48 protein-coding genes and 3 tRNA genes are annotated in these 42,604 nt (G+C 66.8%); 30 read left to right on the forward strand and 21 right to left on the reverse strand.

Annotated elements, in window-relative coordinates:
* On the reverse strand, nucleotides 1-136 hold a 136-nt coding region (locus QFX32_07525; protein ID MDI9633885.1), incomplete at its 3' end, for a hypothetical protein.
* A gap of 195 nt (nucleotides 137-331) precedes the next feature.
* On the opposite strand from QFX32_07525, the gene QFX32_07530 reads away from it, so the two are divergent.
* Complete coding sequence (locus QFX32_07530; protein ID MDI9633886.1) at nucleotides 332-817, forward strand: hypothetical protein; 486 nt, start codon at nucleotides 332-334, stop codon at nucleotides 815-817.
* Here QFX32_07530 and QFX32_07535 read toward each other — a convergent pair.
* From QFX32_07535 to QFX32_07545, 3 genes are read right to left on the reverse strand one after another with little or no spacing between them, the layout of a single operon-like run.
* Nucleotides 795-1,016: a hypothetical protein gene (locus tag QFX32_07535; protein ID MDI9633887.1), complete on the reverse strand. Its 222-nt coding sequence runs from the start codon at nucleotides 1,014-1,016 to the stop codon at nucleotides 795-797. The genes QFX32_07530 and QFX32_07535 overlap by 23 nt on opposite strands.
* Nucleotides 1,013-1,948, reverse strand: a complete 936-nt coding sequence (locus tag QFX32_07540; GenBank protein MDI9633888.1) for a hydantoinase/oxoprolinase family protein — start codon at nucleotides 1,946-1,948, stop codon at nucleotides 1,013-1,015. Before QFX32_07540 ends, QFX32_07535 begins: the two co-directional genes overlap by 4 nt.
* Entirely contained in the window at nucleotides 1,942-2,832 is an 891-nt protein-coding gene (locus tag QFX32_07545) for an ATP-grasp domain-containing protein (GenBank protein ID MDI9633889.1), read from the reverse strand. Before QFX32_07545 ends, QFX32_07540 begins: the two co-directional genes overlap by 7 nt.
* A gap of 82 nt (nucleotides 2,833-2,914) precedes the next feature.
* Between QFX32_07545 and surE the strand changes: the two genes are divergently transcribed.
* Both surE and rpiA read left to right on the forward strand, forming a co-directional pair.
* Nucleotides 2,915-3,718 carry a 5'/3'-nucleotidase SurE gene (surE, locus tag QFX32_07550; GenBank protein MDI9633890.1) on the forward strand — a complete coding sequence of 268 codons (804 nt, stop codon included), beginning with the start codon at nucleotides 2,915-2,917 and terminating at the stop codon, nucleotides 3,716-3,718.
* The gene (gene rpiA / locus QFX32_07555; protein ID MDI9633891.1) at nucleotides 3,715-4,416 is read left to right on the forward strand and encodes a ribose-5-phosphate isomerase RpiA; all 702 of its coding nucleotides are present in this window, start codon (nucleotides 3,715-3,717) and stop codon (nucleotides 4,414-4,416) included. The genes surE and rpiA overlap by 4 nt, the downstream gene beginning before the upstream one ends.
* 71 nt (nucleotides 4,417-4,487) lie before the next feature.
* On the opposite strand, the gene QFX32_07560 is transcribed toward rpiA, so the two are convergent.
* Both QFX32_07560 and QFX32_07565 read right to left on the reverse strand, forming a co-directional pair.
* Nucleotides 4,488-4,862, reverse strand: coding sequence for an ArsR family transcriptional regulator (locus tag QFX32_07560; GenBank protein MDI9633892.1), 375 nt, complete (start codon nucleotides 4,860-4,862; stop codon nucleotides 4,488-4,490).
* 92 nt (nucleotides 4,863-4,954) lie between these two features.
* Entirely contained in the window at nucleotides 4,955-5,515 is a 561-nt protein-coding gene (locus QFX32_07565; protein MDI9633893.1) for a TATA-box-binding protein, read from the reverse strand.
* Between the two features lie 151 nt (nucleotides 5,516-5,666).
* Between QFX32_07565 and QFX32_07570 the strand changes: the two genes are divergently transcribed.
* Nucleotides 5,667-6,623, forward strand: a complete 957-nt coding sequence (locus QFX32_07570; GenBank protein ID MDI9633894.1) for a carboxypeptidase-like regulatory domain-containing protein — start codon at nucleotides 5,667-5,669, stop codon at nucleotides 6,621-6,623.
* Between the two features lie 170 nt (nucleotides 6,624-6,793).
* Here the strand turns inward: QFX32_07570 and QFX32_07575 are convergent, their stop codons facing one another.
* Nucleotides 6,794-7,105: a transcription factor S gene (locus tag QFX32_07575; GenBank protein ID MDI9633895.1), complete on the reverse strand. Its 312-nt coding sequence runs from the start codon at nucleotides 7,103-7,105 to the stop codon at nucleotides 6,794-6,796.
* 154 nt (nucleotides 7,106-7,259) lie between these two features.
* Here QFX32_07575 and artA point away from each other — a divergent pair, with 154 nt between their 5' ends.
* The gene (artA, locus tag QFX32_07580; GenBank protein MDI9633896.1) at nucleotides 7,260-8,066 is read left to right on the forward strand and encodes an archaeosortase A; all 807 of its coding nucleotides are present in this window, start codon (nucleotides 7,260-7,262) and stop codon (nucleotides 8,064-8,066) included.
* On the opposite strand, the gene QFX32_07585 is transcribed toward artA, so the two are convergent.
* A complete protein-coding gene (locus QFX32_07585; protein ID MDI9633897.1) occupies nucleotides 8,038-8,670 on the reverse strand; it encodes a CDP-alcohol phosphatidyltransferase family protein in 633 nt (210 codons plus the stop codon). The genes artA and QFX32_07585 overlap by 29 nt on opposite strands.
* A 182-nt stretch (nucleotides 8,671-8,852) precedes the next feature.
* Here QFX32_07585 and QFX32_07590 point away from each other — a divergent pair, with 182 nt between their 5' ends.
* A complete protein-coding gene (locus QFX32_07590; protein ID MDI9633898.1) occupies nucleotides 8,853-9,572 on the forward strand; it encodes a dihydrofolate reductase family protein in 720 nt (239 codons plus the stop codon).
* Entirely contained in the window at nucleotides 9,550-10,335 is a 786-nt protein-coding gene (locus QFX32_07595) for a S49 family peptidase (protein MDI9633899.1), read from the forward strand. Before QFX32_07590 ends, QFX32_07595 begins: the two co-directional genes overlap by 23 nt.
* 25 nt (nucleotides 10,336-10,360) lie before the next feature.
* On the opposite strand, the gene truD is transcribed toward QFX32_07595, so the two are convergent.
* Together truD and pth2 are read right to left on the reverse strand one after the other, a co-directional pair.
* Nucleotides 10,361-11,632 (reverse strand): tRNA pseudouridine(13) synthase TruD, encoded by a 1,272-nt coding sequence (gene truD / locus QFX32_07600; protein MDI9633900.1) that lies wholly within the window; start codon nucleotides 11,630-11,632, stop codon nucleotides 10,361-10,363.
* 33 nt (nucleotides 11,633-11,665) lie between these two features.
* Complete coding sequence (pth2, locus tag QFX32_07605; GenBank protein MDI9633901.1) at nucleotides 11,666-12,028, reverse strand: peptidyl-tRNA hydrolase Pth2; 363 nt, start codon at nucleotides 12,026-12,028, stop codon at nucleotides 11,666-11,668.
* Between the two features lie 94 nt (nucleotides 12,029-12,122).
* Here pth2 and QFX32_07610 point away from each other — a divergent pair, with 94 nt between their 5' ends.
* The 9 genes from QFX32_07610 (at nucleotide 12,123) to QFX32_07650 (ending at nucleotide 21,444) form a co-directional block, all read left to right on the forward strand.
* Nucleotides 12,123-13,313 carry an NAD(P)/FAD-dependent oxidoreductase gene (locus QFX32_07610; protein MDI9633902.1) on the forward strand — a complete coding sequence of 397 codons (1,191 nt, stop codon included), beginning with the start codon at nucleotides 12,123-12,125 and terminating at the stop codon, nucleotides 13,311-13,313.
* Nucleotides 13,314-13,361: 48 nt separating this feature from the next.
* Nucleotides 13,362-14,003 (forward strand): cobalt transporter CbiM, encoded by a 642-nt coding sequence (cbiM, locus tag QFX32_07615; GenBank protein MDI9633903.1) that lies wholly within the window; start codon nucleotides 13,362-13,364, stop codon nucleotides 14,001-14,003.
* On the forward strand, nucleotides 14,000-14,356 hold the full coding sequence (locus tag QFX32_07620) for a PDGLE domain-containing protein (protein MDI9633904.1): 357 nt from the start codon (nucleotides 14,000-14,002) through the stop codon (nucleotides 14,354-14,356). Before cbiM ends, QFX32_07620 begins: the two co-directional genes overlap by 4 nt.
* Nucleotides 14,357-14,404: 48 nt before the next feature.
* Entirely contained in the window at nucleotides 14,405-15,238 is an 834-nt protein-coding gene (locus QFX32_07625; protein ID MDI9633905.1) for an ATP-binding cassette domain-containing protein, read from the forward strand.
* Nucleotides 15,235-16,062 (forward strand): cobalt ECF transporter T component CbiQ, encoded by an 828-nt coding sequence (gene cbiQ, locus QFX32_07630; GenBank protein MDI9633906.1) that lies wholly within the window; start codon nucleotides 15,235-15,237, stop codon nucleotides 16,060-16,062. Before QFX32_07625 ends, cbiQ begins: the two co-directional genes overlap by 4 nt.
* Nucleotides 16,063-16,102: 40 nt before the next feature.
* Nucleotides 16,103-16,411 carry a hypothetical protein gene (locus QFX32_07635; GenBank protein ID MDI9633907.1) on the forward strand — a complete coding sequence of 103 codons (309 nt, stop codon included), beginning with the start codon at nucleotides 16,103-16,105 and terminating at the stop codon, nucleotides 16,409-16,411.
* Nucleotides 16,412-16,515: 104 nt separating this feature from the next.
* The gene (locus QFX32_07640; protein MDI9633908.1) at nucleotides 16,516-18,513 is read left to right on the forward strand and encodes a DNA topoisomerase subunit B; all 1,998 of its coding nucleotides are present in this window, start codon (nucleotides 16,516-16,518) and stop codon (nucleotides 18,511-18,513) included.
* Complete coding sequence (gene gyrA, locus QFX32_07645; GenBank protein ID MDI9633909.1) at nucleotides 18,503-20,959, forward strand: DNA gyrase subunit A; 2,457 nt, start codon at nucleotides 18,503-18,505, stop codon at nucleotides 20,957-20,959. The genes QFX32_07640 and gyrA overlap by 11 nt, the downstream gene beginning before the upstream one ends.
* Before the next feature lie 71 nt (nucleotides 20,960-21,030).
* On the forward strand, nucleotides 21,031-21,444 hold the full coding sequence (locus tag QFX32_07650) for a secondary thiamine-phosphate synthase enzyme YjbQ (protein ID MDI9633910.1): 414 nt from the start codon (nucleotides 21,031-21,033) through the stop codon (nucleotides 21,442-21,444).
* Nucleotides 21,445-21,518: 74 nt separating this feature from the next.
* On the opposite strand, the gene QFX32_07655 is transcribed toward QFX32_07650, so the two are convergent.
* Nucleotides 21,519-21,782: a UPF0147 family protein gene (locus QFX32_07655; GenBank protein MDI9633911.1), complete on the reverse strand. Its 264-nt coding sequence runs from the start codon at nucleotides 21,780-21,782 to the stop codon at nucleotides 21,519-21,521.
* A gap of 97 nt (nucleotides 21,783-21,879) precedes the next feature.
* On the opposite strand from QFX32_07655, the gene QFX32_07660 reads away from it, so the two are divergent.
* Complete coding sequence (locus tag QFX32_07660; protein MDI9633912.1) at nucleotides 21,880-22,281, forward strand: Sjogren's syndrome/scleroderma autoantigen 1 family protein; 402 nt, start codon at nucleotides 21,880-21,882, stop codon at nucleotides 22,279-22,281.
* Here QFX32_07660 and QFX32_07665 read toward each other — a convergent pair.
* Nucleotides 22,272-24,533 (reverse strand): DEAD/DEAH box helicase, encoded by a 2,262-nt coding sequence (locus QFX32_07665; GenBank protein ID MDI9633913.1) that lies wholly within the window; start codon nucleotides 24,531-24,533, stop codon nucleotides 22,272-22,274. The two genes, QFX32_07660 and QFX32_07665, sit on opposite strands and share 10 nt — an antisense overlap.
* Nucleotides 24,530-26,260, reverse strand: a complete 1,731-nt coding sequence (gene glyS / locus QFX32_07670; GenBank protein ID MDI9633914.1) for a glycine--tRNA ligase — start codon at nucleotides 26,258-26,260, stop codon at nucleotides 24,530-24,532. Before glyS ends, QFX32_07665 begins: the two co-directional genes overlap by 4 nt.
* A gap of 209 nt (nucleotides 26,261-26,469) precedes the next feature.
* Between glyS and QFX32_07675 the strand changes: the two genes are divergently transcribed.
* Both QFX32_07675 and QFX32_07680 read left to right on the forward strand, forming a co-directional pair.
* Nucleotides 26,470-27,081 (forward strand): response regulator receiver protein, encoded by a 612-nt coding sequence (locus QFX32_07675; GenBank protein MDI9633915.1) that lies wholly within the window; start codon nucleotides 26,470-26,472, stop codon nucleotides 27,079-27,081.
* An 88-nt stretch (nucleotides 27,082-27,169) separates the two neighbouring features.
* On the forward strand, nucleotides 27,170-27,826 hold the full coding sequence (locus tag QFX32_07680) for a metal-dependent hydrolase (GenBank protein ID MDI9633916.1): 657 nt from the start codon (nucleotides 27,170-27,172) through the stop codon (nucleotides 27,824-27,826).
* 357 nt (nucleotides 27,827-28,183) lie between these two features.
* On the opposite strand, the gene QFX32_07685 is transcribed toward QFX32_07680, so the two are convergent.
* Together QFX32_07685 and QFX32_07690 are read right to left on the reverse strand one after the other, a co-directional pair.
* On the reverse strand, nucleotides 28,184-29,365 hold the full coding sequence (locus QFX32_07685; GenBank protein MDI9633917.1) for a bifunctional 5,6,7,8-tetrahydromethanopterin hydro-lyase/3-hexulose-6-phosphate synthase: 1,182 nt from the start codon (nucleotides 29,363-29,365) through the stop codon (nucleotides 28,184-28,186).
* Nucleotides 29,366-29,569: 204 nt separating this feature from the next.
* Nucleotides 29,570-29,731 (reverse strand) — tRNA-Trp (locus QFX32_07690).
* Nucleotides 29,732-29,834: 103 nt separating this feature from the next.
* Here QFX32_07690 and QFX32_07695 point away from each other — a divergent pair.
* The gene (locus QFX32_07695; protein ID MDI9633918.1) at nucleotides 29,835-31,535 is read left to right on the forward strand and encodes an AMP-binding protein; all 1,701 of its coding nucleotides are present in this window, start codon (nucleotides 29,835-29,837) and stop codon (nucleotides 31,533-31,535) included.
* 70 nt (nucleotides 31,536-31,605) lie between these two features.
* Here the strand turns inward: QFX32_07695 and QFX32_07700 are convergent, their stop codons facing one another.
* Entirely contained in the window at nucleotides 31,606-32,940 is a 1,335-nt protein-coding gene (locus QFX32_07700) for an amidohydrolase (protein MDI9633919.1), read from the reverse strand.
* Nucleotides 32,937-33,608, reverse strand: a complete 672-nt coding sequence (locus tag QFX32_07705; GenBank protein MDI9633920.1) for an MTAP family purine nucleoside phosphorylase — start codon at nucleotides 33,606-33,608, stop codon at nucleotides 32,937-32,939. Before QFX32_07705 ends, QFX32_07700 begins: the two co-directional genes overlap by 4 nt.
* Before the next feature lie 169 nt (nucleotides 33,609-33,777).
* Here QFX32_07705 and QFX32_07710 point away from each other — a divergent pair.
* The 3 genes from QFX32_07710 to QFX32_07720 all read left to right on the forward strand — a co-directional run bounded on the left by QFX32_07710 (nucleotide 33,778) and on the right by QFX32_07720 (nucleotide 35,739).
* Nucleotides 33,778-33,849: transfer RNA gene (locus QFX32_07710), tRNA-Ala, on the forward strand.
* A gap of 66 nt (nucleotides 33,850-33,915) precedes the next feature.
* Nucleotides 33,916-34,545: a DUF47 family protein gene (locus tag QFX32_07715; protein ID MDI9633921.1), complete on the forward strand. Its 630-nt coding sequence runs from the start codon at nucleotides 33,916-33,918 to the stop codon at nucleotides 34,543-34,545.
* Nucleotides 34,546-34,554: 9 nt separating this feature from the next.
* On the forward strand, nucleotides 34,555-35,739 hold the full coding sequence (locus QFX32_07720) for an inorganic phosphate transporter (GenBank protein ID MDI9633922.1): 1,185 nt from the start codon (nucleotides 34,555-34,557) through the stop codon (nucleotides 35,737-35,739).
* Here QFX32_07720 and nth read toward each other — a convergent pair.
* The 3 genes from nth to pyrH form a co-directional block, all read right to left on the reverse strand.
* Nucleotides 35,704-36,393 (reverse strand): endonuclease III, encoded by a 690-nt coding sequence (gene nth / locus QFX32_07725; protein MDI9633923.1) that lies wholly within the window; start codon nucleotides 36,391-36,393, stop codon nucleotides 35,704-35,706. The genes QFX32_07720 and nth overlap by 36 nt on opposite strands.
* Nucleotides 36,394-36,402: 9 nt before the next feature.
* A tRNA-Pro gene (locus tag QFX32_07730) sits at nucleotides 36,403-36,477 on the reverse strand.
* A 36-nt stretch (nucleotides 36,478-36,513) separates the two neighbouring features.
* Nucleotides 36,514-37,236, reverse strand: coding sequence for a UMP kinase (gene pyrH, locus QFX32_07735; protein ID MDI9633924.1), 723 nt, complete (start codon nucleotides 37,234-37,236; stop codon nucleotides 36,514-36,516).
* A 35-nt stretch (nucleotides 37,237-37,271) separates the two neighbouring features.
* Here pyrH and QFX32_07740 point away from each other — a divergent pair, with 35 nt between their 5' ends.
* Genes QFX32_07740 through QFX32_07750 form a run of 3 tightly spaced genes read left to right on the forward strand, consistent with a single transcriptional unit; the run spans nucleotide 37,272 to nucleotide 39,026 of the window.
* Nucleotides 37,272-37,430, forward strand: coding sequence for a hypothetical protein (locus QFX32_07740; protein ID MDI9633925.1), 159 nt, complete (start codon nucleotides 37,272-37,274; stop codon nucleotides 37,428-37,430).
* Between the two features lie 44 nt (nucleotides 37,431-37,474).
* Nucleotides 37,475-38,491, forward strand: coding sequence for an AmmeMemoRadiSam system radical SAM enzyme (gene amrS, locus QFX32_07745; GenBank protein ID MDI9633926.1), 1,017 nt, complete (start codon nucleotides 37,475-37,477; stop codon nucleotides 38,489-38,491).
* Nucleotides 38,472-39,026, forward strand: coding sequence for a Mut7-C RNAse domain-containing protein (locus QFX32_07750; GenBank protein MDI9633927.1), 555 nt, complete (start codon nucleotides 38,472-38,474; stop codon nucleotides 39,024-39,026). Before amrS ends, QFX32_07750 begins: the two co-directional genes overlap by 20 nt.
* Here the strand turns inward: QFX32_07750 and QFX32_07755 are convergent.
* Nucleotides 38,983-39,393, reverse strand: coding sequence for a hypothetical protein (locus QFX32_07755; GenBank protein MDI9633928.1), 411 nt, complete (start codon nucleotides 39,391-39,393; stop codon nucleotides 38,983-38,985). The two genes, QFX32_07750 and QFX32_07755, sit on opposite strands and share 44 nt — an antisense overlap.
* 182 nt (nucleotides 39,394-39,575) lie before the next feature.
* On the opposite strand from QFX32_07755, the gene ruvC reads away from it, so the two are divergent.
* The 4 genes from ruvC to QFX32_07775 form a co-directional block, all read left to right on the forward strand.
* Entirely contained in the window at nucleotides 39,576-40,061 is a 486-nt protein-coding gene (gene ruvC / locus QFX32_07760) for a crossover junction endodeoxyribonuclease RuvC (GenBank protein ID MDI9633929.1), read from the forward strand.
* Complete coding sequence (ruvA, locus tag QFX32_07765) at nucleotides 40,058-40,657, forward strand: Holliday junction branch migration protein RuvA (GenBank protein MDI9633930.1); 600 nt, start codon at nucleotides 40,058-40,060, stop codon at nucleotides 40,655-40,657. Before ruvC ends, ruvA begins: the two co-directional genes overlap by 4 nt.
* 4 nt (nucleotides 40,658-40,661) lie before the next feature.
* Nucleotides 40,662-41,660 carry a Holliday junction branch migration DNA helicase RuvB gene (gene ruvB, locus QFX32_07770; GenBank protein MDI9633931.1) on the forward strand — a complete coding sequence of 333 codons (999 nt, stop codon included), beginning with the start codon at nucleotides 40,662-40,664 and terminating at the stop codon, nucleotides 41,658-41,660.
* A 137-nt stretch (nucleotides 41,661-41,797) separates the two neighbouring features.
* A partial coding sequence (locus QFX32_07775; GenBank protein MDI9633932.1) for a hypothetical protein occupies nucleotides 41,798-42,604 on the forward strand: 807 nt, incomplete at its 3' end.

Raw genomic sequence — 42,604 nt, forward strand, 5'->3', positions numbered from 1 at the left:
GGCAGACCTTCCCCTCGTTCACCGGCGACCGGTGGTACGGCGCCGTTCCGACGACCTTCCCGTCCTTCACCACGAGGTTGAAGGAACATCCCGTCCCGCAGTAGGGACAGGTCGTCTGCACGTACTTGACGTCCATGTGTGAAACCTCGAACAGTGGTACATCTCCCGCCGGCCTTATTTAACGATACTGATTTACGGCGGAAAATCGATGAATACCGGTGGGTACCATGGCGCGTGCGGGGAGAGGGGGGCAAGAGGGATGCCGCCACGGCGTGGCTGCCCGGGGAGATCGGGGCTCATTCCTCCGGGATCCGGCGGGGAGGGGACGCCCGTGAGGCCGCCGCGCGTGCACCCCATGCTCGCGGCCCTCGTCACGGAGGGGGTCCTCTCTGTCGGGGGGAGGGTCTTTTCCGACCTCGAGGCGTGCCCGCACTGCGGGGGCGAGGTCTCCGGGTACGACACGAAGGAGCGGCGGTTCGCCGTGGTCATCGTGGGGGACGAAAGGAGGACGGTGAACGTGCGGGTGAAGAGGTTCTCGTGCGCCGCCTGCGGGAGGGTCTCGCCGGCACGCGCGCCGTTCTACCCCGGGACGCGCCACGGCTCGCCGGTCGTCGACCTCTGCGTCGCCCTCTCGCGGAACATGACCCCCGGCCGGGCGGCCCGCGTCGCCGCGTGCCTCGGGATCTCGGTCGACAAGAACACCGTCCGCTCCTACGCGCGGGGCGCCTTCCCCGCGGTCCCGGTCGAGCCTCTCTTCGGCATCCCCCTCCCGCGGTCGCTCCTCTCGCTCTCCCTCACGGCCGCGACCCGTCGGTGAGGGGCGTCCCGTCGTACGGGCAGAAGGCGATTCTCTCGTCCCGCGTCGCGAACCCGCACGCGGGGCACCGGCGGGCCGGCGCCTCCCGCCACACGTGCGGGATGAGCGGGATGAAGAGGAAGAGGAAGAAGAACGGGAAGCCCGCGAGCCAGAGGAGCGCTGTCGCGAGGAGCGATCCCGCGAGGAGCAGGACGCTCAAAACGATAGGCCTCGTCTCATCACCTCCATGACGGCGTGGGCGGGGAGGGCTGCCGCCGCGTCGCCGAGGTCGCGCGAGAGGTCGCGGGCGGGGATGAGCGACGAGACCAGCCGCGAACCGGTCCCCGCCGCGACCACGGTCTTTGCGCCGCAGGCGCACCGCGCCGCATCCACCGCCTCCCGCACCGACCTTCCCTGCGCCTCCCAGAAGGAGACCGCGACGTCCGTCGCGCCCTCGGCCCCGATCTCCTCGAGGTCGGCGCAGACCACGCGCGCGAGGCGGCGGAGGCAGGACCCGCGGTCCTTTCCCCTCCCGTCCGGCGTGTCGCACGTGTAGTCCTCCTCCCGGATGTGGCCGAGGACGAGGTGGGCGTCCGCGCTCTGCGCGAAGTACTCGGCGCTCACGGGTGTCGGAATCCCGCCGACGGTGGCGGAGCGGATGACCGCGGGGACGGGCGTCCGCAGGAGCCCGGTGTAGAGGAGGTAGCCGCGCCGGAGCCTCCCGAGGTCCGAGAGTCCCCGCAGGTGGCCGGGGGAGGAGAGGGGGACGATGTCCGTCGTCGTGCTCCCCATGTCGACGAGGAGAGCCCGCGGGTACAGGGTGTGGAGGTAGACCGCGGACGCGTACCAGTTCGCCGCGGCGAGGGAGGGGTCGGGGTCCCTGTGGAACGCCCCGTCCGTCCCGAAGAAGAGGGCGCCGGGGAAGACCCCCTTCACCGCCCGGACGATCCACGCGATCCCTTCCGCCTTGGAGGAGAAACAGTCGGCAAGCTCGCCGCTCATGACGACCGCGCACCCGTCGTCCCCCTCGTCCCTGTACCGGGAGAGGACTTCCGCGAGGGGTGCACCCTTCCAGAGGGGGCAGTAGACGGTCTCGACACCCTCCTCCGTCGCGAACTTGACGTTTGCCCCCCCGACGTCGATCCCTAGCACAGCCGTTCCACCCTCCCGTGGCTGTCGAACCGCGCCCTCCCCACGAGGTGGACGGAGTCGGGCCCTTCCCCCCTCGATGCCCGGACGAGCACGTCGGCGATCTCCTCCTCCATGCAGGCCGCGATGCCCACGACGCTCGTCGTGACCCGGGGGTTGACGTCGACCACGTACGGCCGGTCCGCAAGGACGATGTCCACGCCGACGTACCCCTGGCAGCCGAGGACCGTCACCGCCTTTGAAGCCGCCTCCACGAGTTCCCCGTGCCGCGGGTGGGAGACCGGGGTCTCGCCCCCGCAATATGTAAACTCCCCTGAAGGGCCGATCCTCACGTCCTGCCGGTTCACGGCGAGGAGGAGGGGGGGCCTGCCCGTGTAGTAGGCGCACGCGTTCCCGACGACCCTGCTCCCGACGAGGCTCACGCTCAGGTGCTCCCCCTCGATGAAGTCCTGCGCAAACTCGCCCTGCCCCGGCGGGTCGCCGGAGAGCCGCACGCCGAGCGAGCCGCACCCCGCGACGGGCTTGACGACCTGCCTCCCGGCCCGTGGCTCGCCCGGGACCGCGATCCCGTGCCGCCGGAGGATCTGGCCGCACCGTTGCTTGTCCGCGCAGATCGCGGCGTTCATGCTCCCGCACCCGATGTTGTGGGTCACCCTCTCGAGGGCGGAAGTGTACCGGAAGAGGAGGTGGTCCGGGGCGATCACGAGCCCGACGTCGCAGGAGGGGGCGAGGCGGCGGATCTCCCCGAGGAGGTCGCCCCGCTCGGGGAGGACGACCTCGTACCCGCACCGCGCAAAGCTCCCCGCGAGGACATCGAGCATCGCCCTCCCCTCGGGGGCGAGGAGCGGGTCGTGGAACGTCGCGTACTCGGCGAGGAACGCCTTCATCCCTAGAGATCACGACCTCTCCCGTGATAGGCGTGACGATCGGTCACTTATTTCTCCCCCACATACCCAATGGTTGGTGACCATGAGACACCGGATCCTCCTCACCAATGACGACGGGATCAATTCTGCCGGCCTCTGGGCGGCCTACGAGGCCCTCGCGCCCTTCTCGGACGTGACCATCGTCGCACCGGCGACCCAGCAGAGCGCGGTGGGACGGTCCATATCCATATTCGAGCCGATACGCGCCCACGAGGTGGAGGTGAACGGGGTGACGGCCTACGCCGTCGGGGGGAAACCGACCGACGCGGTGATCATCGGCCTCTACGCCCTCGGTATCCGCCCCGACCTCGTGGTGAGCGGGATCAACATCGGGGAGAACCTCTCCTTCGAGTCGATCATGACGTCGGGGACGGTGGGGGCGGCGCTGGAGGCGGCAAACCAGGGGACGCGGGCGATCGCGTTCTCGCTCCAGGTGGAGGACCAGGGCGACAAGTTCGACGACCCGCGGCGGCACAGGCAGAGCTTTGAATCGTCAAAGAGGGTCGTCCGCGAGGTCTGCAGGATGTTCCTCGACAGGCCGTTCCCGGCGGGCACGGACGTCCTGAACGTGAACATCCCGTCGGTCGTGAGGGGAGGGTACGAGGTGACGAGGCTCGCCGAGAAGCTCTTCGCGACGGGCGTCGAGAGGAGGCTCGACCCGAGGGGGCGGCCGTACTTCTGGATCAACGGCCCGCTCATCGAGGACGCGGACGAGGGGACGGACGTCCACGCCATCCGGAAGGGGAACATCTCGCTCACCCCCATCACCCTCGACTGCACCGCCCACGGCGCGACCGGCGAGCTCTCCCGGCTTTTCTCCGGGCTGTGGGAGAGGGGGGGAGCGTGACGCCGGGAGATGCCGGGACCGGGAAGAGGAATGCCGGCGAAAGGGCGGCGGAGTTCGTCCGCGACGGGATGGTCGTCGGGCTCGGGACCGGGTCGACCACGTACCACTTCCTCGTCCGGCTCGCGGAGAGGATAAAGGCAGAGGGCCTCTCCGTTGCCGGGGTCCCGACGTCGCACCAGACCGCGATTCGCGCGCGGGAGCTCGGGATCCCGCTCGCGACGCTCGACGATTACCCCGCGCTCGACCTCGCGGTCGACGGGACGGACCAGGTGGACCCGGCGCTGCGCCTGATCAAGGGGAGGGGCGCGGCCCTCACGAGGGAGAAAGTGGTCGCGGCAGCTGCTGCACGCCTCGTCATCGTCGCGGACCGTGAGAAGGTGGTCCCGGCGCTCTCGGGGACGGTCCCCCTCGAGGTGATCCCGTTCGCGGCAACGCCGGTCATCCGCTCCCTGCGGGAGATGGGGGGTGTCCCTGTCGTCCGCGAGGGGAAGGCAAAGGACGGCCCTGTCATCACCGACAACGGCAATTACATCGTCGACTGCACGTTCCCCGCGATCCCGGATCCCGAGGGGCTCGAGGACGCTCTCACCCTCATCCCCGGCGTGCTCGAGTGCGGCCTCTTCTGCAAGTTCACGGGAAAGACGACCCTCGTTTCCGGGAGCGCGGGGGGCGTGGAGGTGAGGGGAAAGCCGGTATGATCCCGCGTGCGGGGGAGGATGCGGCGCGGAAAATTGAGTGCACGGTGGAGGAGGTCAGGGGCGGGATCGCGTCACGAGATGTACTCGCGGACCTGCTGGATGAGCTCGAGCTGGTTTGAGACCTCTTTTTTCTTCTCCTGCTCGATGCAGTCCATGATCTCGCGGATGGGCCGGGAGAGCCTGTAGATCTTGACGGGCCGGCCCTTGTTCTCCGTCTTCGTCGCCCTGTTCTCGACCCACTTCTGTTCCATGAGCGTCGCCATGGCGATGCTCACCTCGGGCTGGCGGAGGTCGGTCCCGCGCTCTATCTCCCGGGACGTTGCCTCCTGCGTGTGGGCGAGGTAGACGAGGACCTTGGCGACGTTCTTCTTGAGGCCTATGCGGACCAGGAGATCTGCGAGTTCCTCCTCCCTCGGGGTAAAATACATGATATTCCTCGATTTCATGCGATTCCCTGTCATTCCTAACGGGTTGGAACCAATTAGATAAAAATATTATTATTATTTATATCTCCATATTAAAAACGAAATAAAATTTATCACAGGAGCCCGAGGTTCTTGAGGTCCGTGAGGATCTTCTGGACGGCTTTCCGGGCATCGTCGGGCTCCTTCCCGCCGGTGATGATGAGCTTCCCCGAGCCGAAGAGGAGGACGACGACCTTTGGGTTCTCCAGCCTGTAGACGAGCCCGGGGAACTGCTCGGGCTCGTACTCTATCCGGTCGAGGTTGAAACCGACCGCGATCTTGTTGAGGTTGATGCCGGAGCCGAGGTCCGCGGAGGTGACGATATTCTGGATCTTGTACGTGAGCTTCTTTGGGATCTCGATGTTCAGCCCACGCAGGAGGTTGCCGAGGATCTCGAGGCCCTGGGAGAGACTCTCGATGCTCTTTGCCCCCGTGAGGACGACCTTCCCCGACCCAAAGACGAGGGCAGCGATCTTTGGCTGCTGCATCCTGATGACGACGCCCGGGAACCTCTTCTTATTGTATTCGGCGTCTTTTATCTGGGAGGCGAGGGCGGGGAGATCGAGGTAATCCGTGACCTTCGCAGAGGCAACGATATTTTCGATCTTGAGAGAATCCTCCGGTTTGACCTTCATATTTATAAATGAACCCGGGCAGTATATAAACAGTTGGGTTGCCCGGGCCGGCGGGGCGCGGTCAGGAGCGGGGGAACCCGGTGGTCTCCACGCGGCCCCGGGCAGGGTGCGGGAAGGTCAGTTTATCATCCCGCGCGCAGAGGGAATAACGATGGAGAGGGAGGGAGACGCAGGCATCGACGAGGTGATCGGGACGATACTCCTCGTCGTTCTCGTCATCGCGCTCGTGGCAATCATCGGGGGCATCGTATTCGGATACATCACCCTCCAGCCCAAGTCGGCGTACATCCCGCCGAGGGTCGCGGTCGTCGACTACGCGGGGGGCAAGGCGATCAGCCTCTATTCCCGCGGCGGGGACCCTGCCGTCCTCGACCCGTCGCAGGAAGGCCGCTACGTGCTCGGGTTCTACCTCGACACCGGGAGGGGGACCTTCAAGGCCGTCCCGGACCCGGGCGTGGCGACGTGGAACCCCGGGGAGACGATCTACATCTACTACGATGCCTCGGCGGAGAAATACCGGGTGGGAGGCCGGGTGCCCGCGTATCCGCCGGGCCAAATCCCCGACGCGAAACTGTACCTCCGCGTGGTGGACGAAAGGGCGAAGCTCCTCGTCCTGAAGGAGGGGATCGGGGAGCCGGGGGGAGGGACGGGGACACCCACGACGACACCGACGACGGTACCGACCACGACGCCGACGACGACACCTCCCACGACGACACCGACGACGGTACCGACCACGACGCCGACGACGACACCTCCCACGACGATACCCACGACGACACCCACGGCGACTCCGATACCCGCGTGCGGGACCATCACGGGGCGCGTGGTAAACAACTCGAATAATGTCGGCATCCCCGGGGTCACAATCCAGTACAGGTACAGGGAGAACCAGGGGCAGGCGCCATGGACCCCCTGGTATTCCACGGTGACGGGGGCAGGCGGGACCTACGCCATCACAGGTGTTCCATACAATCCGGCGCACTTCTATCAGGTCACCGTAGTAGTTCCCCCGGGCTATTCCGGGGTGTCGCCGTCCATCCAGGAGTTCATCCTGAACCCCGGCAATTGTTACCAGACGGGGATCAACTTCAGTCTCCTGCCATAGTGAAAGGGAGAGGTCTTACCCCGCGGGAGAAAATACTCCCGCACCGCCTCCCGGAAATCACCGGGCGCGCGTCTCTTCTCCCGCGGGGGCGGGCAAAGCCCGGTGCTCCCCCATTCCCACGCGGGAGGGGAAAAAGGTCAAAAAAAAAGGGGGATTTTTTTGCGGATCGTTCAGTCGTACTCCCGCCACGTGTGCCCGCACTCGCAGCAGCGGAAGAACCGGACCTCGCTCTCGTCGGCGGCCCGGAGCTGGCGGAGCCACCAGAACGCGAGGTTGTGCTCGCATTTAGGGCACTTCGTCGCGATCGTGGGGAGCGTGCGGACCGGCCCCTCCTCCTCGACGATGGTGATCTCCTTCTCCTTCCTGTTCTTCTTTATCTGGAGCTTCTCTTTCTTCTCGATATTCCTGATGTACCCGCACTTCCGGCACTTGAGCTGGCCCGCGGACGAGATCATCAGGCTTCCGCACTCGGGGCAGAACATCCGGGGATCAATGCGTTCTCCCGGGAGATTAAGGCTTGGATGAGCACGGGGCAGGCGAGGCAGGGGGCGGCAGCGCGAAAGGAGCAACGCGCGTTTCCCCGCCCGGCAGCCCCCACGGCACCCTTTTTCTCCCCGTAAAGCCCATGGGATCGGGATGAAGGATCTCCTCGTCCTCGCTTCCTGCATCTCTTTCCTCGCTTTCCTCGTCCCGTGGCGGTTCCGGAACCACTGTGCAATCCTCGGGTGGACGGGGATGGTCCTCTTCCTCTTTGCAGAGATCCCCTACTACCTCTCCATCAACAACGTCCTCTACCCGTTCATGGCGGCCCTCTCCGTCCCGTTCCTCGCGCTCACCGCGCGGTTCCTCCTCGCGGGCGAGCGGCTCGCGGAGCAGCTCTCGGGGGCCGCCGCCGTCGCGTTCCTCCTCTACGCCCCCTTCGGCTTTACGCCCCTCGGTGACTGGCTGATCCGCGTCGTCGTGGACCAGACGGCCGCCGTCCTCTCGCTCGCCGGGTACCCCGTGGAGCGGCTCGCGTGGAACCTCGTCTCGCGCAACGGCTACCGCGTCGAGATCATCCTCGCCTGCACGGGCATCCAGGCGATCGCCATCATGCTCGGCGTCGCGAGCGCCGTGCCGACGACCCTGCGCCAGAAGGTGCTCGCGTTCCTGCTCGTCGTCCCGGTCATCTACGCCCTCAACATCGGGAGGAACGTCGGCGTCATCGTCGCCTACACCGAGCAGTGGTTCCCGTACCTCCCGGAGATCGCGGGGAACGGGGAGCCGGGGTACGAGAGCTTCTTCTGGGCGCACAACGTGATCGCGGAAGGCCTCGCGCTCCTCCTCCTCGTCGGCATCGCGTGGGGTCTCTTCTCGCTCATCCCCGACCTCGCCCGGTTCGCGACCGACCTCTCCGCCCTCTACATCCGGGAGATCAGGAGAACGTTCGGTAGAGGTACGTGATCCTCTGGGCGGCCGAGAGGTTCGTGCAGGCCGCGATCACGATGACCGAGAGCCAGATGAAACCCGAGAACCCGCCGGCGAGGAGGACGAGGCACGTCTCGGGCCTTCCGAAGAATCCGATGCCCTCGAGGGGGTCCTCTATCTTCCCGTCGACCCTCTCCCTGTACCCGATCTCCGCGTAGACGACCGGCTTGATGAACGTGTTCATCAGGGAACCGGTGATGGCGAGCCCGACCACGGCGAGGTCGGCGGCCGGGGCAACCGGGAGGAACCGGGAGACGAGCGGGATGCCCGAGATGCCGATCCCGAGGATCACGAGGGCGTCCACGTACTTGTCCACGATCCAGTCGAATACCGCGCCGAAACGCGACTGGGTGGACGTCTGGCGGGCCACCGACCCGTCGACGAGGTCGAGGATGGCGGATGCGAGGAGGGCGAGGCTCCCGGCGAGGAACATCCCGCGGGAGAAGAGGAGGGCACAGAGGAGTCCAAAGGCGAGCGAGAGGACCGAGACCTGGTTCGCGGAGAGGCCCGTCCGGGAGACTATCGCTGCCACCGGCTCGATGTAGCGCGCGAAGCGCGGCCGGAGGGCAGTGATGTTCATGTGTACGTACGAGGCGTGGAGGGCCGATAATGGTAGTGGTTCCCCCCCGCCGGGCAGCCCCGGCCGCAAGGAGGGGAAAACCTGCCTCCCCGCGCGGAAAAACGGGATTCGTCTGTCCCTTGCCGCCTGGGAACCTCTATAAGAGGGCAGCGCGAAACAGTTGTCAGGTGCGAGGAGATCCCGTGTCCCGGACGAGAAACAGGCCCCACGTCCTATTGATGTCAGAGATCACCGTGGACGGCAAGCTCACCCTCAAGAAGGGTGTATCGAGCAAGATCCTGATGAAGTACATGGACCACGAGACCGAGATCCTCCTGCACAGGACGCGGGCCGCGTGCGACGCGATCATGGTCGGGTCCCAGACGATAAAGATCGACAACTCCTTCCTCACGGTCCGGCTCGTCCCCGGGAGGAACCCCCTCCGCGTCATCCCCTGCAGCATGGGGGACATCCCGTCGGACGCAAACGTCCTCCGCCCCGACGCTCCCACCGTGATCGCGGTCTCGGAGAGGGCCCCGCCCGAAAACGTCGCGATGCTCGAGGAAAAAGGGGTCCGCGTGGTGCGGGCGGGCAGGGAGAAGGTGGACCTCCCCCTCCTCATGGAGATCCTCCACGACGAATTCGGTGTGCGGAAGCTGATGGTGGAGGGTGGGCCGACGCTCAACTGGCACATGCTCCACCACAGGCTCGTCGACGAGATACGGCTCATCCACCTCCCCTTCATCGTCGGGGGGGCGGACACCCCCTCCCTCGTCGGCGGGATGCACATCGAGGACGAGTCCCAGATGATCCGGCTCGAGCTCGTCTCCCACACCATGTGCGGGACGAACCTCGTCACGGAGTGGCGGGTCCTCTACGCGAAGGGAACGGAGGGAGAGGGTGGAGGGGGACGGGGACCGTAGGGAAAGGCGATTCCGCAAGGCCCTCCTCCCCGCCGCCGTCCTCGTCGCGGGGATGGTCCTCGGGGCTCTCGCCTGCGGGGTACTCCTCCTCTCCGGGACGGGCGGTGCAGGGGTCCCGGTCATCCGGATCGAGGGCATCATCGTCGCGGGAGAGGACCACGGCGGGGGGTACATCGGTTCGGAGTACGTGGGGAGGGCGATCCGGGACGCGGCCGACGATCCCTTCGTCGAGGCGATCGTCCTCAGGGTCAACAGTCCGGGCGGGACACCGGCTGCCGCGCAGGAGATCGAGAGAGACATCCTCTACGCGAGGCAGAAGAAGCCGGTGGTCGTCTCCATGGGGGACATCGCGACCTCCGCGGCGTACGCGGTCTCCGCCGCGGCCGACAGGATCTACGCGAACCCCGACACCCTCACCGGCGGGATAGGGACGAGCTGGATGTTCCTCGACATCTCGGGCTGGCTCTCGGAGAGGAACATCAGCGTCGAGGTGGTCAAGGCCGGCGCGAGCAAGGACATGGGCTACGGCCTCCGGCCCCTCACGGGCGAGGAACGCGAGTACGTGGCCCGGCTCGTGAACGGGAGCAACGAGCGGCTCGTCTCCCGGATCCTCGCGGCGCGGCCGGTGAACAGGAGCCAGATCGAGGACGCCCGCGTCCTCCTCGGCGAGGAGGCGCTCGCCGCGGGGCTCGTCGACGAGCTCGGGAACCTGAACGACGCGATCGAGGGGGCGAGGAGACTCGCGGGCGAGCGGCGGACGTGAAAAACACCCCGTGCCGACGGACGCGTCAGGCCATGGAGGAAGGGTCCGCCTTCATGAACTCCCTGCAGACCGTCGTCGCGTAGCACCCGGGCTCGAGCGTGAAGGAGAGCGTGACATCCCTCCCCTCGATGCGCGTGGAGACGGCCGTCGAGAGGACGACGGGGCGGAGCGTCCCCTCGTACGGGACGCCCGCGATCTCCGCGGCCCTCGCGAAGTCGCCCGGGCCGATCCCGTGGCGGGAGAGGAGGAGGGCCATCTCCCGGTCGTCGTCGCCCGCCGGGTGGAGCGGCCGGCAACCCGGGATAGCGACCGCGACGCGGCACCTCCCCCTCGCGGCCATGGTGCGGGCCGCCGCGAGCATCGGCGGGGTGACCACGTCCTCCCTCCCGTCCGGAAAGACGAGGCGGTCGCCCGGCTGGGGGACGGTGAACTCGTCGCCCAGCCTCTCCATCCGCGACGAGACCACGCAGTTGTAGAGGAAGGACTGGAACGCGCTCACGAAGAGGGAGAGGAGGCGCGGGGGGAGGACGCGGAGCGCACCCGCGTAGTCGCCCGGGCGGGAGACGAGGTGGTGGAGGAGCGCCCGCTCGTAGGTGAGCGTTTGGGGGAACGACCGCAGGGCAGCCGCGGCGTCCCTGGAGGAGAGGAACTCCTCCCTCGCCTCACGGACGGCCGGGCTCTCTCCGGGACCGGTCCACCCGACGTAGCAGGTGACCGCCCCCTCGAGGTCCCCCCGCAGGACGTGGAGGCCGACGAGGTGGGTGACCGGGCGGGCAACGCCGAACCTCTGGATGCCGTAGTAGTTGGGGATTCCGCGCGCGCACGTCTCCGCGACTGCCGCGACCTCCCCCTCGAGGTCGGGGGCGCGCGTGTCCCTGATGGTGACCGAGAACCGGTTCGCCGCGTGGCCTCCCAGCAGGAGGGGCTGGCGCGACCGCCCCACCGGGACGATCTCGATGTCCCGGAGAGAGACCCGCGCGAGGTCGGCCTCGGAGATGCCGTAGATCGCGATCGCCTGGGTGGTGAGGGCGTGCGTGTCCTTCGTCCCGGTCCACGAGATCCGCCGGTGGGAGATCCCGAGTTGCCGCGCGATCTCGCGCGCGGCCCGCTGCATCTCCCAGTTCTTCTTCGTGAGGCGGCAGACGAGGTACGGCCCCTCGTTGCCGGGGGAGAGCGCGACCTCCTCGACCGCGAAGTCCTCCGCCCGTTCCCGCAGCCTGCCCCCGATCCCGGGCGTGTCGCTCGCGTAGTACCGCATGCCGAGCGACTTCTCGAGGGGATACGGGCTCTCTCTCATGGGAAACTGCCCCGGGAAAATCCTCGCCCGCTCTCAGAGGAGGGCGAGGGACCCCGTGATCCTGTCGAGGTCCTCGCACTTCGCGGGCCCCAGCCCGAGCGCGGTCACCGTCCCGGGCGGGATCTCGGTCAGCCCCGCGTCCTGCACGAGCGCGGCCGGGATCCCCGCGTGCTCGGCGAGGGCCTTCAACTCGTGGAGTTCCCTCTCCCCCGGGACCTTCAGGACGACCTTCTTCTGCCCCTCGAGGAACCACTTCCTCTTCGCCGCGGCATCCGCCCGCTCGTACGCGGCGACCGCGGCGTGGGCGACCTGCGCGCAGGTCTTCCCGCAGCTCATCTTGAGGTCGGCACGCACGACGATGCACTGTTTCCAGGCGAACTGTGGTGCGCTCTCCATCCGTGGGAGAATGTTTCCGCGCGCGAGGTGAAAAAGGGGTGCGCGGGGGCACGCGGGTCCCACGGGATCCCTTGATGCGGCACCGCGCTGAGACATGGAAGGGGACATGGGAAGGGAGTACGACGTCGTCGTGGTCGGCGGTGGGCCCGCGGGGAGCGCGTGCGCGAGGTTCTGCGCCGAGAGGGGGCTTTCCGTCTGCATCGTCGAGGAGCACGCCGCGGCGGGGATCCCCGTCCAGTGCGCGGGACTCCTCTCCCTCTCGGCGTTCGAGGAGTGCCGCGTCTCCCGCGCGTCCATCATCTCGACAGTGACGGGTGCCCGCGTCGTCTCGTCGCTCGGCCCCGTCCTCTCCTTCGACGCCGGGACGCCGAAGGCCCACGTCGTCGACCGTGCAGTGCTCGACCGCGAGATGCTCGAGCGCGCGGCCCGCGCGGGGGCGGAGGTGAGGGTGAAGACCGCGTACTTCCGGAGGGACGGCCGGCGCATCCTGACGAGGGGAGCGGGGGGGCGGGGGGAGATTGGCTTTCGCATCCTCGTGGGTGCCGACGGCGCGGCGAGCAGCGTCGCGCGGCACGCGGGGATGCCCCGCCCCGCGTACATCCTCTCGGGCCTCCAGGCCGACATCCTCCACGGGATGGACGGGAATCTCGTCGAAATTTACCCGGACGCTTCCCCGGACTTCTTCGGGTGGGCGATCCCGATCGGGCGGGGGAGGGCACGCGTGGGGCTCGCCGCCCTCTCGGGCACGAGGGAGCACTTCTCCCGGTTCCTCTCCCGCTTCTCGCGCCAAGGCCCGTGCGCGTCGGTCCACCTCGTCGCGGGCGGAATCCCCGTCGGCCCGAGGGCCCGGACGTGCGGGAACCGGACCATCCTCGTCGGCGACGCGGCGGGCCTCGCGAAGCCCACGTCGGGGGGAGGGGTCTACACGGGCGTCCGGTCGGCGGCACACGCCGCGCGCACCATCGCGGAGGCCGTGGCGCGCGGGCGGTACGACGACGGGTTCCTCTCGCGATACGAGAGCGCGTGGAGGGCAGATTTCGGGCGCGAGCTCTCCGCCGGGCTCCTCCTCTTCGAGGCACGCCAGAGGATGGGCCCATCCGAGGTCGCGGGGCTCGTGAGGGCACTCGGCGACCCCGCCATCGTTTCGGACATCGTCTCCCTCGGGGACATGGACAGGCCGTGGAGGCTCGTCCGCCGCCTCGCGCTCCGGCCCGCGCTCTTCCCCTCCCTCGGCGCAATTTTGCGTTCTTGGGTAACAAAAAAGAACAAAAATAATATGTTTTGAGGAAAGAGTAAAACTGTTCAATATAAATGTAATACTCTGGTGGTCATCGTGCACATCCCTGACTCTTTCATTCCACTCGCCCAGGCAGCCGTGTACTGGGCAATCGCCCTCGTCTTCATCGCCCTCTCCCTCCGCTGGGCCCGGGAGGAGATGAAGGACGAGAAGGTCCCGCTCGTCGCGGTCCTCGCGGCGGGTATCTTTGCCATCCAGGCCGTCAACGTCCCCATCCCGTGGGGGACGAGCGGGCACATGATGGGGGCGGCCCTCGCCGCGATCGTGCTCGGGTCCCCCTTCGCTGCCGTGTTCGTCCTCACGCTCGTCCTCATCGTGCAGGGGGTCCTCTTCGGCGACGGCGGGATCACGGTGATGGGTGCAAACATCATCAACATGGGCGTCATCGGCGGTTTCTCCGGGTTCTACGGGTACAGGGCCCTCTCGAGGGTGGCCGCGAACCCCTATGCCTCGGCGTTCGGCGCGGCATGGCTCTCCCTCTTCCTCGCGGCCCTCGCGTGCGCTGTCGAGATGGCAGTCGCTGGGACGTTCCCGCTCGGCCTCGGCCTCTTCTCCATGGGCCTCTACCACGCGGTCATCGGGATCATCGAGGGGGCGATCACGACCGTCGCGCTCTACCTCATCTATACTGCGCGGCCGGACCTCCTCCCGCGTGCCTCGGGGGTGGCGGCGGAATGAAGAGGGACAACATCGTCGTGTTCGGCGTCATCGTCGCCCTCGCGATCGCGGTCGCCGCGCCGTTCATCGCGTCGAGCAACCCCGACGGCCTCGAGAGCGCGTTCTTCGGGATATTCGGGGCCAAGGAGATCCACGGGTCGGAGCTCGACGAGGATGCCGCGGCGGTTGCGGAGGAGCAGGTCGTCGGGATCACGGGGAACACGTTCTCGTTCCCCGCGCCGTTCCCCGACTACTCGATCGAGGGGTTCTCGAAGATGGGCGAGGCCCTTGCCATCGCGATCGGGACGATCCTCGTCTTTGGAATCGCGATAAGCCTCGGGAAGGTCCTGTCCCGTCCCGGGGCAAAGGAATAGCTATTTCCTTTTTTACCCACCACGTACCCGGAAAGCGGGCTGGCACGCATGCACCTCATCGAGACGCGGGACCTCTGCTACGTCTACCCCGGCAACGTCACGGGCCTTGACAGGGTGAACTTCATCGCGCCGCGGAACACGAGGATAGCGGTGATCGGCGCGAACGGCGCGGGGAAGAGCACGCTCTTCAAGCACTTCAACGGCATCCTCACGCCCACGTCGGGCTCGGTCCTCGTCCGCGGGGAGCCGGTGACGCGGGGGAACCTCAAAGAGGTGCGCAAGTTCGTGGGCGTGGTCTTCCAGAACCCCGACGACCAGATCTTCTCCCCCACCGTGGAGCAGGACGTCGCGTTCGGGCCCCTGAACCTCGGGCTCGACGAGGAGACAGTCCGGCACAGGGTGGAGGAGGCCCTGCGCGTCGTCGGGATCTCGCACCTGCGCGACCGCGTCCCCCACCACCTCTCCGGCGGGGAAAAGAAGAGGGTCGCGATCGCGGGGATCATCGCGATGGAACCGCAGGTCCTCGTCCTCGACGAGCCGACCGCAGGGCTCGACCCCGCGGGCGTGAGGGACCTCGTCGGCTTCGTGAACGGGCTCTCCCGCAGCTACGGGATGACCGTGATCTTCTCGACCCACGACGTCTCGCTCGTCCCCGAGATGGCAGACCTCGTGTACGTCATGGACAGGGGGAGGATCGTCGCGTCGGGCACGTGCAGGGAGGTCTTCGCGCAGGCAGAGATGCTCTCGTCCGCCCGCCTCGAGGCCCCGGCCATCCCGAGGCTGATTTGTGCCCTGCGGGAGGAGGGGATCGAGATCTCCATGGCCTACACGTTCGAGGAGGCGAGGGAGGCATTCCTCGACGCGTTCAGGAGGAGGGGATGATAGAGGACCTTTTCGCGATCGAGAAACAGGCGGCGGGCAGGAGCCCGGTCCACGCGCTCGACGCGAGGGCAAAGATCGTCCTCTGCTTCTCCGCGGTCGTCGCGATGGTCGCGGTCCCCTACTCCCCGCTCGTCTTCCCCGTGGGGCTCGTCTTCTTCCTCCTCTTCTCGGTGCTCTGGGCGATCTCGCGCCTCTCCCCGGTCGCCTACGCAAAGAGGTTGCTCATGGTCGTCCCGTTCGGCTTCTTCCTCGTCTTCGTCCAGATATTCGTCCAGAACCCCTACTACGCGTCCTTCACGCCGGTCGTCGACCTCCCGCTCGGCATCCACGTGTACAGGGAGTCGGTGGAATTCGCGACCATCCTCGCGGTGAAGTTCCTCGTCTGCGTCTCGTTCGTCATCCTCCTCTCGTCCACGACGCGCGTTCCAGACCTCCTCGAGGGCGCGGGGAGGCTCGGCCTCCCCCCGGAGTTCTCGCTCGTGCTCGGCATGATGGTGCGGTATATCTTCGTCTTCGGCTACATGGCCCGGAAGACAGTGGATTCGCTCTCCGCGCGCTGCTTCTCGCCGTTTGACGCGCGCCTGCCCTACAGGTACCGCCTGCGGGTCCTCGCGTACGCGATCGGCACGCTCTTCGTCCGCGCGTACGAGCAGGGCGAGCGGACGTACACGGCGATGCTCTGCCGGGGGTACGGGAGGGAGAGCCACCTCTACATCAGGAGAAAACCCCTCCGGCGTGCCGACGTCGCGTTCCTCGCGGCCTGCATGCCGGTCGTCGTCTGCACGCCGGTCGCCGCGTGGCTCCTCTCCGGCGGGGTGCACTGAACCGCAACCCTTTTTCCCGCGCGAAAACCCACTCTCCCCCATGGCGAGCACGTTCGGGAGGGGTTTCGTCACGAACCTCATGCACATCTGCAAGCACTTCGCCGGGAGGCCTGAGGAGGCATTCTACGGGGCCGCCGACCACCTGCAGGAGTTCGTCGTGCCGGACCAGTTCAAGGGGACCGAGGTGGAGGAGCTCGCGGAGAAACTCCGCAAGCGGATCGCGTGGCACCAGCCGGGGACGCTGGACAGGGAGGAGGCAGAGGAGGTGAGGAGGATCCTCAACAGGCTCGTCGTCGCGATCGACAGGGCCCTTGGGATCAAGGACGCGGACATCGGCGAATTCCAGTGAAAATGGGACAATTTTTTGGAATTAGGCTTATCTCCCCCGCCGTCCAATACTCTATGTGACACTCGTTTCCGCGGGAGAAGACTGTTTTTTCACGGGGGTAGGAAATGGCAGATACCTATGATGCCTCGCACATCACGGTACTCGAGGGTCTCCAGCCTGTCAGGGAACGCCCCGCGATGTACATCGGGAGCACGGACGCGAGGGGACTCCACCACCTCGTCTACGAGGTGGTCGACAACTCGGTCGACGAGGCCCTCGCCGGGTTCTGCACCTCGATCTGGGTGACGATCCACGCCGACGGCTCGATCTCGGTCCTCGACAACGGGAGGGGAATCCCCGTCGACGAGATGAACAACACGCGCAAGAGCGCGCTCGAGGTCGTCCTCACCGTGCTGCACGCGGGCGGGAAGTTCGACAAGAGCACGTACCAGGTCTCCGGGGGGCTCCACGGCGTCGGGGTCTCGGTCGTCAACGCCCTCTCCCGCTGGCTCCGCGCGAGGGTCTACCGCGGCGGAAACGTGTACGAGATGCACTTTGCGCGGGGGGAGGTCGTCTCGCCGCTGTCGTGCCGGGAAGAGAGCCTCGAGGAGCTCGCCGGCCGGTACGAGGCATGGTACGGGGAGAGACCGGCGTTCCGCGGGACGGACAGGGAGGACTTCCTCCGCAAGTTCGGCGACCGCCTCTCCGGGACGCTGATCACGTTCTGCCCCGACGAGACGATATTCGAGACGGTCCGGTTCGACTACGACGTCCTCGCCCACCGGCTCCGCGAGCTCGCCTTCCTCAACGCGGGTCTCTCGATCTCCCTCTCGGACGAGCGGACGGGGGACGCCGAGAGGTTCCGCTACGAGGGCGGGATCTCCGAGTACGTCCGGTTCCTCAACGCGGGGTCCGAGCCGCTCCACCCCGACGTCATCGCCTTTAAAAGGACGGACCCCGAGTCGATGACCGAGGTCGAGGTCGCGCTCCAGTACACGACCGGGTACTCGGAGCAGGTCTTCTCCTACGTAAACAGCGTCAACACCCGTGAAGGGGGGACGCACCTCGAGGGGTTCCGGAGCGCGATCACGCGGGCCGTCACGACGGCCGCCCGGAAGAACAACCTCGTGAAGGAGGCGGGTCTCGCGATCAGGGGCGAGGACGTCCGCGAGGGCCTCACGGCGATCGTGAGCGTGAAGATCCCGAACCCCCAGTTCGAGGGGCAGACGAAGATGCGCCTCGGCAACAGCAACGTGAAGGGGATCGTGGACTCGCTCGTGTACCAGTCGCTCTCCGACTACTTCGAGGAGAACCCCCGGGTCCTCTCCGCGATCGTGGAGAAGGTCCTCACGGCCGCGAGGGCGCGCGAGGCGGCGCGGAACGCGAGGGAACTCGCCCGGAGGAAGAGCACGCTCGAGTCGACGGGCCTCCCCGGCAAGCTCGCCGACTGCTCCGAGAGGGACCCCGCGAAAAGCGAGATCTACATCGTCGAGGGGGACTCGGCGGGCGGTTCCGCGAAGCAGGGGCGCGACCGCCGGTTCCAGGCGATCCTCCCCCTGCGGGGCAAGATTCTGAACGTGGAGAAGGCGACGCCGCACAAGATCCTGAAGAACGCCGAGATACAGGCCCTGATATCCGCCATCGGGACGGGCGTGGGCGAGCAGTTCGACCCGGAGAAGGCCCGGTACCACCGCGTCATCCTGATGACCGATGCCGACGTGGACGGCGCCCACATCCGGACGCTCCTCCTCACGTTCTTCTTCCGGTACATGAAGAGGCTGATCGAGGAGGGGTTCGTGTACATCGCGCAGCCGCCCCTCTTCCGGGTCGCGAAGGGGAAGGTCGAGAGGTACGCGTACCGCGAGGAGGAGATGAAGGAGATCGTGCGGGAACTCGGCGAGAAGGGCGTGACCGTCCAGAGGTACAAGGGTCTTGGGGAGATGAACGCGGCGCAGCTGTGGAGCACGACGATGGACCCCGCGACGCGCGTCCTCAAGCGCGTCACCATCGAGGACGCAAGCTACGCGAGCGAGATATTCGAGAAGCTGATGGGCGAGGACGTGGCCGCCCGCAGGGACTTCATCAAGAGGCACGCCCGCGAGGTGACGAACCTTGACATCTGAAGACGCGGGAGCCGCGGCGACGGCGCAGGGACCTGCGAGCCAGGTCATCCCGGTGAACATCGAGGAGGAGATGAAGACCTCCTACATCAACTACGCGATGAGCGTCATCATCGGGCGCGCCATCCCGGACGCGAGGGACGGGCTGAAACCCGTCCACAGGCGGTCGCTCTACGCGATGTGGGAGATGGGCAACACCCACGACAAGCCCACGAAGAAGAGCGCCCGCGTCGTGGGGGACGTGATGGGGAAGTACCACCCCCATGGTGACGCCGCGATCTACGACACCATCGTCAAGATGGCCCAGCCCTTCACCTACAGGTACCCCCTGATCGAGGGGCAGGGGAACTTCGGCTCGATCGACGGCGACGCGCCCGCGGCGATGCGGTACACGGAGGTGCGGCTGAGCCCCCTCGCAGAGGAGCTCCTCCACGACATCGAGAAGGAGACCGTCGCGTTCGTCCCCAACTTCGACGAGTCGCTCACCGAGCCGACCGTCCTCCCGGGGAAGGTCCCCAACCTCCTCGTCAACGGGTCGAGCGGGATCGCCGTCGGGATGGCGACGAACATGCCGCCGCACAACCTCCGCGAGGTCTGCAACGCGATCATCCAGTACCTCGAGACGCCCGACGCCCCGCTCGAGGTCTTCATGCAGCACCTCCCGGGCCCCGACTTCCCGACGGGCGGCATCATCATGGGCACGGAGGGGATCCGCACCGCGTACCAGACAGGGCAGGGCAGGGTCGTCGTGAGGGGTGTCGCCGAGATCGAGGAGAGGGGGAGCCGCGGGGAGCGGATCGTCATCACCGAGATCCCGTTCCAGGTCAACAAGGCGAGGCTGGTGGAGTCCATCGCCACCCTCGTCAAGGAGAAGAAGATCGAGGGGATCTCCGACATCCGCGACGAGTCGGACAAGGAGGGCCTGCGGGTCGTCATCGACGTGAGGAAGGGCGCGTCGGCCTCTGTCATCCTCAACCAGCTCTACAAGCACACCGCGCTCGAGAGCACGTTTGGCATCATCAACCTCGCGATCGTCGAGAACCAGCCGCGCATCCTCTCCCTCGTCGACCTCTTCCGGGAGTTCGTCGCCCACAGGACCGAGGTGATCAGGCGCCGGAGCGAGTACGACAGGAAGAAGGCGCTCGAGAGGGTCCACGTCCTCGACGGGCTCCTCCTCGCCCTCTCCCGCATCGACGAGGTGATCGCGGCCATCAGGGCCTCCGAGACGGCAGAGGCCGCGAGGGACACCCTCATCTCCCGGTTCGGCCTTACCGAGCCGCAGGCCTCGGCCATCCTCCAGATGCAGCTGCGCAGGCTCGCGGCGCTCGAGCGGCAGAAGATACAGGAGGAGAGGGACGAGCTCTCCCGGGAGATCGCGCGCCTCACCGAGATCCTCTCCGACGAGAGGAACATCCGCGCGGAGATCCGCAAGGAACTCCTCGCGCTCGCGGAGAAGTACGGGGACCCGCGGAGGACGAGGATATCCGAGGAGGTGACCGCGATCGAGAGGGAGGACCTCATCGAGGACAAGCAGGTCCTCGTCTCGCTCACGGCGCTCAACTACATAAAGAGGATGGACCTCGACACGTACCGCCAGCAGAGGCGCGGGGGGAAGGGCATCATCGGGATGGCGACGAGGGAGGAGGACTACGTGACGGACGTCTTCGTCGCGCACATGCACGACTACCTCCTCTGCTTCACGACGAGCGGCAGGGCCTACTGGCTCAAGGTGTACGACATCCCGGAGGGCTCGCGGACGAGCCGGGGGAAGGCGATCGCAAACCTCCTCAACCTCGACAACGAGAAGGTGACGACGGTCATCCCCGTCCGCGAGTTCTCGCCCGACAAGTACCTCTTCTTCGCGACGCGGAAGGGGATGGTCCTCCGCGTCCCGCTCGAGGAGTTCTCGAGGCCCCGCTCCACGGGGATCATCGCGATGACCCTGCGGGAGGGCGATTCGCTCGTCGACGTTAAGATCACCGACGGGAACCGCGAGGTCATCCTCACGACCCGGAAGGGCCAGAGCCTCCGGTTCCACGAGTCCGCGGTGACGGGGCACCACAGGGGCGCGATGGGCGTCATCGGGATCCGGCTGCGGGGCAACGACGAGCTCCGTGCGGTCTCCCTCGTCGAGAAGGACCACCTCCTCACGGTCACCGAGAGCGGCTACGGCAAGCGCACGGAGTTCTCGGAGTTCCACGGCCACGGGAGGGGGACGATGGGCGTGCGCAACATCCTCACGGAGTTCCGGGGCGGCGTCGTGGACGCGAAAGCCGTCTCCGAGGACGACGAGATCATCCTGATGAGCGCGTCGGGAATCGCCATCAGGACCAAGGTCTCCGAGATCTCGGTCCAGAAGAGGAGCACCCGCGGTGTACGGATCATGAAGATGGAAGAGGGAGACCGCGTCGTCGGCTTTGCGATCCTGCGGCCCGAGATGGGAGACTGAACCCCCATCCCCCCTCCGCGACACTTTTTTTCGCGATACATTCATCCCGGTGCGGGTCTCTCTCTCCCACGATGTACCAGACGAGGATCACCGTGGAGACGCGTGGGGAGGGGGACATCGTCGACATCACCCCCCGTGTGCGGGAGGCCATCCGGGAGAGCGGTGCCCGTGAAGGCCTCGCGAACGTCTTTGTCGCGGGGTCTACCGCGGCCGTGACGACGATAGAGTACGAGAAGGGAGTCCTGCAGGACCTCCGGAGGGCGCTCTCCGGGATCGCGCCCGAGTCCGTCCCCTACGCCCACGACGCCGCGTGGGGGGACGGCAACGGCCGGTCGCACGTCAAGGCCGCGATCGTGGGGCCCTCCCTCACGATCCCCGTGACGGGCGGGGAGCCTGCGCTCGGGACGTGGCAACAGGTCGTCCTCCTCGAGCTCGACGTGAGGGAGTCAAGGAGGCGGACGGTCACCATCACGGTCCTCCCGTGACGAAAAAGTATCGCTCCGGTGCGGGAGATCCCCACACCGCGGGTCGCCCCCGGTGGGAGCGGCAGCCGGTCTCTTCAGTCCAGCGGGATCGTCTCCAGCTGCGAGACGAGCTCCCAGATCCGCGTCCGCGCGTGGACAGGCATGTTCGGATCGTTGCTGATCTCGTCGATCTTCGAGATCGCCTCCGCGGCCCGCAGCCCCGATTTCTTGGAGGTGTTCATCAGCAACTGGCGGGTCTCGTCCGCGACCCTCCGGATGTTCCGCGGGATGGTGCTGTCATCCATGATGTGCTGGAGCATCTGGATGCAGTTCTCGATGGTCTTCTCAGGGTTGGTCATGGGTATCCCCTCCGGTGTCTCTCGCGAAAAACTCATCTATAACGAGTCATTCCTGAACCATACTTATATAGAGGACAGGCAATATAAACCATGCGAAATGACGGCGGGAGGAGAGACGGGACCGGGCGTGCGCGAGGACGAGGTCATGGCCCGGTACCTCCTGAAGGGCGGCAGGATGCTCTCCGCGACCTGCCCGGCCTGCGGGTGCCCCCTCTTCGACGTGAAGGGGGAGACGCTCTGCGTGGTCTGCAGGGAGAAGGAGGGAGGACGCGGCGTCCCCCCGGGAACCGCGCCGGTGCCCGCGCCGGCCGCGGGGGAGCAGGGGATACCCGCCGTGCGCGGCGGGAGGGTGCGTGAGGCACTCGAGCGCGCGGTCGTTGCCCTCTGCGCGAGGGCCGAGTGCGAAGAGGACCCGCGCCGCGCGAGGATCCTCATGGAGGCCGTCCGCGCCGGCGTGGAGGCGCTGCGGGCACTCCCCCCGGAACCCGGTCAGGAGTAGGGTGCCTCCGAGACCTCCCTCACCTTCCTCGCCCTCTCCTTTCCTATCCCCTTCACCCTGACGAGGTCTTCCTCGCGCGCGTTGACCACGGCCTGCACGGACCCAAAGTGCGAGAGGAGGGCGCGCGCGTGCCGCAACCCGATGCCCGGGAAAGACGCGATGACCATCTCGGCCTGCGCCCGCGGGGACTCGGCGGACTTCCGGATGGGCAGTGTCCTCTCCCTCTCTCCTCCCTCCTCGCGCCGCGCGAGGACCGCGATGATCTGGGCGGTCTCCTCCTCGCTCCGCGAGAAGAGCACGGATATCCCGAGGTCGACGGCGATGGCCGCGAGCGTCCCCCGTATCGCGTTCGGGTGGATGTCCCTCACCGCGTAGATGTCCTCGGTCCCCTCGATGATCAGGACCGGCCGCGGGGCACTCGCGGAGAGGTCCTTCAACTGGGAGAAGAGGTCGCGGTCGACGAGCGTGTCCACGAAATCCCGGACGGTCTTCCTCTCGACGAGGACCCTGTCTCCCACCGCGTAGTCGCCGGCGGGAAGCCTCCCTATCTCCATCGGGACGCGGAGCGCGGACAAGGCCTCGACGACCCCCGAGGACGTCTCGCGGTCGTCCACCCTTACCACGGTGCCATGGCCCGCGCCGTCGCCCGGGGGGTCGTCGAAGTCCCGGATCGATGTCTGCGAGGTTGATGGGGGGACGTCGCTGCCCGCCGGCCGGCTCGCCTCGCGGTGCATCCGGCGGATCCCGGAGAGCATCGTCCTCTCGCGGGTCTGGCTCACGTAACGGAACACCTCGTCGGTCGTCCCCCTCGTGACGAGGACGACGATCCTCCCCTTCCCGCTCCTCCCCGTCCTCCCCTTCCGCTGGATGCTCCGGATCTCGGAGGGGACAGCCTCGTAGAAGACGACGAGATCAGTGGAAGGGATGTCGAGCCCCTCCTCCCCGACCGAGGTCGCGACGAGCACGCGGAATTCCCCCTCGCGGAACTTCCGGATCGCCTCTATCTGCTTCTTCTGCGAGAGGCCCTTCTCGGTGTCCCTCGACGCCTGCCCGACGAACCTCTGGCTCGGGATGCCCCTCGCCGCGAGGAAGTCCACGATCTGCTGGACCATGTCCCGGTAGGTCGCAAAGACGATGATCCTGCTCCCCGGCGAGGCCTCGACCTGCTCGCGCACGACGTCGGCGAGGACCCCGAGTTTCGGGTGGAGCTCCTCCTTCCACGAGATGCACTGCTCGAGGACGCGGACGAAGACGGGGTCCCTCGCGAGGCGGGCCGCGGACTTCGGGCTGCCGCTCCCGGTCCCCTCGGCAAAGAGCCTGTTCACGTACTGGCAGAATACGCGGCTCCCCTGCGATTCCACGAGGCCTACCGCGTGCCGGAGCTTCAGGAGCTCGGCGTGGAGGGATGCCGCCGTGAATCCCGTGGGATCCCTCTCCTGTATCCTCTGCTGGATCTGGGCGTTGAGGGCGTTGAGGACCTTCATCGAGAGTTCCGCGCGGGGAGGCACCGGGAACCCGAGGGACCGGAGCTGGGCGAGCCGGTTGTCGATGAGGGAGTTGAGGGATGCCGCCGCCTGCCGGAGCTCGGCGGGGAGCTCGACCTCGATCACCTCGATCTCCCTCTCGTGGACGTAAGGCGCGACGTCCGGGTCGCTCTCCGTGCGGGTCTCGACGCGGGTAACCCCGAGGTTCCTGCAGACCTCCTCGACTTTCTCCCTCTTTCCCCCCGGGGACGCGGTCATCGCGAGCACGAGCGGAGAGCGCGCCGTCTCAAGGTAGCGCTTCGCGATGAAGACGTACGCGTAGTTCCCCACGGCCCTGTGGCACTCGTCGAAGACCGCGAGCACGACGTCGGAGAGGTCGTAAGCCCCGGAGAGGACGTCGTTCTTGATGACCTGCGGCGTCGCGAAGACGACCCGCGCGTCCTCCCATGCCTTCTCCCGTTCCGCGGCGGGCGTCTCCCCCGTGAACATCGCGAACGTCCGCTCGTCCCGCCCGGGGAGGGTGAGGAACGCCGAGAAAAACCGCATGTGCTGCTCGACGAGGGGTTTCGTTGGGGCGAGCACGAGGACCTTGCCGCCCTCGTTGTAGAGGCGCGATGCCGCGACGAGGAGCGCGATCGCCGTCTTCCCGAGCCCCGTCGGGAGGACGACCATCGTGTGGCCTTCCAGCGCCTTCATCGCGATCGAGAGCTGGTACGCGCGCGACTCGAGGGCTCCCTGCACGATGTAGGGGTGGGAGATGGTGGTCATGGGGACTTGAGCTGCGCAAAGGTCGTCCAGCCCTTCACGAGCGAGTAGACTATCGAGGGGATCTCCCGAGCCGGGACCCTCACCTGCTCCATGCTGTCCCTCTCGCGGAGCGTCACGGTCCCGTCCTCCGGGGTCTGGTAATCCACCGTGATCCCAAACGGTGTCCCGATCTCGTCCTGCCTCCTGTACCTCCGGCCGATCGCCCCCGAGTCGTCGTACTCCGCGACGATGCCGCGGGCGGCGAGGCTCTCCGCGATCCCGCGCGCGATCTCGGGGAGGTTGTCCCTGTTCATCAGGGGGAAGACCGCCGCCTGGATGGGCGCGATGCGCGGCGGGAGCCGGAGGACCCTCCGTTCCTCGTCCCTCACGACCTCTTCAGAGTAGTTGTGCTCGAGGACCGCGTAGATCATCCTGTCGATCCCGTAACTCGGCTCGATCACGTGGGGGACGACCTCCTCGCCCGGGATCTCGACCTCCTCCTCGCGGACGTCGTAGAGGTCGGGCGTGACCTCGATCTCCTCGCCGTCCACCATGACCCTCACCACGCCGCCGGCGGCAGCGGGGTCCGCGGCCTCGAGCGCCGCCGCGATCGCCTTTGCCCTGTCCCTGAACCGGGGTCCGAGCGCGCCCATGCGCGGCACGACCCTCGTCCGCTTCACCCTCCTCGGCTCGGGGAACGGGATGAAGACCGAGAACCTCTCCCCGCTGTGCCTCTCGTGGGCCCGCAGGTCGTAGTCTGTCCGGTCCGCGATCCCGACCGTCTCGACCCACCCGAACCGCCCGGAGTAGATCTCCGCGTCCCAGCAGTCCACCGCGTAGTGGGCCCTCTCCTCGGGGAGGTGCTGCCGGAACCGGAGCCTCTCGGGTCTCACCCCGATCGTGACGAGGATCTCGTGGGTGAGCGCGATGCAGTACGCGAGGAAGCTGTGGGCGACGGTGCCGGAATCCACGGCCTCCTGCATGGTCATCTCGACGGGGGGCGACCCCTCCTGCTGCTGCGCGATCCCGAGCAGGGGGACGCGGTAACCGCTGTACCGCGAGAACCGCGGGTGGTCCTTCTTCTCCGGGTGGACGAATATCTCGGCCTCGGCCTGCGTGAATTCCCGCAGCCGGATCATCCCCTGCCGGGGCGATATCTCGTTCCGGTAGGACTTCCCAATCTGGACAGCCCCGAAGGGGAGCCTGTCCCTGTAGAACCGGAGGAGCCGCGAGAAATCTGTAAACATCCCCTGCGCGGTCTCCGGCCGGAGGTAGCCCTTCCGCTGGGAGCCGGGCCCGATGGAGGTCTCGAACATGAGGTTGAACGAGAAGACCTCGACGTTCCCGAACCTCTCGTTGCAGGACGGGCAGGGGAGGTCGCGGATGGTCTCCGCGAGCCGTGCCGCGTCGAGGGAGGATGCCGCCGGGAGGCCTGCCCCCTCCGCGAGGTGGTCTGCCCTGAAGTACTCTCTGCAGTGGGGGCACTGGCACATCTTGTCGGTGAAGCCGCTGACGTGGCCCGAGGCGACGAAGATCTCCTCCTGGCCGATCGTCGGGCACTCGATCTCGTAGTAACCCTCCCCCGCCACGTAGAACTCCCGCCAGACGTCCTCGATCCTCCTCTTCATCATCGCGCCGAGCGGGCCGTAGTCGACGAACCCGGCGACCGAACCGTAGCACTCGGCCGTCGGCCAGATGAAGCCCCTCCGCTTCGCGAGGTCCATGACTGCATCGTAAATATCGCTCATGGGAACAGGGTCACTCTCCCTATATCTGGGCCCGCGGCCACAAAAAACTGTGGGGATTTCCCGGGGGACGACTCACAAAATATTTGTATGAGGAAGACCATTCCAACAGATCATTGCCCTGTACGGGAGAATCCGGCGATTCCGGGGCAGAAAGGTAAGGTTAAATACGAAGGACGGTATCTAATTCGGTAGTCTGCCAGTGAGGCTTCATGCAGGACGAAAAAAAGAGGAAGCGAGAACTCCTCCGTTTGTTCTCAGACATCTCAGGGAAGACAAAGATCGTGGAGCCGATGAAGAAGATCCATGGCACCCTGCGTGACCGCGACGCGGTGGAGAGGGAGATCGCACTCGTCATGCGTGAGATCCTCGAGCAGGGAATTTTCAAGACGAAGCTCAAGCCGATCCAGCTCGCGAGGCTGATTTCCGCATACTACGCGGGCAAGAACGACACGGAGATCGCGAGGGAACTCGGCGACGAGAAACTCTCAAAGACCGTCGCGAGGGCAAGGGTCAGGCTGAAGCTCTTCAGGGACCTCGACTTCAAGATGCCGTTTGACCAGAAACGCCTCGAGGAACTCCTCGCGTCGGGCAAGACGATGAAGGAGATCTCCGAGGAGCTCGGCGTGAGCCCCTCGACGCTCCGGGAGTACCGCCATGTCCTCGAGCAGAGGGACGATACCACGATCGACCCGTACCTCGAGCGGATCAGGGACGTGATGGAGGACCGCGACCTCTCGGAGCAGATGACGAGGAGCGCGACGAAGGACGGCCTAGGGGAGACAATCGACATCACCGAGGCGGAGCTGATCGACGTCACGTGAGCGCGTGGCGCCGCGGACCGCAAAGTTCTTTTCTCCCGCCCCTCACCCTCCCAAGGGAACCATGCCTTTTCGCACGGAGGGAACGAAAATGGAGATCACGTGGTTTGGGCACGCGTGCGTCCTCGTCTCGGGGAGCAGGAAGGTCCTCCTCGACCCGTTCGTGCCCGGCGGGAAGATCGGTGCAGAGCCCGACGTCATCGCCCTCACCCACGGGCACGCCGACCACACGGGGTGCCTCCCGGACTTCCCCGGCGTCCCGGTCGTCGCGGTCAACGAGATTGCGAAGTTTCTCCGCTCGCGGGGGTGGGAGACGGAGCCGATGAACATCGGGGGGACGATCGAATTCCGGGGGGTCACCTTCACCATGACCCCGGCGGTCCACTCGGCGTGGCTCGAGGAGGCAGGGCCGGGGTTCACGGCGGGCGCCGCCGCGGGTTTCGTCGTGAGGATGGACGGGAAGTCCGTGTACCACGCGGGGGACACCGCGCTCTTCTCCGACATGGCACTCGTCGGGAAGCTGTACCACCCGGACGTCGCCCTCCTCCCGATAGGGGGCAGGTACACGATGGGCCCCGAGGAGGCCATGGTTGCCGCCCAGATGATCGGGGCGCCGGTCGTCGTCCCCATCCACTACGGCACGTGGCCCGCCATCGCAAAGGACCCGCGGGAATTCGCCCGCGCCCTCGAGCGCACGACGGACTGCAGGGCGGTCATCCTGCGGCCCGGGGAGAGCCTCTCCCTCTGATAGGGGGGAGCCGCCCGGGATACTTTTATATAGTCCCGGGCGAACCCTCGGTTATCCAGGGGTGACAGAAACGTGGAGCTCGACGGGAAGACGGTGATAGGGACGGGGATCATCCTCTTCATCATCGTTGTCGGTCTCTGGTACCTGTTCATCAGGTGACCGGGGGAGGGAGAGGGAACGGCGGGGAGTGCCGTTTCGCGGGGAGACCCCGGGCGTTTCCTTTTTTCGTGAAGTTGCGTGGCGGCAGCGGGAGGCAGGAAAAGGGAGGGGACTTTTTTTGATGGGAGGAGAGTCCCGCGCGGGAATTCCACGGGTGGTTGGCGGGGGACGCGGAGAGGGGGAAAAGGGAGAAAAAGGTCAGAAGTCCGTCATCACCCGGAACTGGTCGATCTCCTCCCTGTTCAGCTGCTCGAGGAAGAGGTCGGCCGCGGAGTGGACGTCCTTGCTCATGGTGATCGCTCTCCCCACGACCACGATGTCGGCCCCCGCGGCGAGCGCTTCCTTCACGTTCTCCACGCGTATCCCGCCCGCCGTCGCGACGAGGATCCGCCGTCCCGCGGCCTTCCGGATCGCGGGGATGTCGCCCCACGCGTGGGCACTGTCCTCGGCATCGATGGCGCGGTGGAGCTCGACGACGTCGGGCTTGACACCGAGTCCCCGCAGGATTGCCACGGGGTCCTGCACGTTGAGCATGTCGACGATGGAGTAGATCCCCGTCTTCCTCGCCTCCGCGATCGCCTTCTCGAGCGTGGCCCTCGGCGCGAGGCCCGAGATGACGACCGCGTCTGCCGACGCGTCGGCCGCCATCCTCGCCTCGAGGTTCCCCGTGTCGAGGACCTTGAGGTCGGCGATGACGAAGGCCGCGGGCCTGACCTTCCGGATCTCCCCGATGACCGAGAGACCGAACTTCTTGATGAGCGGCGTCCCCGCCTCGATGATGAGGTGGTCGTTCTCCGGGAGGGCGGATAGGACGGACCTCACCTTGCCCATGTCCACGATGTCGAGGGCGACCTGGAGGTACGGTGGATCCCAGAGGCGCTGGACCTTGAACCCCATGACCGCGTGGGGTGCCCTGTCCTTCTCGTAGAGGAGGGTCTTCTTGTCGGGGAAGTTCTCGAGCGCGCGCGCGACGGCGAGCTTCGTCGCCCCGTAATTGTACCGGTAGATCTTGTTGTAGTCCTGTGCTTCCGGGTCGAGGTAGACGCTCGCGAGGATGACGATCGACTCGAGGTCGGCATCGCCGAACGCGCCCTCCTCGACAGCGTCCGCGACCGCCTTCGCGACGGCAGCCTGCACGGGCCCGAACATCTCGCGGATCTGGCTCGCCTTGCGCAGCGTTACCTTCGGGATGACGAGGGTCGCCGGTTTCGCCATCAGGTTGGGCCGGATCACGGCGAGCAGGGGCGTGTGCCCTGCCGAGAGCTGGGAGAGGGCGTTTGCGAACGCCGCTCCCACGGGGCCGTCCTTGTCCCCGAGGATGAGGTCCACGTGGGCCAGCTCCGGCCCCTCCCCGACCAGTGCTTCACCGATGTGGTACATGAAACGGATCGATCTCCTCACTCACTATGTGGACCGGCACGTTAATAAATGTGCGAGGAACGGTGCGAGGAACGGCGCGAAAGACCGGGGAGACCGCACGGGGACACGCGGGGAAACGGGATGCTGCCCGCCGGTGCGGGGTGGTCCGTGAAGATCTCGCCGGGTTCGCCCGGGCAAAAGAGATGTCTCAACCGCGGGAGAATGTGGGGCCGGTGAGATTTGAACTCACGACCGACGGGTCTCTCCGACATGCGTCAGTGCTCCAACGGATCATCACCAATCCAATCAGGAGACCCATTGTTCATCATCCGCACGACGCGAACTACCGCTGGAGCCCGTCGCCATACCGGACTAGGCCACGACCCCTTGGATGTATTAGGTCACATCGCGCGGATTTAAGGATTATGCTGTGGCCACGGCCGGTGCGATTCCGGTGGGGCTATATGAATGCAGCGCGAACAGGTTCTGGATGGTTGCAGCCAGTTACGACTGCGGAGTCTCGGACAAGCCCCTCCTCGGGCTCACGATAGGCGAGATGCTCACCCTCGTCGCGCAGGAGTACCCCCACAACGAGGCGCTGGTCTCGGTGCACCAAGGTGTCCGGTACACCTACAGGGAGTTCCTCCGGAAGGTGGAGGAGTTCGGGAAGGGCCTGATGGCGATAGGAGTCGAGAAGGGCGACCGCGTCGGGATATGGGCCATGAACCACGCCGAGTGGGTCGTGACCCAGTTTGCGACCGCGAAGATCGGGGCGATCATGGTCAACATCAACCCGGCCTACCGCCCCTACGAGCTCGACTACGTGCTGCGGCAGGCAGAGATCCAGACGCTCATCGTGCAGGGGAGGTTCAAGACATCGGACTACGTGGGCATGCTCCTCGAGACGTGCCCGGAGGTCGCCACCTCTCGGCCCGGTCACCTGAACACCGAGAGGTTCCCGTTCCTCAAGAACGTCATCTTCATGGGGAGCGAGGCTCCCCCCGGGATGTTCTCGTGGGACGAGATCGTGAGGGGGGGACACGACGTGACGCGGGACGAGCTCCTCGCGCGGGAGGACTCCCTCTCCTTCGACGACGCGATCAACATCCAGTACACGAGCGGGACGACGGGGTTCCCTAAGGGTGTCGTCCTCTCCCACCACGGGATCCTGAACAACGGGAACATCATCGCCGACGGGATGAACTTCACGGAGAAGGACAGGCTCTGCATCCCCGTCCCGTTCTACCACTGCTTCGGGATGGTCCTCTCGAACCTCGCCTGCGTGACGCACGGCGCGACCATGGTCATCCCCTCGCCGGTGTTCAACGCGGGCGACGTCCTCGCGACCGTCGAGAAGGAGAGGTGCACCGCCCTCCACGGCGTCCCGACGATGTTCATCGCGGAGCTCTCCCACCCGGACTTCCCGAGCTACTCGATGGAGACGCTCCGCACGGGGATCATGGCGGGCTCCCCGTGCCCCATCGAGGTGATGAAAGAGGTGAACCGGAAGATGAACATGTCCGAGATAGTCATCGTCTACGGCCAGACCGAGACATCGCCGGGGATCACCATGACGACGACGAGGGACCCGCTGGAGCGGCGCGTCTCGACGGTGGGGAAGGTCTTCCCCCACACGGAGCTGAAGATCGTCGACCCGAAGACCGGGAAGATCGTGCCGCGCGGCGAGGTCGGCGAGATATGCGCCCGCGGGTATTGCGTCATGAAGTGCTACTACAACAACCCGAGCGCGACGCACGCGGTGCTCGACGAGAACGGCTGGATCCACACGGGGGACCTCGGGACGATCGACGCGGAGGGGTACGTGAAGATCGTCGGGCGCTTAAAAGACATGGTCATCCGGGGCGGCGAGAACATCTACCCCCGCGAGATAGAGGAGTTCCTCCACAACCACCCGAAGATTGCGGACGTGTACGTGATCGGGGTCCCCGACGAGAAGTACGGCGAGGAGCTGATGGCGTGGGTCATGGTCAGGGAGGGGGAGACGATGACCGAGGAGGAGGTCCGCGAGTTCTGCAGGGGCAAGATCGCGCACTACAAGATCCCCCGGTACGTGAAGTTCGTGACCGAGTTCCCGATGAGCGTCACCGGGAAGGTCCAGAAGTTCAGGATGAGGGAGATCGCGATAAAGGAGCTCGGCCTCGAGGCAGTCGCGAAGATAGAGACGGCGTGAGAACGCCCCCCGAAACGACGTTCCCCCCTTTTCCCGCAATCCCCCCGCGAATCGCGGGCGGGTAGCCTGCCTATCCCTTTTCCCCTCTCGCCCTCGTAACGAGCCTCTTTGCAGCCTTCGATGCCCCCCGGAGTACCTCCTCCTCGCCCGGCACGATCCCTTCGTGCATGAGGACGCTCCCGCGGCAGATCGTGGTCCGCACGACGCTCCCCGTGCAGGAGTACACGATGTTCGAGGCGATGCTGTGCGCGGGGGTGTTGCAGACGGCACGCGGGTCCACGAGGATGATGTCCCCCGGCTCCCCCGGCGCGATCCTCCCGTTCCCGAACCCGAGCGCCCGGGCACCCGCGGATGTCGCCATCGCGAGCGCCTCCCCGGCGGAGAGGAGCGTCGGGGAGTTCCACGCGAACTTCTGGAGGAGTGCTGCGACCTTCACGTCCGCGAGGAGGTCGAGGCTGTTGTTCGAGGCGCACCCGTCGGTCCCGAGGGTGACCGAGGCCCCCGCCTCCGCGAGCCAGTGGAAGGGCATCGCGCGCCCCGTCGCGAGCTTCATGTTGCTCACCGGGCAGTGGGAGACGTGGACCCCCCGGCGGGCGAAGAGGGCGCACTCGTCGCGGTCGAGCCAGCAGCAGTGCGCGGCGACCGTCCGGGGGGTGAGGATGCCGCACTCGTCGAGGATCGCGACGGGGCGCCTGCCGTAAAGCGCGACCGCGTCTTTGACCTCCTTTTCCGTCTCGCAGACGTGGACGTGGATCCCGATCCCCTCCGTGCGCGCGTACTCCGCGCACCAGCGGAGCCCTTCCCGCGAGACCGTGTACACGGCGTGGGGGCCCACGGCGGCCCTGATCCGCGGATTCCGGAGGTCCTTCACGAATTTCACGAACTTCTCCGTGTTCTTGATCTCTGCCTCGCGCTTCTCTTCAGAGGAGAGGTCGATGAAGCCGTACGCGAGGACCGCGCACATCCCCGTCTCCGCGACGGCCCTCGCCGCGTCCTCCATGAAGAAGTACATGTCGTTGAACGCGACGGTCCCGGAACGGACCATCTCGAGGCATGCCAGCTTCGTCCCCCAGTAGACGTCCTCCCCGGTGAGGTGTGCCTCGATGGGCCAGATCTTCTCGGAGAGCCACTTGTCGAGCGGCATGTCCTCGGCGTAGCCCCGCAGGAGCGACATTGCCGCGTGCGTGTGGGTGTTGACGAGGGCGGGGAGGGCAAACGCCCCGTGCCCCTCGATCACGCGGTCCGCGTCGCGCCGGGCAGCGCGGCCAATTCCTGCCCCTACAGACGCGATCGTCCCGTCCCCTTCGATGAAGATGTCGACCCTCTCCCCCCCGATCCTCACGTCCCCGACGAGGAGGGACCCCCTCCCGAATACCCCGGTATCCAAGAGCTCCCCTCCCTTCACGACAGTCCCCCGATGATCCTCGCGAGGATCTCCCCGTTCCGCTCCGCGTACGCGGCCGAGGACTCGAGCAGTTTCTCGTACGTGAACGTCTCGTCCGAGATGCCGTTTGCGTAGTTGTCCACGGTGCACAGGGCCGCGACGTCGATCCCGAGCTCCGCGGCGAGGGTCGCCTCGGACGCAACCGTCATCCCCACGATGTCTCCCACCGCGGAGAGCGCCTTCACCTCGGCGACCGTCTCTATCCTCGGCCCCGGCGTCTGGACGTATGTCCCCCCGAACCGCGCCTCGGGGACGATCCCGCGCAGGCGCGCGAGGAGCCCTCGGGAGAACCCGGGCGTGACGTGGCGGATCGCGTGGTCGTGGATGGACGGCACACCGGAAAACGAGAAGTAGTCGGTCGGGATGACGAGGGAACCCGGCGGGATCTCCCTCTTCAGCGAGCCCGATGACCCGATCAGGACGAGGCGGTCCACGCCGAGCAGGGCGAGCGCGGCAAGGTGCGCGCGGTGGTTGATCCTGTGGGGGGGAACGGACCCCTGGTGCCGGAGGAGGATCGCGATCTCCCCTGTCATCACCGTGCAGTTCCCGTAGGGGGTGTGAACGACCCTCTCCTCGAGGCGGGGGACCCGCGCGTAGAGGAGGCTCGTCCCCCCGATGATTCCCAGCATCAGTCTCCCTCCATTTCCCGAGCACCCCGCGGGTGGCAGGACATGTACCTTTCGGGAGGGACCCTGTTCTCGTTTTCGGTTCGCGCGACCGCGGGGCCGCGGGGCAGGGCGACCATCCACGGGAAAGAAGAATCATTTTTTAGGCAGCGCAGCGTACACCATAAGGTACGGGCCGATAGATCAGCGGAAGATCGCTTCCTTGGCATGGAAGAGGCCGCGGGTTCAATTCCCGCTCGGTCCATGGAATTCCCCGGGGAAAAACCGCATCATTTTATCTCCCATCAGGATTCTCTTCTTGTGATCTCACTTGGCCATCAAGGAGTGGATAATTCCCCAGGACGAGGCCTTCTTCTCCCAGTTCGAGAGGCTCGCTGCCGTTGCCGTGCGCGCTTCCGACAGTCTCGTCGACCTCGTCAGCGATTTCTCTGACGTGAGGGAGAAGGTGCGCAGGATCGAGGAGCTCGAACACGAGGGCGACAGGATCACCCACGAGATCTACGAGCAGCTCAACCAGACGTTCATCACGCCCCTCGAGCCCGAGGAGATCTCGCGCCTCGCGTCGGCGCTGGACGACATCCTCGACTACATCAAGAGCACCGCGACGCGGATGTACCACTACCGCATCAAGGAGACCGATTCCCACATGGTCGAGCTCGCGAGGCTGATCCAGCTCTCGGTCGTCGAGCTCGAGGTGGCAATAAAGGGGATCCGGGCCCTGCGGAACCCGCGCCAGATCGAGGAGAGGTGCATCGAGGTGAACCGGCTCGAGAACCTCGCCGACGACGCACTCCACGCGGCGTACGACGATCTCTTCCAGACGGATGACCCCATCGCCATCATCAAGCGCAAGGACATCTACGAGTACCTGGAGATCGCGACCGACAAGTGCGAGGACGTCGCAAACGTCATCTCCGACATCGCGATCCGCCATTCCTGACGTATTTTTATGGATCTCCTCCTCCTCGCCGGCATCTCCCTTGCCCTCCTCTTCAACTTCACGAACGGCCTGAACGATGCGGCGAACTCGATCGCGACGGTCGTCGCGACGCGCGTGCTGTCGCCGCTCAAGGCTGTCGCGATGGCCGCGTTCTTCAACATGGTCGGCCCGTTCGTCTTCACGACCGTCGTCGCGAAGACCATCGGCAAGGGGATCATCGACCCGGGTTTCCTCACCCCGTGGGTGATCGTCTGCGGCCTCTGCTCGGCGGTCCTGTGGGTGACCCTCTCCTCGTACGCGGGGATCCCCATCTCGGCGAGCCACGCGCTCGTCGGGGGGCTCATCGGCTCGGCCATCGCGTGGGGCGGGCCCGGCGCGGTCCTCTGGCCGTCAACCGATCTCCTCGTCCGGTCCGGGATCGCCATCTTCGCGGGCGGTGTCGCGGGGGCGTTCGTCCTCTCGGCGCTCGCGAAGAGGAAGAACCAGGTCTCGAAGAAGGTCGAGTACGCGGGACTCGGTTTCCTGTACGGGGCGGCACTCGTCCTCCCGCCCGCGATCGTCTCCGGTCTCCTCCCGCTCAAGGGGATCCTCGCGATCGTCATCTTCATCGTGGTCTCGCCGGTCCTCGGCCTCGTCGCCGCGTACATGATCGGGATGGTGGTCCTGCGCCTCTTCCGCAACGCGTCCCTGCGCCGGATGAACCCCTTGTTCTCGAGGCTGCAGCTCTTCTCGGCAGCCTTCTACAGTCTCGGCCACGGGAGCAACGACGCCCAGAACGCGATGGGGGTGATCACCGCCCTCCTCTTTGCGGCCGGAGTCCTCGACGAGTTCGTGGTTCCCACGTGGGTCATCGTCGTCTCGGGACTCGCGATCGCTCTCGGGACGCTTCTTGGGGGGTGGCGCGTGGTCGAGACGATGGGAAAGAGAATCACGAAGCTCCGCCCGTACCAGGGTTTCTGCGCGGAGACGGGGGGTGGCGTCGTCCTCTCCTTCGTGACCGCGTTTGGTGTCCCGGTCTCGACGACGCACGCGATCAGCGGGGCGATCATGGGCATCGGCGCGACGAGGGGCTACTCGGCGGTCCAGTGGGGTATCGTGAGGAGGATAGTGGCGGCGTGGGTCCTCACGATCCCCCTCACCGCCGCGTGCGCGTTCTTCTCATTCGTCGCCCTGGACCTCGCGGGACTCCTTTGAAGCCTCCCCCGTCCCCGCGGTCCCCCGCGAGGGGCAGAGGTGCCCGAGGGGGCACGTCGCGCAGGAGGGATTCCGCGCGGTGCAGACCGCCCTCCCGTGCCGGATGAGGAGGTAGTTGAGGTTTCCCCACGTGTCCCTCGGGAAGAGCGCCATAAGGTCCCGCTCGATTCCCGCGGGGTCGCGCCTGCGCGTGAAACCGAGGCGGCGGGAGAGGCGGGCCACGTGGGTATCGACCGCGACACCCTCGTGCACCCCGAACGCGTGGTCGAGCACGATGTTTGCGGTCTTCCTGCCCACGCCCGGGAGCGAGAGGAGGTCGTCCATCGTCCGCGGGACCTCTCCCCCGAACCTCCCGACGAGCGCGCGCGCGGTCCCTATAAGGCGCCGGGCCTTCTCGCGGTAGAAACCGAGGGGGCGGATGATCTCCTCGAGCTCGCGCGGGTCTGCCGCGGCGAGGTCCGCGGGCCGCGGGTACCTCGAAAAGAGCCGATCCTTTATCGCATTGACGCTCCTGTCCGTCGTCCGCGCGGAGAGGATCGTCATGACGAGGATCTGGTACGGGTTATCGAAGGAGAGAAAAGTCCGCGGGGATCCCGGTTCCATGTAGAGGCGCTCGAGGATCCCGTAGATCCTGCGCGCGTGCTCCCTGTCCATTGCCGGCAATGGGGTAGGGCAGATTCGAACTGCCGTCAAAGCGTCCCAAACGCTCTAGGATGGACCAGGCTACCCTACTACCCCGGGAGATCAGAATTCTGTTCCCCGCCGGCAAATACGTTATGGTTGGGAATCGGGGAGCAGGGGGAGCGGATTCTCGCCGGGGGCGCACACGAGTGTCCCCGCCGTCTTTCTCCCGGCGAGGACGTCCAGCAGGAGGCCGGGAACCCTCCCGTCGAGGACGAGGAGCGGGATACGGCTCCTGCTGATGACTTTCGCGGCGACGATGTCGATCACGGTGTGCGACCCGGCCTCGAGACCGGCCTTCCCCACGATCGCGAGGAGCCCCGGGAAGTCAAGGCGGTCGAACCGGCGGGCGGAGGGGTCGGACTCCGGGTCCGCCGAGTAGATGCCGTCGACCGAGGTGAGGTTGACGAGGAGGTCGGCCCGCGAGATCTCCGCGAGGACCGCCGCGACAGCATCCGTCGTCTGGCCGGGGGTCACGCCGCCCATCAGGACGACCTTCCCCCTCCCCATCGAGGCCGCGGCCTCGCCCGGCGATCCGGCGACGGTGTAGTGCGCCGCGTCCCCGAGTGCCGCGCGGAGCATCGTCGCGTTCAGCCGCGTGACGAGGATCCCGACCTCGTCGCACGAGGCCTCGTCCGCGCCGCACTCCCGCGCGACCCTGATGTAGCGGCGCGCCTCGCCCCCGCCGCCGACGACGACGGCGATGTCTGCCCGCGCGCAGAGCTGCCTGAGGACGGAGGCGTAGGGGGCGAGGGCGTGGGATTCGAGCGTGGGGAAAAGGACGGATCCCCCGAGCGAGAGGACGATGCGGGCCATAGTCACCCATTCATTGCACCATGCCCCACATATAGATGTTGAAGGCGATGGAACGCTGTCCGGCCTGCGGGAGCAGGGATATCTTCCTCCTCGCCGGGGGATGCCTCGGCCAGGTCTACGCGTGCAAGGAATGCGGGTACCGCGGGTCGCTCGTGGTCGCGTGCGAGGAGGACGACGGGGAGGAAGGTCACTAGGTTTATCTCCGGGGACCGGCGAAAGTGAGACTACAATGAGAGAGATGCACAGGGCACTCCAGTGGGCGCCGGAGGGCGGGGAGGGTGCGGTGCGGTGTTCCCTGTGCGCCCACCGGTGCCTGATCCGGCCGGGGAAGGAGGGAATATGCGGGGTCCGCCACAACCGCGGGGGGGAGCTCTTTGCCCTCACCTACGGGCGGGTGAGCGCGGAGGCCGTCGACCCCGTCGAGAAGAAACCCCTGTACCACTTCCTCCCCGGGACGCTCTCCTACTCCCTCGGGAGCGTGGGGTGCAACTTCCACTGCGCGCACTGCCAGAACTGGCACATCTCGAGGGCGGGCACGGACATGCCGGGACTCCGCGACCTCCCGCCGGAGGTGGGCGTCGCGCGGGCGAAGCAGGCGGGGTGCGCGAGCATCTCGTGGACCTACAACGAGCCCACGATCTGGCACGAGTACGCGCTCGACATGGGGAGGCTCGCGCGAAAGGAAGGGCTCGCGACGATCTACGTGACGAACGGGTACATCACGGAGGAGGCACTCAGGGAACTCGCGCCCGTGCTCCAGGCGTTCCGCGTGGACATCAAGGCGTTCTCCGAGGATTTTTACAGGAAGGTCTGCGGCGCCCGCCTCCAGCCCGTCCTCGACGCGGCGGTCCTCGCCCGCGAACTGGGGATGCACGTCGAGGTCGTGACGCTCGTGATACCCGGGAAGAACGACAGCCGCGAGGAGATGGGCGCACTCGTCCGGTGGATCCGCGACAACCTCGGGGCCGAGACACCGGTCCACTTCACGCGCTTCCACCCCGACTACAGGATGCGCGACGTGGGCGCGACGCCCGTCCAGACCCTCGAGCGAATCTACCGGCAGGCGCGGGAGGAAGGGCTGAAGTTCCCGTACCTCGGCAACGTCTCGCCCCACCCGTGGGAGAGCACGTACTGCCCTGCCTGCGGAGCGCTGTGCATCGAGAGGTACGGGTACGCGGTCTCGTTCCGGAACATCTCGGGGAACGCGTGCAGCAAGTGCGGGGAACCGATCCCCTATGTCAGGGCGAAAGGCTAGGGGAGAGAAGGCCCCCCGGTTCCTCGCGGACCGGATGCTCGGGACGCTCTGCCGGTACCTGCGGTTCATGGGGTACGACACGGTGAGCGCGACGGAGATGGGCGAGGGAAACACCCGCGAGGACACGATCCTCCTCGCCCGCGCCCGCGCCGAGGGGAGGATCCTCCTCACCATGGACCGCGAGCTTGCCCGCCGGGGGGGACCCGATGCATTCCTCGTCGAGGAGAGGGAGGTCATGGACCAGGTCCGGGCACTCGCCCGCGCCGGCCTCGTCGTGCCGGAGGCGAGGTTCACCCGGTGTTCGCTCTGCAACACGCCGCTCCGGCCCGCGCGCCCGTCAGAGGTGGCGCGGGCAGACTACGCGCCGGCGAGGGAGAGCGGGCGGACGTTCTACTGGTGCCCCCGGTGCAGGAAACTCTACTGGGACGGGACCCACGGGAAGAATCTCGAAAAGAGGTTCAGGGAGGTATTCCCCCCGGGCAGGGGGGAAGTCACGCGGCGGGAACCCTCGCCCTCTCCCGGGAACGGCGCCTGAGCCAGACGAGGGTCTCGCCCTCGTACCCGAAGCTCCTCATGGGGATGAGCTCGACGTCTCCCGGGAGATCCGCCGCGTCTGCGCCCTGCGGGGCCATGACGACGAGCCGCGGGGTGGGTACACCGCCGATGGGCGATCCCGCGGCGATCTCCCGGAGCGTTCTTGCGGACTCCCCGGTGACCTTCCTCCCGAACGTGACGAGGACGTGTGCCCCCTCCGTCCTCCCGAGGATCCTCCGCGAGACGACGAACGCCGCCCCTTCGGGGGTCCGGGGGAGACTCTTTACCTGCCAGCCGTCGACGGCCGGGAAGAGCCGCTTGAGTTCCCGGCGGACGAATTCGTGCATGATGTCTTCGTTGGTTCCCATTCTCTCTCACCGCTGTGGAGAGGTAGACACTGGCACGGTAAAACCGTTTTGCATCCGCGGACCGGGGGCTCCACCCGGGCAAGCGGCCCCCGGTTCTCTTTCGCGCCCCCATGGAAAGGTATTTGATGCCATTTCCCGATAGATCGAGTGGAAAACCACGGAAAAATGGTCTTTTACGTCCCATGATCGTGATCGGCATCGACCCGGGGCTCGCGACTGTCGGGTACGGTATCCTCTCCTCCGACGGGAGGGCCGTGAGTCCCCTCGCGTACGCGTGCATAAGGACCTCCCCATGCCCCGGCGGGACGCCGGAGCGCCTCGAGCGCATCTTCGACGGGGTCTCCCGCCTCCTCGAGGAGTACTCCCCGGAGTGGATGGCGGTGGAGACCCTCTTCTTCTCGCGCAACGTGACGTCCGCGCTCGGCGTCGCGGAGGTCCGCGGCGTCATCATGCTCGCCGCACGCAAGCAGGGCGTCCCGGTCGCCGAGTACACGCCCAACCAGGTGAAGCAGGCGATCACAGGCTCGGCGAGGGCGGACAAGCGCCAGATGCAGGAGATGATCGCGCGGCTCCTCTCCCTCCCCGCGATCCCGCGGCCCGACGACGTCGCGGACGGGCTCTCCGTCGCCCTCTGCCACATCCACACCGCGAGGGGATACCCGGGATGATCGCGCGGCTCCGCGGGAGGATCGTGGGACGGGAGGAAGGGGCGGTGATCGTCGAGGCAGGGGGTATCGGGTACCAGGTCTTCATGCCGCGCCCGCTCCTCGAGAGGCTCGCGGGGGCGGAGGGGGAGGTGGTCCTGCACACCCACCTCGCCGTGAGGGAGGACGGGATCGCGCTCTACGGGTTCCTCACGCCGGCAGAGCGCGAGATGTTCCGGATGCTCATCTCTGTCACGCGCGTCGGTCCTGTGCTCGCCTGCTCCATCCTCTCGCAGGTATCCGTGCCGGAACTCGCGGCCGCGGTCATCGGCGGGGACGAGAAGGCGCTCACGAGGATTTCCGGGGTGGGGAAGAGGAACGCCGGCAGGATCATCCTCGAGCTGCGCGACACCATGAAGAAGAGGGCAGACCTCCTCTCGGGGGAGGTCCGCGTGGTCCCGGAGGACCCCGTGCGGAGGGACGCCGAGGCCGCGCTCATCGCGCTCGGGTTCTCCTCCCGCGAGGCGGGCGACGCCGTGGAGCGCGTGGCCCGCGGGATGACGAGCCCGTCGGTGCAGGACGTGGTGCGGGCTGCACTCAGGGTCCTGCGGGAGGGGTGAGAGGGTGCCGGATACCGGGGTGACCGGACTTCCCCGCGGGGGAGGGGAAGACCTCGACGAGGCGGCCATCAGGCCCGAGAGGTTCGAGGACTTCGTGGGGCAGGATGTCCTCAAGGAGACGCTGCGCATTGCCATCGAGGCCGCGCGGGCGAGGGGCGAGCCGCTCGACCACACGCTTTTTTCCGGCCCGCCGGGCCTCGGGAAGACGACGCTTGCCCACATCATCGCGAGGGAGATGGGGACGAACCTCCACTGCACGAGCGGCCCGGTCCTCGAGAAGCCCGGGGACCTCGCCGCGATTCTCACGCTCCTCAAGAGGGGTGACGTCCTCTTCATCGACGAGATCCACAGGCTGCACGCGGTCATCGAGGAGATCCTCTACCCCGCGATGGAGGACTACTGCATCGACGTGATGATAGGCGAGGGGCCGAGCGCGCGGTCCATCCGGATCACGCTCGAGCCCTTCACCCTCGTCGGGGCGACGACGAGGGTCGGCCTCCTCGGCTCACCCTTCAGGGACAGGTTCGGCATCGTCGTCCGCTTAAACCTCTACAGCACGGCCGAACTGACCCGCATCGTCACGAGGAGCGCGGGGATCATGAAGATCCCCATCCTCCCCGAGGGGGCGGAAGAGATCGCGAGGAGGAGCAGGGGAACACCGAGGATCGCAAACAGGCTCCTCCGGAGGGTCGCGGATTTCGCGCTCGTGCGGGGCGAGGGCATCATCACGAGGGAGATCGCGGACCAGGCACTCGGGATGCTCGGCATCGACAAGCTCGGGCTCGACGAGGTCGACAGGCGGATCCTCCACGCGATCGTCCACCAGTTCGGCGGAGGCCCCGTGGGCCTGAAAACGATCGCCATCGCGGTCGGCGAGGACATCCGCACGATCGAGGACGTCCACGAGCCCTACCTCATCCAGGCGGGGCTTATCAAGAGGACCCCGAAGGGGAGGGAGGCGACGCCGGCCGCAATGGGCCACGTCTCGCGCACGTGGTGGTGAACGGCGGAGAGAGCCGCGTTCCCGGGGAATATATAAATACCTTGAGGATTCATCGGAATTTATACCATTCTCCCCGCGATCCGGGGGAGTCCCGCCCGCGGGGCGGGCGGATCGCGCGAGGGGATGGGGGTGTGGAGATGCGCGCGTCGTGGAGGTGTGGCGGTCCCGTGCGACCGCACGGGCTCGCAGTGCTCTTTCTCTTCCTGCTCCCGGTCCTCTGGGTACCGGCGGGGGCACTCGTGGTGTACGCGACCGACTGCACGATTCCTTCGCCCGGGGAATCGGGGGAGTGCTCCATCATCGCGGACGAGCTCCTCGCGGGGCTCTCGGAGTACGAGGTCACCGCATGGATCGCCGACCCGCGCGTCGGCACGATCACGGCCCTCCGGTTCCCCCCGTTCGCCCGGCTCAACAGCAGGAGCAAGGTTCCCGCGGGGTCCGTGACGTTCAAGGGTGCGGACACGAGCAACCAGGTCCGACCCGGGCACCGGGACGTCCTCCTCGCGACCCTGAAGGTCAGGGGGAGCACGGCGGGGACGACCGAGCTCGCCGTGACGGTCCTTTCCCTGAAGGACGAGGGTGGGACTCCGCTCCAAGTGACGGGGAGGAACGGGAGGCTCGTCGTGCGGGCTCCCCCCGGGGACGCACCTGACCCCGTCGCTTCCGCGAGTAATACCCTCGTCCCTGAGGACCTCGCGGTCCACGCGGACCTGTCCGGGGAGGTGCAGGGTGCATGCGGGAACGACCCGGGACAGGTGGCCACCCCTGTCACCGCGCAGCCGACAACCTCGCCTCCGCCCTCCCCCGCCCCGACGGCTGGACCGGGTCAAGCGCTCTCCCCCGTCCTCGTCCCTCCCGCCGCGCCAGTTCCGGACGCCGAGGAGACACCGCCTCCCACCCCGACACCGGACGTCGCGGTGACACAGTCTCCTGCTCCGACTCCG

The organism is Methanolinea sp. (assembly GCA_030055515.1).
Lineage (GTDB): Archaea > Halobacteriota > Methanomicrobia > Methanomicrobiales > Methanospirillaceae > Methanolinea_A.

Bases quoted from the DNA above. Each gene is read 5' to 3' on its own strand.
- QFX32_07685 (MDI9633917.1), bottom strand. From the start codon at position 29,365: ATGTACCACATCGGTGAAGCACTGGTCGGGGAGGGGCCGGAGCTGGCC.
- nth (MDI9633923.1), bottom strand. From the start codon at position 36,393: ATGGACAGGGAGCACGCGCGCAGGATCTACGGGATCCTCGAGCGCCTC.
- QFX32_07620 (MDI9633904.1), top strand. From the start codon at position 14,000: ATGAAGAGGGACAACATCGTCGTGTTCGGCGTCATCGTCGCCCTCGCG.
- amrS (MDI9633926.1), top strand. From the start codon at position 37,475: ATGCACAGGGCACTCCAGTGGGCGCCGGAGGGCGGGGAGGGTGCGGTG.
- artA (MDI9633896.1), top strand. From the start codon at position 7,260: ATGAAGGATCTCCTCGTCCTCGCTTCCTGCATCTCTTTCCTCGCTTTC.
- QFX32_07705 (MDI9633920.1), bottom strand. From the start codon at position 33,608: ATGCTGGGAATCATCGGGGGGACGAGCCTCCTCTACGCGCGGGTCCCC.
- ruvC (MDI9633929.1), top strand. From the start codon at position 39,576: ATGATCGTGATCGGCATCGACCCGGGGCTCGCGACTGTCGGGTACGGT.
- QFX32_07720 (MDI9633922.1), top strand. From the start codon at position 34,555: ATGGATCTCCTCCTCCTCGCCGGCATCTCCCTTGCCCTCCTCTTCAAC.
- QFX32_07750 (MDI9633927.1), top strand. From the start codon at position 38,472: ATGTCAGGGCGAAAGGCTAGGGGAGAGAAGGCCCCCCGGTTCCTCGCG.
- QFX32_07575 (MDI9633895.1), bottom strand. From the start codon at position 7,105: ATGTTCTGCCCCGAGTGCGGAAGCCTGATGATCTCGTCCGCGGGCCAG.
- QFX32_07675 (MDI9633915.1), top strand. From the start codon at position 26,470: ATGCAGGACGAAAAAAAGAGGAAGCGAGAACTCCTCCGTTTGTTCTCA.
- QFX32_07610 (MDI9633902.1), top strand. From the start codon at position 12,123: ATGGAAGGGGACATGGGAAGGGAGTACGACGTCGTCGTGGTCGGCGGT.
- truD (MDI9633900.1), bottom strand. From the start codon at position 11,632: ATGAGAGAGAGCCCGTATCCCCTCGAGAAGTCGCTCGGCATGCGGTAC.
- QFX32_07680 (MDI9633916.1), top strand. From the start codon at position 27,170: ATGGAGATCACGTGGTTTGGGCACGCGTGCGTCCTCGTCTCGGGGAGC.
- QFX32_07625 (MDI9633905.1), top strand. From the start codon at position 14,405: ATGCACCTCATCGAGACGCGGGACCTCTGCTACGTCTACCCCGGCAAC.
- QFX32_07695 (MDI9633918.1), top strand. From the start codon at position 29,835: ATGGTTGCAGCCAGTTACGACTGCGGAGTCTCGGACAAGCCCCTCCTC.
- QFX32_07740 (MDI9633925.1), top strand. From the start codon at position 37,272: ATGTTGAAGGCGATGGAACGCTGTCCGGCCTGCGGGAGCAGGGATATC.
- QFX32_07585 (MDI9633897.1), bottom strand. From the start codon at position 8,670: ATGAACATCACTGCCCTCCGGCCGCGCTTCGCGCGCTACATCGAGCCG.
- QFX32_07640 (MDI9633908.1), top strand. From the start codon at position 16,516: ATGGCAGATACCTATGATGCCTCGCACATCACGGTACTCGAGGGTCTC.
- glyS (MDI9633914.1), bottom strand. From the start codon at position 26,260: ATGAGCGATATTTACGATGCAGTCATGGACCTCGCGAAGCGGAGGGGC.
- QFX32_07545 (MDI9633889.1), bottom strand. From the start codon at position 2,832: ATGAAGGCGTTCCTCGCCGAGTACGCGACGTTCCACGACCCGCTCCTC.
- ruvA (MDI9633930.1), top strand. From the start codon at position 40,058: ATGATCGCGCGGCTCCGCGGGAGGATCGTGGGACGGGAGGAAGGGGCG.
- QFX32_07635 (MDI9633907.1), top strand. From the start codon at position 16,103: ATGGCGAGCACGTTCGGGAGGGGTTTCGTCACGAACCTCATGCACATC.
- QFX32_07660 (MDI9633912.1), top strand. From the start codon at position 21,880: ATGACGGCGGGAGGAGAGACGGGACCGGGCGTGCGCGAGGACGAGGTC.
- QFX32_07665 (MDI9633913.1), bottom strand. From the start codon at position 24,533: ATGACCACCATCTCCCACCCCTACATCGTGCAGGGAGCCCTCGAGTCG.
- QFX32_07755 (MDI9633928.1), bottom strand. From the start codon at position 39,393: ATGGGAACCAACGAAGACATCATGCACGAATTCGTCCGCCGGGAACTC.
- pth2 (MDI9633901.1), bottom strand. From the start codon at position 12,028: ATGGAGAGCGCACCACAGTTCGCCTGGAAACAGTGCATCGTCGTGCGT.
- QFX32_07560 (MDI9633892.1), bottom strand. From the start codon at position 4,862: ATGAAATCGAGGAATATCATGTATTTTACCCCGAGGGAGGAGGAACTC.
- pyrH (MDI9633924.1), bottom strand. From the start codon at position 37,236: ATGGCCCGCATCGTCCTCTCGCTCGGGGGATCCGTCCTTTTCCCCACG.
- surE (MDI9633890.1), top strand. From the start codon at position 2,915: ATGAGACACCGGATCCTCCTCACCAATGACGACGGGATCAATTCTGCC.
- QFX32_07565 (MDI9633893.1), bottom strand. From the start codon at position 5,515: ATGAAGGTCAAACCGGAGGATTCTCTCAAGATCGAAAATATCGTTGCC.
- QFX32_07570 (MDI9633894.1), top strand. From the start codon at position 5,667: ATGGAGAGGGAGGGAGACGCAGGCATCGACGAGGTGATCGGGACGATA.
- QFX32_07655 (MDI9633911.1), bottom strand. From the start codon at position 21,782: ATGACCAACCCTGAGAAGACCATCGAGAACTGCATCCAGATGCTCCAG.
- QFX32_07650 (MDI9633910.1), top strand. From the start codon at position 21,031: ATGTACCAGACGAGGATCACCGTGGAGACGCGTGGGGAGGGGGACATC.
- cbiQ (MDI9633906.1), top strand. From the start codon at position 15,235: ATGATAGAGGACCTTTTCGCGATCGAGAAACAGGCGGCGGGCAGGAGC.